Below are 57671 nucleotides of genomic sequence, written 5' to 3'. Positions count from 1 at the left end.
TACAGACTCAGAGATAAGTGTTAGTGGAATACCTAGGTCTAGTGCGTTAATACCAGTCCATTTACCAGTACCTTTTTGGCCTGCTGTGTCTAGGATCTTCTCAACGAGAGGCTCACCGTCTTCATCTTTGTAGCCAAGGATGTCAGCCGTGATTTCAACAAGGTAGCTGTCTAGTTCAGTCTTGTTCCAATCAGCGAATACTGCTTGCATCTCGTCAGCAGACATACCAAGACCGTCTTTCATGAACTGGTAAGCTTCTGTGATAAGCTGCATGTCACCGTATTCGATACCGTTGTGTACCATCTTAACGAAGTGACCAGCACCGTCGTTACCAACCCAGTCACAACATGGCTCACCAGCGTCAGTTTTCGCAGCGATACCTTGGAAGATAGGCTTAACCGCTTCCCATGCTTCAGCAGCACCGCCAGGCATGATAGATGGACCGAAGCGCGCACCTTCTTCACCACCAGATACACCAGTACCGATGAAGTGGATACCTTTTTCACGTAGTGCAGCAACACGACGGTTTGTATCTGGGTAGTTAGTGTTACCACCGTCAATAATGATGTCGCCTTTGTCTAGCAGAGGTACTAGCGCTTCGATGAACTTGTCTACAACGTCACCAGCGCGAACCATCAACATTACTTTACGCGGCGTTTCTAGCTTCTCTACTAGTTCTTCTAGAGAGTATGCACCGATGATGTTCGTGCCTTTTGCTGGACCTTCCAGGAACTCGTCTACTTTAGCAGCAGTACGGTTGTGAGCAACCACTTTAAAACCGTGATCGTTCATGTTTAGGATAAGGTTTTGACCCATTACTGCTAGGCCAATTACACCGATATCACCTTTCATTGTTTCTCTCCAATTTTATTTCATCGACGAGCAGCGTCTTAAGCAATTTTTGCTGCCGCGTCTAAATCTAAATACCATTCCGTTAGGCCCGATTTCGCTTGAATTTTAGCCGCAGGGTATGGCAGTGCGTGTGCTGGTGAACTGTTAATTTCTTCAACAATGTCCGCTTTTCCTGCACCAAGCACTAAGTAACTAATGCGTTTCGCTGCTTCTAATACGCGTGCGGTTTTCGACACACGAAGTTGGCCCGATTCAGGATGCGACGCCACAAGAGATAGGTTCGCATCATCATAATTCGTTTGGCCAGGGAACAGAGAAGCTGTATGACCATCTGCACCAACGCCTAATAAGATCCAGTCAAACACAGGTGTGCCCTTTTCACTCGGGATCACCTCTGCCATCTCTTTTGCAAAGCGCTCGGCTTCTGCTTTAGGCTCATCTTCGCCACGGATGCGGTGAATGTTTTCTGCAGGAATATTTACTTGGCTAAACAACAACGTGTTCGCTTCACCGTAGTTGCTTTCTGCATCGTCAGGGGCAACACAACGTTCGTCACCCCACCAAAAGTGGAGGTTTTCCCATTGAATGGAGGTTGCGTAAGCCTCTGAAGCCAGTAGTTTAAACAGCATTTTAGGAGTGCTGCCGCCAGAAAGAGAGATGTGAACAGGTCTGCCCATTTCGCTAAACGCTTTCATATCGTTAGCTAGGCTTTCAACTACCTGTTCTGCTGTTTGGTAGATCTTATGGTTGATCATAGTTCACAGTAATCCGTATCTGTTAAGTTTTTACATGGGAAACGCCAAGCGCGGCCATCACGCTGTAACAAGTCATCTGACTCTTTAGGTCCCCAAGTGCCGCATGCGTACCCGAAGAGGGATTGTGGATCTTGCTTAAAATCTAAGATTGGCTGTACGTATTGCCAGCACGCTTCCACCGCATCACTACGTGCAAATAGCGTAGCATCACCATTCAAAGCATCAAGTAGAAGGCGCTCGTATGCCGTTAGCATTTGCGTTTCTTGCAAGTCAGCGTAATGGAAGTTCATTTTCACTTCCTTCGCTTCAAAGCCTGCGCCTGGCTCTTTCAAGCCAAAGCTCATTTGAATGCCTTCGTCTGGTTGAATACGAATGATCAGCTTGTTTTCTGGTGCGTTTTGACCAAACACAGGATGCGGTGTTTGTTTAAAGTGGATAACCACCTCAGTAACGCGTGTTGGAAGACGCTTACCAGTACGCACGTAAAATGGCACGCCATTCCAACGCCAGTTGTTGATGTACGCTTTCAAACCGATGTAAGTCTCTGTACGAGAATCGTCTGCAACTCCCGGTTCTTCACGGTAGCCGCGTAGGCTTTGCCCACGAACTTCAGACGCCGTGTATTGGCCTAATACTAGATCGTTGCGCAGAGCGTTTTCGTCTAATGGCTTTAGGCATTGAAGCACTTTTACCACTTCATCACGCATCGAGTCTGCATTGATTTGCGCTGGTGGTTCCATACCTACCATTGCTAATACTTGTAGCAAGTGGTTTTGGAACATGTCGCGCACAGCACCAGAGTTGTCGTAGTAACCACCACGCTCCTCTACGCCAAGGAATTCTGCGCCTGTGATTTCAACGTAATCAATGAAGTTACGGTTCCAAAGCGGCTCAAACATCGCATTAGAGAAACGAAGCACAAGTAGGTTTTGTACCGTTTCTTTACCTAAGTAATGGTCAATTCGGTAGATTTGATGCTCTTGGAAGTGCTCGTGAATTTCTTTGTCCAGAATACGCGCCGATTCAAGATCATAGCCGAATGGTTTCTCAATGATCAGGCGTTTCCAGCCATCCTCTTCACTGTTAAGACCATGTGCTGCAAGACTTGCAGGGATCACACTGTATAAACTTGGTGGGGTTGCTAAGTAAAAAAGCGTATTGCGTTGCTCGAATTGATATTCGTCCGCAAGTTGGTCTAAGCGAGAAGATAGCTTACCGTAATCTTGTGTGTCAGAAGTATTAATTGCTTGGTAGTGCAGATGGTTAATAAATGCATCAAGCGTTTCTGGCTCAGTCTTTTCCATTTCCTGAAGCGATTTTTTCAGCTTCGCGCGGTAAGACTCATCACTGTATTCAGTGCGACTTACACCCAGAATGGCAAAATTCTCTGGAAGCTGCTTGTTCGCGTAGAGGTGGTATAAAGCAGGAATGAGCTTACGGTACGTAAGGTCACCTGAAGCACCAAAAATAACGATGCTGCTGTTTTCTGGTATTACCATCATCTTTCCCTTAAAAACGAGGTACTTATTGTGTGCCCGGATACGGCTAGAGAATGAGCCAACCCTATCAATGGCACCTCAAAATAGAAAATTGGTCTTACCTATTACGTTGATAGGTAAAGTCTATGGGCCCAAAGAACCTCAAGAAGTTGCATTTCCGATTCTTGGAAACACGACGTATTGAGGTCATTTAAGTCACTTATGTCTCAAAAGTACACACTGTACTCGCTGGAGGAGAGTCCGACACGGGGCAATATTGTCTACGACTATTTGATTTACATCAACACTTGCCAGTGCAAACGTTTAAATAAGTTGCACAAAACGTCATAAGCGATTGTATTTTATTGATAAAAAAAGTTTCATCTGAACGCTCCAAAATTTAAGCAAAAACTCTAATATGGGCAATAATTACTCATCCTTGCAATCCATTACAGTTTTATCGTGATCTGTGTTACTTACTTTTTATTTCATCACCCTATTGATAATGATACTCAATTAAAGATAATGAAATCACTATTAATGTGAAAGTAGAACGCCATGAAATCAAGCGCCATTAACCCACATCCCATAAACCGAATACAATCGGTGCTTGACTACATTCACACCAACTTAGACAGCACTCTGAGCGTAGATGAAATATCGAAAGCAAGTTGTTGGTCGCGCTGGCAACTGCAACGCGTATTTCAACAACACACTGGCGTATCGGTCGCTCACTACATCAGAGAGCTTAAACTTAGCCTTGCGGCTGAGCGCTTAATCCATACTTCTGACCGCTCGTTAGATATAGCGATAGAAATGGGATTTACATCTGAACACGCATTTAGCCGTGCGTTCAGGAATATGTTTTCAAAAAGCCCCCGCGAATATCGAAAAACGCAACAACTCTCCGGGTTGAGGCAACCTTTGACGCTGCGTAAGACACCAGAAGAAGAGAAAAAACATCAGCGCTTTATTGAAGTTCGAATAGAAACAAAACCGGCTTTTGAACTTGCTGGTTATCATGAACCTATTCACGGATTGTTTTCCGCTACGCCCGATTTCCAATCCAAAGTACCGTCACTTTGGTCACGTCTTTATTCATCTGAAAACCTTAACAATTCGGAAAGTAGTTACTTTGGCGTGATTGATGTGACTCAAGCGTATTCAAACAACCAACAACTTGAGTATTGGGCAGGTTATGAGTGCAGTCCAACAGCAAACGCACCAAGATCAACGAACTCTTCCAACTCGGGGTTAGACCTCTTGGCTGTTCCTGAGCAAACCTACGCCGTCATTACACACATAGGCAAAGCATCAGAGCTCGCCTCAACGCTGGAATGGTTTATTTTACATTGGCTACCCTACTCTAATTATCATGCTATCGATGGTTATGAGTTAGAGCTTTATCCAGAAGGTTATGATGTTGATAGCGAACAAGCACAAATGCAGTATTGGATTCCTGTAGAGCCAAACGACTCGCTATCTTTAAAACCTAAGAACAGAAGAATAAGTTCCAAAGATTAGTGTTTTGCACCAAATTGTTAACTTTTCCTATTTCTTTGAATATAGAATACAAATAACAATCATTATCAATAAATAGAAAAAGTAGTGGAATTTATAAATATGGAAAGTCCGATTCGATTTCATCGTTCAGCGGTTGCTATCGTCGTATCCGCATTGCTCGCTGGCCACGCCAATGCAACTGAGAGCACATCCCAACACGAAACGATTACGGTGCTAGGAGAAACATACCGAAACACCGCAACTAAAACCGTTTTAGAACCGGAGGAAACACCGCAAGCGATCACGGTAATCACTAAAGATGACATGGACCTGCGCGGCGTAAACTCGGTGAGCGAAGCATTGCGTTATGCACCTGGCGTAAATACAGAATTGCGTGGCGGTGCCGTTTCCCGACTTGACCTATTCAATATTCGTGGTTTTATTAACTACACCAACTTTTATGATGGTCTTCCTTTGCTGTACAACGGTTGGAACCTTCAACCGCAGGTCGATTCCGTTGCTCTTGAGCAAATCGAGGTTTTTAAAGGGCCAACGTCTGTTCTTTACGGCAATATTCCACCAGGAGGTATGGTCAACATTATCGCCAAGGCGCCTCAGTCAACACCCTCGCACTCTGTCTCGATTAGTACAGGGACTAACAGCCTAAAAGAACTGACGTTCGACACCACAGGACAAGTTGGTGATTCTAATGTTGATTACCGTATCGTCGGCCTGGCAAAACAGCGAGATGGTCAAGCCGATACGTCTGAAGACGAACGTTACGTACTCGCCCCATCTTTCAATTGGCAAGCGACAGAAAGCACATTAGTGAACGTGAATGTTTACTATCAAAATGATCCATCAGCAGGTATCTACACGACTGTGCCTGCGTCTGGCTCAGTGATTAAAAACCCACTTGGCTCGATGTCACCAAGCACTTATTTAGGGGATGAGGACTGGAACACTTACGAACGCGAAGTTCTGATGATGGGTTACAAAGTCCAACACGACTTTAACAACAATTGGCAATTTCTACAGAATGCCCGCTACATGACCGCCGATGCCTATCAGGAAAACACATATAACGGTGCACTTGAAGCGGATAACCGTACCGTTGGTCGAAATGCCTATTTAACTGATGAAAAATCCAAATCCTTTGTGATTGACAACCAACTATCTGGCTACGTTAAAACAGGAAATTTTGAACATAACTTATTGTTCGGGCTTGATTATCAGTATCTAGATTCAGATGTAAAATACAAAGACACGCTTGGGTATTCGCTAACTCAGGACATTTTTAATCCTGACCACAACAGCATTGATCGTAATGCACTGAATTTCCAATACAAACAAAACTTAGATATCAAAACGAAGCAGATTGGCGTTTATTTCCAAGATCAAGTTCGTTACGACCAACTTGTAATGATTGCAGGTCTTCGTTGGGATAAATACGATTCAAATACAGACGCCGTTAGCGATTATCTAGGAGCAGTATCCAACAGCAAGGAAGAGTTAGACGATACCAACGTATCTTTCCGAGTCGGTGGTTTGTATGAGCTAGACTTTGGTCTCTCGCCATATCTTACTTACTCGGAAAGTTTTGAGCCAATTGCGGGTGCCGACTCTTCTGGTAAAGCATTTGAGCCATCAACCGGTCATCAATGGGAGTTAGGCTTTAAATACGCCCCATTATCTGGTGATATCTCAGGTAACTTAGCACTCTTCCATATTACGAAGAAAAACGCGATCTTGACCGATCCGAATAATCCATATGCACCGAACTATCAAGCGGGCGAAGTGGTATCACAAGGTATTGAACTTGAGGCAAAATGGCAAGCCACAGCACAAGCTGATTTCACTCTAGGCTATACATATACCGATATGGAGATTACCGAGGACAGTTATTACAACCAAGAAGGTAAAACGCCGGTTTGGGTACCTGAGCAAACGGCCTCTCTATGGGCCAATTACTTCTTTGAAGGAAATCTTTCAGGCCTTCGTACCAGTGCTGGCGTTCGCTATGTCGGAGAAGCACAAATTGATGCACAGAATAGTCAAAACGTACCGGACTACACCTTGTTTGATTTAGCAGCAAGTTACGATTTCTCAACGGTATCTGAATCAATGAAAGGGGCTAGCGTCACGCTTTCTGCAAGCAATCTATTCGATAAAGAATACTATTCTTGTTACGACAAAAATAACTGTTGGTTTGGCGCTGAGCGCTCTATCGAAGCGAAGTTAGAATACAACTTCTAACCTCTTAGAGCGGAACAGCAGTAATTTGTAAAGCGATGGTTTCTAAAACAAGCCATCGCTTTTTATTTTGCATAGAGCATCAATGTAAACGCTACCGTGTCACTTTTTTATAGCACCTTTCTGGCCTACCTACCGACCCATAGTTTAAATCAGCCTCTAGTTCACCAGTACTAATAAGAAACTCAAGATAACGTCTAGCGGTTGTTCGACTCACTCCGATTTTTTCACCTGCCTCATCAGCGGTCAGCGCACTTCCATTTGGGAACAACTCTCTGATCTTGTCTAGGGTTACACCATCAATCCCTTTTGGTAATCGGTTCGGCAAGTTGTCTTGATTGGCGTGAGACTGCAGCATTTTATCAACGAGGTTCTGATCCAAACTCTCTACGATGTCTAGTTGTTGGCGTTGGGACACATACTTTTTCAGTGCGGCATCTAAACGTGGAAACATCACTGGTTTTAACAGGTAATCGACAACGCCACCCCTCATCGCCTGTTGTAACGTATCGACATCCCTTGCGGCTGTAATCAAAATGACATCACACGTTTGGTTACTTGCACGCAGTGTATTTAGTATCTCAAGCCCTGTGCCATCGGGAAGATAGACATCCATCAATAGTAAATCTGGCTTAAGAATGTCGAGTTGCATTTCTGCTTCCATTCTCGTGGTCGCAATTCCAACCACTTCCAAACCTGTCAGTTGGCTTAAGTATTTGTGGTGCAGCTCAGCAATAGCCAGATCATCTTCAATGATCATTACGCGAGTCGCCATACTCATAATTGTTCTTCCTTGGGTAAGTACACCGTTATTCTTGTCCCATAATTTGTATTGGGTATCATCTCAACATGGCCGTGATATCGAGTAGCAAGCTGATTGACAAGGTGTAACCCAACACCTCGATTTTGACGAGATTTCGTCGAAACGCCTTTTGTAAATAATGTTTGTGGATCCATTGTTTTTGGGAGGCCACAGCCATGATCTATCACCTCAAGTATCACTTCATTTCCGTAATCGCTAACGGACACATCAATATTTCTGCGTTCTGACGCAACATTTGATTCATCGCGAATTGAAGTTAACGTGGCATCGAAAGCGTTATCAATCAAATTACCCAAAATTGTGACTAGGTCTTCCGAATTTAGCCACTCAGGCAGGGGCTCCAGACGACTGCCTTCCTCAACCACCAGTTGTAAGCCTAACTCGCGAGCACGTTCAGTTTTTCCAAGCAACATACCTGCAATTAGCGGGTCTTTAACGGTATCTCTTAAAAACTCAATCATTGCCTGATAGTGTGCGGTTTCTTGTCCAATTAACTTTTGCACCGCATCAAGTTCACCCATTTGTACTAGCCCACTAATGGTGTTGAGCTTATTTCGATGCTCATGGGTTTGCGAACGTAACAAATCTGCATACTCCTTGGTTTGTGATAGCTGCTCGGTTAGATCATTGATTTCATCCCTTAAACGGAAACTCGATACCGCCCCCACGATTTTTCCATCAACATAAATTGGAGAGCGATTTGCAATCAGGCGCTTATGATTAAGGAATATTTCAATATCATGATCTTCCTGCCCGCTTTCTAACACTGTATATAGATCGCTATCACGCAGCGTATCAGTCAAAGGTTTATTGAGCGCTGATTCTCTATCAATACCGAGAATCTGGCAGGCACTACGATTTATCGAGCGAAGTATCCCTTGGGCATCAATGCTTAACACGCCCTCTTTGATGGTGCTCATCGTCACTTCTAATTCGCCGTACAACCGCCCTATCTCTTCAGGCTCAAAGCCTAAAATGGCGCGCTGAAACTTTCTCGACGCATAATTGGATACAATGGCATTAGCGACGACAACTACGATGACCATTAAAATCAAAAAGGCCAAAAATGGTTCGATGCGGTCTTGCAGTCGGTCGAGCAAATAGCCAACCGAAACCACACCAATGATGTTCCCTTGCTCGTCAAAAATCGCAGCTTTACCACGAACTGAATAACCTAACGAGCCCTGTGCCGTCGAAACATAAGACAATCCCCGTTCTAGCGCTCGACGATTGTCGCCACCTCTCATTGGCTTGCCCAACCGCTCATCAACAGGGTGGATTAAGCGTACTCCCTTATGGTCGCCAATAACGATGAATGCAGCACCTATGGCTTCGGTTAATTCTCGAAAGCGAAGTTGGTATGGCTGGGGGTTTTGGGTTTCGATCATTTCACGAACAACCGCTGAGTCCGCTAAAAAACGGGCAACACCCAGTGCTTTTTCTCCCATTTCTTGCTCTTGATTGATTTTGAGATAAGTGAACCCCGCGGCGACAAGCAATAACAGCTCTATCAACCCCGATAGCGTCATAATAATGAGCATCCGCTTACGAAAGCTGATGGTTTTCCAACTCATTGATACATCCTTGTGATTCACTCTTGAGCGTAACGTTAACACTCAGTTAACAGCATGACGTTGTCGCGGTGATAAATCTGTGAGGAAGGCAAACAAACCGCAGAGTTTACGGTTAATTAATCGACGAGCTGAAACATAAAATTACAACCATTCACCAAATTTAGCATTCCTCTCTGATACTCAATTCCATACATAAATTGCCCTTAAAATCATGATCGCGATCACATCGATTTTAGAGGTTTTTGAGGCGTTTTTAGACTTTACAACGTATAATTTTTAATCAACGAAACCAATGAGAGTTTCGGTTTGAAAGCAGTGAAGCTGGAAGTCTATTAAAAGCTCAACATTGACGTCAGTGGTTTGGACACAAATAAAACAAAATACAAATACTGACTATATGACAAACACTTAGACACCATCTGAAAACTGGAAAACTATAAACAGAGGTGCATTTATAGTTAGAAGGAACACCAAACATGGAACGCGATACCTTTGGAATATGCCTGAATAAGGCGATGCTGTCAGAGAATATGTATTCAACATTTACACACGTCAGGGCTTATGAAAAAAACGGAGGCGGTACTTCTGATCTCAAAGTCCTGTTATCGTTCCCTCAAATGAGTGGAAAAGATCTATTGAATACGATGCGAGGTTCTCGTCAGCTAGAGTGGAGAGCGGAGTTTCACTGTCCATATACGAAATAAATTTGTAACATCTCCCGCGCCCAGCACAAATATAACTGGGCGCATACTACTGCCCAATTTTCCCTCCTACTTAACACGCAGTTACGAATCCTTTATATTAGAGCTAATACTCTACGACAAAGCAGCCATTATGAAAAAAACAGGAAAGGTTTGGATACTGGGCTTACTTAGCAGCTCGATTTCCCTTGCCTGTCATGCGGCACCGATCACTTTTGATACCGCATGGCAGCTATTGCTAGAAAACAACTATTCTCTCAAAGCTCAACGCTCAAACGTCGAGAACTACCAATACCAAGAGAGTGCCACCAGCAATCTCAACTTACCTCAGGTTACTATTGGCGCGAATTACACGCGTTTAGATACCGATATCACGCTTTCGGGAAAACAGATCCTAGACAGCACAGGAGCACACATTAACGTACCTCCTGCTTTTCAGCCTATTTTTGGTGCCTTAGCTAATACCACTTCGACCATAACCGAGCGCGATATTTTCTCTTCGTCTATTCGTGCGATTTGGCCAATTTTTACTGGTGGTCGAATTTCTGCGGCTCAATCAGCAGCAGAAGGCAAAACGGATGAGGCGAAAAGTCAGCTTCTAATGGAACAACAAGCGCGTTTTGAAGATTTATCGAAGTACTACTTTTCTGTCGTACTGGCAAAGGAAGTACTCGCAACGCGGCAAGCGGTTGAAGCAGGGCTAAAAAAGCATCGAGATTTTGCCATTAAGCTTGAAGAGCAAGGACAAATCGCGCACGTTGAGCGCCTGCAAGCCGAGGCTTCTTTAGATAAAGCATCTGTAGAAACACGTAAAGCAGCCAGCGATTTGAGTATCGCTCAGGCTGCATTAGGTAAATTACTCGCACAAGATGATGCCGTAGAGCCCGCTGAATCTTTGTTTATCAACGACAGTCTTCCCCCTCTTACTGCTTTTGTCGATCAAACGTTGCTTACCTATCCGGGGTTAGAACTTCTGAGCGCTAAACACAAACAAGCCTCTAGCTTAATCAAAGCAGAAAAAGGGAAATACTACCCTGAAGTTTATCTTTACGGCGACTACAGCTTGTATGAAGACGATTCTCTCGCAAGCCAAATGAAGCCTGACTGGTTAGTTGGTGTTGGTGTCAGCATTCCACTGATTGAATCATCAGGGCGAAGCGAAAAAGTCAAAGCCGCTCAAAGCGTCGTCTCGCAGGTCGACTCATTAAAGTCCCAAGCCAAACAAGACTTATCGCTGTTAGTCCAAAAGACATACTTGGAGGCTCAGCAAGCCATTGATGAAGTACAAGGGCTCGCATCTAGCATTGAACTCGCTAACGAAAATCTGCGCTTGCGTGAAAAAGCATTTACTCAGGGTCTGTCGTCTTCTCTGGATGTTGTGGATGCACAACTTTATGTCGCGAGTATAGAAACACAACGTTCAGCGGCGCGTTTCCGCTATTTAATATCTTTAACCAAGCTACTCGCATTGAGCAGTGAAATGAACAGCTTCGAACAATATCAAAATACCGCTTATATCCCTGCTTCAACATCCAAAGAGGTGAAATAAATCATGGCAGCTAAATCACTAAAACCCGTTTTACTCTCACTTTGTGCTTTGGGTGTTGCCTCTTGGGTTGGGTATCAATTTTACCAAGCCTATCAACCAGAACCGATCCGCTTACAGGGATTAATTGAAGCCCAGCAATACAGCATTTCCTCAAAAGTCCCAGGGCGTATTGATGAGGTCATGGTACGTAAAGGCGACGATGTAGAGAAAGGTCAGCTTATTTTTACCCTTCATAGTCCTGAAATTGAAGCGAAGTTAGAACAAGCAAAAGCAGGTGAAAAAGCGGCGGACGCCTTAGCTCAAGAAGCTGAGAAAGGCGCACGTGAGCAACAAATCCAAGCAGCAAAAGATCAGTGGATGAAAGCCAAAGCCGCTGCGAATTTAATGGAAAAAACCTACAATCGTGTGAATAACCTTTATAACGATGGCGTGGTTGCAGAACAAAAACGCGATGAAGCTTTAACTCAGTGGCAAGCAGCGAAATACACAGAAAGTGCTGCGTTTCAAATGTACGAAATGGCAAAAGAAGGCGCTAGAAGTGAAACCAAAGTGGCTGCGGCGGAAAAAGCGCGCATGGCATCAGGTGCCGTAGCCGAAGTAGAAGCGTACGCGAAAGATACTCAGATCTACAGCTGGTTTGACGGCGAAGTCTCTCAAGTTCTACTTCAAAGTGGTGAATTAGCACCTCAGGGCTTCCCGGTTGTTACTGTGATAGATACAGAAGATGCCTGGGCGACACTTAATGTGCGTGAAGATTACCTTCAACACTTTAAAAAAGGAGCAACCTTTGATGCCTATTTGCCTGCCTTAAATAAAAATGTTGAGTTCAAAGTAACGCATGTTGCCGTTATGGGTAACTTTGCAACGTGGAGAGCAACCGATGCTTCTCAAGGTTTTGATCTTCGTACCTTTGAAGTAGAAGCTCGTCCAGCTCAACCCGAACCTGAACTGCGTATGGGAATGAGTGTTGTCGTTGAACTTTAATCACAACCACTAGGTTAATGCTATGACGATTAAGATTTCACAGCGGCATATCTTACGACGAGACAAGTGGTTGCTTTCGTGCCTTACTTGGATACCGATTTTGCTCGCGATGATGATTTGGGGAGTGTTCTCTGCGGGCATTGCCCGGGATCTGCCAATCGGTGTGGTTGATCTACAACATTCCCAACTTTCTCGAAAGCTCATTCAATCTTTGGATGCGTCGTCGAGTCTGGCTGTTAACTATCACTACACCAGTGCAAGCGAAGCAAAAAATGCGATGATTGAAGGCGATATCTACGCTTACGCGGTCATCCCATCTAAGTTCGACCAAGACATTCTCCAGCACCGCCAACCTCAACTTTCTGTCTTTTACAACAGTCAGTACATTTTGGTAGCGAAACTGATCAACTCTGCTGTTGCGCAAGCACAAGGCTATTTCGACGCTCAGGTTGAAGTAATGGGCAACTTGGCTAAGGGTAACACCACAACGTTAGCAGCGGCTGGACAGGCTGTACCCGTGTCAACACAAATAACCGCATTATTTAACCGTAACAATAACTACGCACAATTTTTGGTAACGGCTATCGTGCCAGCCATTTGGCAAATATGTATTGTAGTAAGCACTATTTTGATTCTTGCCGCGCACTTTCGCATTTATGGTGGAAAGAATGGCTTTGCATTTTTGGGCGAAAAGCCATACGCCAGGCTCACTACCTTATTAAGTCGGTACATTCCGGTCTTTATGGCGCAAGGTGCGTTGTTCTTGTACTGGTTTTATTCCGTGCTTGATTGGCCAATGGAAGGCAGTTTTGTGGTTATGCTATTAGCACAATTGGCGACGGTTATCGCCTGTATCATTATGGGAGCGTTGTTCTTCTTCTTGTCGATGGATCCTGCACGTGCGATGAGTTTTGCTGGCGCATTTACGGCTCCAAGCTTCGCGTTCATGGGAATTACATTCCCAGTTTCTGACATGAACACGCTCGCTTATGCATGGCGTTCATTATTGCCGATTACCCATTACATTGAAGTACAAGTGAGTCAAGCAAGCTATGGAGCATCGGCCGCGCAATCTTTAAGCTCGCTATGGCCTATGATTGGTTACGTTATGCCTCTGCTCATTACCGCAGCCTTGATGGGTAAACATCGAACAGCTTCATCAACACGCCAAGCGAAGGAGGCGGTATGACATTGTGGCAACTGATTAAAGCGGAACTTAAGGCCGTTCTAACCAATCCAGTCGTTACGTTGACCGTGTTTGGTGGTGTCGTATTTTACTCGTTTTTATACCCTTTGCCTTATGCACAACAAACGCCTCGTGAACAAACAATCGCGATTGTTAATCTAGATGGTAGTCAGACGAGTTTAAAGCTGGAACGTATGGTTGATGCCACCCCACAAGTCAACGTAGTCACTCGACTTCATACGATTGCCGATGCAAAGCAAGCATTTTTACAACGAGAGATCACCGGTTTTTTAGTCATACCAGAACACTTTTACAAAGACCTAATGCTAGGTAAAAGCCCGACTCTGGCCTACGCTGCGGACGCCTCGTATTTTCTCGTGTACGGAACCGTGGTAGAAGGATTGGCCCAAGCGGGAGGCACATTAGGGGCCCAAGTGAAAGTCAGTAAAATGATGATAGATGGTGTGCCCATGAGTATGGCTAGCCATAATTACTCTGCTATTAAGCTTAATATGAAACCGACGTTCAACCCAACCATGGGTTACATCGAATACGTAGTGCCGGCAGTATTTGTTCTGATTTTACAACAAACGTTGATCATGGCGGTTGGATTGCAAACGGGAACACAGCGTCATGGTCGTGGCTATTGGTCACAAGTATCAACGGGATCGCTGCTGCTTGCGAGAACGTTAGTATTTGTGGCAATTTATTATTTACTCGGCGCCTATTATTTTGGTTTTAGCTTCGAACGCTTAAACGTAAACCATATCGCCAATGCGGGCGAATTGCTGGCTATGTTGTTCCCGTTCTTTTTAGGTTGTTGCGGACTAGGCTTCTGGCTAGGTTACTTATTACCTCGGCGTGAACTTGTCACCTTAGTCGTCTTAGTGAGCTCTATGCCGCTCATTTTCTTGGCTGGTTTTATTTGGCCGATTGAAGCCATACCTACTCCCTTACTATGGATTGCTGATTTAAGCCCAAGCACTTGGGCGATAAAAGCTTTCTTAGCGCTAAACCAAATGGGGGCAACCTGGCAACAAGTCGCTCTACATTGGACGGCACTTTGGGCACTCACTGTGCTTTGGGGTAGCGTTGCGTACTGGATTGCTAAGCGAAGTAACAAGCCAGTTGTAACAGAGAGCTTGGGGTGACAGCTGACATTTTCTATTACTATAAAAAAAGCCGGGTAACTAAACCCGGCTGAAAATCTGCGTCCTTGCAGCGGACATATGGTAAAAACACTTTTTGCTCTGGGCTTACCCATTGAGCGAGATTAGATTAAGCCAAAAAGTATGGATTCCATACTCTCATATAGAGGGTCATATCCTTCCAATAGACATTAGTCTTCGCTAGAAAGATAACGTTTTTCAGACACAAAAAAACAAGACTCACATTGAGTCTTGTTGTTGATAGGGATGAGCAGGATACATGTCGCCGCTAAGTCATATCACGGATTATTTTCTCTCGGTATTCTGTAACGACCTTCATGATTGAATTTTTTACATCACCGACTTGCTTAGAGGGTTGGCACCATAGGCCAAAACCAAACTTAAAACCTTCCAATAATTCAGAAGCTTCCACTGGCTCTATATGATTATTAGAAAACTCCGAATGGGCAAACGTTCTGGGGAGAATCGCCCATCCTAAACCTGCTTCAACCATTTTCACTACAAGGGCCAATTGGTCGACCTCTTCATGGTTCGAACTTACGATGACTTTTTCGCCCATTCCCTCTTCAATAAGAGACCGCAGTACAAATTGTTTACTATTCCTCAAGGCTGTCAATACTCGATCTGGTGCCATAGAAGCGAGTTCACCACCTTTCTGGACGAAAGGAACAAATTCAAAATGACCTAAAAACGTCGCATCCAGACTATGTATTGCTCGACTATCATGCACATTGACAATACCGAATTGATAATCACCATTCTGTAAACCCTCTTTAATTTCGTTGCGATTACGAACAAGAAAGTTAACTCGCATCATCGGAAAATCTGCTGCTAATTGAATACGAAGCAATACAAGAAAACGGTGTGGTATAGCGCTTGAATAGGCGATACTAACATTCTCTAACCCACCGTAAGCTAGACTTAATGCGACTTTATCGAAAGTACGTGCTTGTTCGATGGTTTGCTTAGCATAGTGGTAAAGAAGATGACCATCTTCTGTCGGTTCTACCGAGCGCCCCACTCGCTCAAACAGGTTGACCGCCAGTTGGTCTTCAAGATTGGTAATCACCTGCCCTATTGTGGTTCGGTGCTTATTGAGTTTGACCGCCGCCTTACTAAACGAAAGCTGTTCATAAACGGTTACGAACGCGAGAAGTTGTTCAAAACTAAAATTCATAGGTTGTGCTTACTTTTTAGAGTTATCTAATTAAATTACCACAAGATCGTAGAATTGCTACTTGGTAACGGAAACAATCTGCGTTTGAATTCCTTCTCGACGACACAAAAAAACCTACTAGCTTCAGTAGGTTTTCTCTAACTTAGTTGTACTCAACGACACGAGCTAAATAGTTGAATTCTCCTGAGTCACCATGGTAATCACGGTAGACATCGACACTGAAATATTTAGGTTGATCAGCGTAAATGTGGTCAACGACTTTTTGCTCAAGTGACTCCAACGTTTCACCGACCTGAGAGTACACGAACTGCTTGTTCACTTTTTCCAATTTACGTTGTTTCGCTTCTTTGTGTGACACATAGTTGTTGATCTCTTCCCACTTTCCCACGAACTCGACCGCCACGTAACTCGAGTTCTCGTCAATCATAATAAAGGCTGCACCTTCTTCTTTGATTGCAGACAGTTGCTGCATATCACTATCCACTTTTTGCTGGTCAAGATGGGCTCCACTTTGGGCGAATGCAGTCGCGGAAGCGGTAAGCATCATGAGTGTAAGAACGGCTTTTTTCATTGTATCGTTTTCCTGTATTAAGGGAGTTCAGTTACCCAAAGTTGCCCTTGGGTGGCTTTTTTGAATCCATATTCGTAAATCGTCAGCAAGTAGCGGTGATCGAACATATCTTTCGTTACTTTGGCGTATCTGAAATCTTGATCAATGTAGGTAAACTGCATCTCGATATCGTTGATTTCACTGATGTATTTCATTCGATAGAGATCACCACGAGTTTGCGCTAGCGTAAGGCTTGAGACACTTTTCGATACCAAGTCCAAACCTTTGTCTTTTAGTGGACGATACGGCGCTTTTAACGCACCATTGCGAATCACATCCAACTGAGGCGCTTTTTCTAACCCCAAAGCATCTGAGATTTGTTGATAGTTGAAGTTAGACGGATTAAAGAACACCTGCGCTGCGAGACCACCATCTACGTGTAACTCCTCAAGAGTTTCTCCATCATGTTCAACATCGATAAATTGTGGAGGGAAAACACCAGGGATCGATGCGCTCGCAGCAAGCACCTTGTAAATCAGTTCAGATTTGTCCGCTAAATCACTGTTCGCAATCGCACCAATATTCCAAATCACCAGTTCGCCTGAATCAAAATGGGTACTGCCAATAAAGAGGCGTTTACCATTGCGGTGTTGCTGCGCCATCGCCTCGATCATGGGCTCAGGGTAAGCGTCTGCGATGAAATCATAGAGGTTCTCACCATCGGTAAACGCGTCCTTAAACAGGGTATTTAAGAAGTTCTTCTTACCCAAAATATTCTTATCATTGATGTTGAGCATGACTTCTTTCATCTTTGGCATCGCATCACCGCCAATGAAAACAAAAGGAGCGATTAGGGCACCAGCACTGACTCCAGTAATGATGGCATAATCTTTTAGCTCCCCCTTTTCCTGTAGCCCCATCAAAACGCCGGCCCCGTATGCGCCGTTTACGCCACCACCCGATAAGGCCAAAATATTGAGCTGTTCACCCTCTACTTTGATCGGTGTGGTTTGATTGTGCGCTGAGTAGAGAAAATCCGGCGCTTCATTGGCCCACATTCGAAGTGGCTCATTTGGTGTCGAACTCGCGATCTCGACATCTTTATAGTTGCTTTGAGAAACACGAACATCCAGCGTATGGGGTGAACTACAAGCTACTATCAGCAGCGAAAGTGCAACCGTCACACCAGAGGAAATTAAACGATTCATAATCAGTCTCATTTAATGTTCTCTGGCGTATGACCAGAGACTCAGTTTGAAGTTAATTGGGTCAAAATGAAGTCCGTTTCGTTGTGTGGAGTTACTATAGCTAGGCACGGTTAAACCCCATAATCGCGATTGTAGGATGCTATCCATCAAAGCAATTATGCCAAGTTTCTATATGCTAACTTTACGCTTCTCCGTTAATTAGGTACTGCGCTAAGCAATTTTCACGACGTTGAACTCATGCGTCGGTTCGACAAATTCGTATTGGGCATTGATCGTCTGTAGCTCCCATGTGCCATAGCCTTTGGTGATCTCCAATACACCGTAAACGGCGTTATGTGTATGACGAAAGGCTGCGACAGGAGACATCTTCTTCACCAAACAAGAAGTAAAAATCGCAGAAATCAAATCACCGACACCGACGGGTTGCTGGTCAAAATCAATACTTGGACGCTGAGCTAAATAACACGCTTTCGGTGTCGCTAAGATCATACTGAAGGCGTCATCTGTTAGTGCATGCAGGCGTTTCACCAATACCATTTTCGGTCCCAGCTCTAGGGTTTTTTTACATGCAGTGACCGCATCATAAAGAGAGTTAATTTTCACACCTGTTAACTCGCTCAGTTCAAACTGGTTAGGAACAATCACATCAGCGATTGGCAACAAGCTATGGCTTATCGCTTCTTTGACACCGTCTGCCACAATGCAACCTTTGTCTGGATCACCCATAACTGGGTCACACACATAAAGTGCACTATGGTTACGCGATTTGACTAAACTTACCGCTTCGGCCACCGCTCGACATTGCTCTGTGCTTCCTTGATAACCGGACAGTATCGCGCCACATTCGCCTAACTTCTCAATGTTATCTAAGCCTCTCATTAGAGAATGAATTTCATCTGCCCCAAACTTCTGTCCAGTCCAACCTTGCTGGTACTGAGTGTGATTTGAAAACTGAACCGTGTGAATTGGCCAGACTTCGAGGCCCATTCTCTGCATCGGGAAGACGGCAGAACTGTTTCCTGCGTGGCCATAAACCACATGAGATTGAATAGAAATAATGCTTTTCATAAGTCACTCTTAATTGAGAAGTTTGTTAGCTTGGCGACTAAATAAACACAATGCCGCGCACTGTGCTTATTTGGTCGGAATAGCCTCGACAACGCCGAGGCTTATTCTTAATCAGGCTGGATTCATTAGCCTTTGAATTCAGCAAAGTACTCATCCAACACTTTGCGTGTTGCACGACCGATAAGCTCGTATTCGTGGTGAGTAAGGTTTGCTAGCGAAACTCGAACTGATGCATGCACTACATCGAAGCCTTGGCCTGGAAGTAGGATAACGGCGGTTTCATGTGCAAGGCGGAACAGGAAGTCTTTGCCCTTCTCGCTCGCTTTGAACCATTCAACGAATGCTGGTCCGTACAATTTGCCGCCCAGAGTGTCGAGCTCAAGCAGTGTGTAGTAGTCCACACGATCTTTGTTTTCTTCAATTTCTACACCCATGTTTTTGTACAGAGTTTTGTAACGCTCGCGGATGATGCGTTTACATGCTTCTTTGTAGTTTTGTTCCGAGTCCATCAAGCAGTTCAAAGAGAACAGCGCCATTTGAACTTGTTGAGGAAGAGACAAACCTGCTGTGTGGTTAAGCGCTACGCTGCGGCTGTCTGCTACGATACGGTCAATAAACTTAATCTCACGAGGTTCCGGAGTCAGTGTTTTGTAACGATCGTCCAACTCAAGTTGACGCGCTTCAGGAAGGCTGCGCATTGCATCGTCAAACACGTTGTTGTGTTGAATCGCAATCGAGCCTAAACGCCAGCCTGTTGCACCGAAGTACTTCGAGAACGAGTAAACACAAAGCGTGTTGTATGGCAGTTTCGCAAACAGTGAGACAAAGTCATCCGCAAATGTGCCGTATACATCGTCAGTCACAATGAACAGGTCGCTACGTTCGTTGTTCACGAAGTTCGATAGGTTATCCAGAGTTTCATCCGAGAACTTCACAGACGCTGGGTTTGCTGGGTTCACAACACAAAGCAGTTTGATGTCTGTATCTGCAAGCTTTTCGATTTCAGACATCGGCAGCTGCCATGTTGTCTCATCCAAACGTAGTTCAACGATTTCCAGTTCGTATTCACTCAGTTCTGGAATTTCTAGGTACGGCGTAAAGATTGGAGTGATTAGCGCGACCTTGTCACCTTTCTTCAACAGACCGTTGTTGAACATAGTTTGGAACGTGTACGTCATAGACGCTGTGCCGCCTTCCGTTGCAAACAGATCGAAGTCTGTTGTCATTGGCATCGGGCCGTACATCTCTTCTGCAATGTACTGCTTCACAACGGTTTCGATGTTCGTCAACATACGTGGTGGCACTGGGTAGTTACATGCAAGGTATGCGTTAACCAGTTCATTCAAGAAAGCTTGCTTCTCTAGACCCAAACGGTCTTTTGCGTAGCTCAGCGACTTTTCTAAGAACTGCACACCTTGGTCTTTCTTATTGTCGCTTGCAAACGTGTCAAAGCGTTCAACAATGCCCACACCATCTGGAATGCCACCGAAACCACCATCTAGGTATGAATAAGTGCGCTCGGCTTCCAATATTGCGAACTCACCCAAACGAATGAACGCTTTACGCGGTAGTGTCGCAAGAAAATTAGGATTACCACGACCTGCATCTAATAAAGCGCGGTCAGGAACAGTTTGTGCCACTTCAATAAGTTTATCTTTTAATTCAAATGGGCTTAAATCTGCAAATTTTGAAAAATCAATTGTTGTGTTTTGCGTAGTCATAATATTTGCCTGAATTTATTATTTAGTGAAATTTGGATAATACTTTCCCTACCGCCTATTTAATTAGGCGATAAGAATGTTCGAATTTATTTAAATTACATGCCTGCGTTTAAAGTAATTATTCCGACAATAATTGGCCCCCATAGGGTAAGCAGTACATTCGCGACTGCATAAGTCACGGTGAATGAGAATACTGGTGTTGCATTACCTGTTTTTTCCATTAAAGCCGCGAATGCTGGGTTTGCACTTCGTCCACCTGTAACACAGCCAAGTGCTTCAACTGGATTCTTAATCTTCAATACAAAATATGAGAAGAAGAACGAAATAATCTGAGGGATAATCGTTACACCCATGCCAAGGAACAACAGAGACATACCGTGTTCTTTGATGGTGTCGACCGCTTGAGGACCAGCCTCAAGGCCAACAATGCCTACAAATGCTGCCAAACCGAAATCTCGAATAAAGTTCGCGGCACCCACAGGAAACTGAGCAACATGCGGATTGCGGCTACGCAACCAACCGACAATCAAACCTGAGATCAAACAACCTGCACCAGAACCGATAGTGACGGGAATACCAGCAATCTTAAAACTGATTAGACCAATTAATAGGCCAACCACCATGCCCATACCAAGCACGACTAAGTCAGTCACGTTTGCTGAGCCCATTCGCTGACCAATGTTTTTCTCAACGCGATTGATGTCTTTTGCGGTACCAGTAAGCTGGATGACGTCGTTTTTCTTCACCACAAGATCCGGCGTCATTTCAATTGAGTTGCCTTCACGAATATAGTCTGTCACATAAATACCGCGCATAGAGCCTTGGTTCGAAGCCTCTTTAATCTCTTGCAGCGACTTACCAATCAGTTTGCGGTTGTCTGCGATCAGTTGACGGTTTTCTTCAATAACTTCATAGCCTTCTGGAAGTGCAATCTCGTTGTCAGCCAAACCATCTTGCAGCTGATGTACTGCATTACGGCGACCTGTTACAACAATGACATCCCCTTCTTTCAGTGCTGTGAATTTGTCCACGTCTAGCACTTTGCCATCGCGTTGAATCAATTCAATACAAGCAGCCAGAGCGTGTTGGTTTAACTGGGCTAAGGTTTTGCCTGCTAGCCCACCATCTTTGCTCACTTTAAATGCTCGTGTAACCAGCGCTGTGACAGCGTTGAACTCACCCGGCGCTAAATCACGCTTACCATTTGAGTTTTTCTCTTCTAGAGCAATCGCTTCTGCTCGGATATCCCACTTCATCAGTGTTGGGAATACCCATGTCACCATCAGAATTGGACCAAGCGAACCAAAGATGTACGTAACTGCGTAGCCTACTGCGACGTTGGTCTGCATTAGGTGCTTCGTTTCTTCTGTCACACCACCAAGACGTGCGATCGCATCACCCGCTGTACCGATGATTGCCGATTGAGTCAAACCACCAGCTGCAAGACCAGCTGCCGTACCTCTGTCTAGATCAAACATCCAAGCTGCTGCTAGTACACAAAGCAGGCCAGAAACCGTCATAACCACGGCAGAAAGTAGAATGTTGATGGTTCTAAAGTTCAGTGCTTTGAAGAACTGCGCACCACCTTGATACCCTACAGCGTAAATAAAGAGCGCAAAGAAAATGCTTTTTACGCCGGGATCAATATGAACACCAAATTGCCCAATAATTACACCCATTAATAATGTTCCGGCAACACCGCCAAGAACAAATCGACCAATGGTAATTTTACCAACCATATAACCGAGAGAGAGCGTAATAAAGAGAGCAACAAATGGTGCCATGTCAAAAAGGTTAGAAATAATTTCCATGACAATTTTACTCTTACTAATAAATATAGAACTCAAATAATCTAACGAATAATCTGTCATTCATATTTGTTGGATTATTTAATTTAAAAAGCATCTCGTTTGCTTCGAAGCGAATATTAGAAACAAAACCTCACAACTCGTAATCCCATTTGAAGGACGAAACCATCACTTCGCATATTAAAAAGCAACCATTGAACAATAATTGTCGAAAATTTAACAACTTAGTGGTCTGAAATGAACATAAAATAAATTGAAAAATAAATTTATTTTTATTTTCACTGTCCAAAAAGCTACTTTTCTGCGCTATTCCCTCTATATAGCGCATGACACCTTTCTCTTGATGGATTAGATCCTACAAAAGCGATTATCACTGATGCCACCACTTGCCTTATCTTTACATTCATCAAGTTAATAGAGAAAAACACCATGAACTCAATGCCACATGAACTTGTGTGGGGCGAAGTTTACTTCCCTCCCTTGTTGCTGGTTATTGCATTGGCTTACATGCTCACCATTTTGGTCGGAACCGTTGCTACAAAACTGGGACTCCACAAATACGTTGCATTTCCCGCACTCGCAGAGCTAAGCCTAATTGTGATTTTTACTGGCGTTATTGGTCGATTCATTACGATATTTTGAGGCAAATTCCGTGATAAAACGTTATCTCATCACACTGCTATTACTGTGTTCCGCTGGCACCGTGATTTTCAGCTACTACCAATCATACTCTGACAACCCTTGGACTAGAGATGGCCAAGTTAGCGCGCACATCGTTTCTATAACCCCCCGCGTAACAGGACAAATCATCCAAGTCTACGTTGAAGACAATTCGCAAGTGAAACAAGGCGATTTGCTGTTTGAGATTGACCCAAGCATCTATAAAGCGGCGTACCACAAAGCGCTAGCAGCTCAAAAGCAAGCCATTGCATTACTAGCAAAGGCCAAAAATGAAGAGCAGCGCGCACTTAAGTTAGAAAAGCGCACACCTGGCGCTGTACCTGTACTGACATTGAACAACCTAGACAATGCGGTGGAGACAGCCGTTGCCAACGTAGAACTCGCGAAAGCCAATGTTGAAGAAGCCAAGCTAAACCTTGATTACACAAAAGTTTATGCGCCAACGAATGGTTATATCACTAATTTGAACTTACGTGTCGGCTCTCAAGTCGTCGCTAACTCCCCAGTCGTGGCTTTGATTGATGAAGACAGCTTTTGGATCGAAGGATATTTCAAAGAAACGGATTTAGTTGGCGTTGATCCACAAGATAAAGCCTACGTGACCTTAATGATGCACAATGAAGCTGTGCTGGAAGGAAAAATCAAAAGCATTGGCTACGGCATTGCGAAGCAAGATGGTAGTACTGGTAACGATCTTTTGCCCAATGTGAACCCTAACTTTCAGTGGATACGCTTAGCTCAACGCATTCCAATTAAAGTGAAATTAGATCACTTACCGAAAGATTTTCAACTACGTGTTGGTATGACGGCCTCTATCAAAATCATCAAACAATAATGCGGTGGAATGTATGTTTAATGCCTCAACCAAAGAAGCAATCAAAGCTGCGCTGTCTATCGTTATCGCGATCTGCCTTGCCTTATGGTTTCAATGGGAGAAACCGTATTGGGCAGCGATCGCAGTCGCGGTAATGGCATTAAATGAAAGCTTCGCTCACTCAATAAACAAAGGTCATAATCGCTTATTAGGAACCCTCCTTGGCATCGGTTATGCCTTTTTCCTCATCACGACGTTTTCTCAAGATCGCTTTTTGTTTCTCACCTTCTTCACCTTGTTTTTAGGTGCGTGCATTTTTATGTCGAGCGACGAAAAGTATGGTTATGTGTTCTCTATCGGTTTTGCTGTGTGCTCCATCATCGCATGTATGGGAGGATTTGATAGTCAAGCAACGTTCCACTTCGCTGTTCTTCGCATGCAAGAGACGATTCTTGGTGTGATCACGTTTTCTGTTGTGTACCGATTAGTCTGGCCAGTCAGTACAGAACAAAACTTCATTCAACGTTTTGAGACCAGCAGAGAGGCGATGCTTAACGCTATGAAATCGCCCAATGATATAGATATTGAAGCTCTTGAGACCAACAGCGCCAACATAGAAAAGTTATTCCAACTGGTCGGCTTACCACTTACTGGCAGCTACCACTTGAAAGAACATCGTCAGCTATGGCGTGCGCGTTTAAATGAGATGGCACAAATCCAAGACCGATTGCTAGAACAAGCAGATAAATCGCAAAGTCGTGAGATCGATTGGCCAACGCTAACGCAGCAACTTCAAAGCTTTGATATTAAAAATCCAAGTACGTCTCTCATCGGTCACGTTGCTTGTGTCATGCAAAGAGAGAAAAACACAGTTTGGCATCACGAGCATCGAACGTTTATCCAGCATTTGAATGAAGACGGCAGAAAGGTATTGCAAGGTGTATCCATGTTCGTCACTTCTTTGTTGATCTGGATTTATCTGCCCGTACCCGGAGGTTTCATTTTTCCGATGCTAGCTGGCGTGTTCTCTTCAATCGTTCCTACTATGCCACCAAGCATTATTAAAGATGCATTTTTTGGTGTGATAGGCACTGGCACGGTGATTCTATTGCAATACATTTTCCTAATGCCAATGATGACCGAGCTTTGGCAGCTTGGGCTATTCTACTTCATCAACATCATCGTAATTTGGAAGGTATTTTCCACACCAAAGCTGATGGTACACAGAATTCTAGGTATTAACTTATTGGTTGTCTTGACATCAGGAGCGCTCAATTTAACCCCAGCATATCGAATTGAAACGCCCTTGCTGATGCTGGCAAACATTATGATCATTTTGATGATTGCCAAGTTGTTTACTGATCTGTTTCGTGTTCGCGTCACGGCCTAAGCGTCACCTCCGTACTTGAAACTAAAGCCCTGCATTGCTTCTGCTATGCGGGGCTGTTTGTTTGTGAGCTAGCCATTATTTCTTCGTAACCCATAAAGCGAGGATAGTATCCATCAAAAGCGATTAACGGAATCTCTCTTCACCTCATAAAATCCTCTCATTGATTCACGAAATGCAATCGAAAACCATGCATTCACAACATCAATCACAGCAAACATATCTATCTAACTGAACAAGAAGTTCAGTGACACATTAACTGTCTGAGTCTCGAAGGTTTGAGACTATTCAGAGTGGAAACTGTCATGAGTTTTTTTGAATTACGCGCCGGCAAGACGTCTTCTCTTACTGTGCTCGCGAGCGCACTAATGCTTACTACCCCCACTTTTGGCTTCGCCGCTGAAGAGACGACGACCTACAACGAAGTAATCGAGCAAGGCCGAGCACTGTTCGACAAATACGGTATCAGTCATGATTTACCAAAACTGGCCATCAGCTCTCTAGTTCAAGGCGAGCATTTGGTCGAGCATGCCCACCGAAGTGTTAGAATCGGTGATAGCGTTCGCGATTCGTCCGTCTACTTGGTTAAGAACACCGATAACAAAGGCAACATTGATCTGCGTATCAAGTACAACCCTGAACAACTCGATGAAAATGAAAAAGTACTTGATGAGATCGAAGCTTTCACACGAACAGAATACCGCCTTCGAAACTACGCGGAGAGTTTTGATCCGTCATCAGTAAGAGCCAAAGAGGATCAGAATGGTAATGTGATCATCAGTTTTAATTACTCAAAATACGGTCTTCCTCAAGATATCGCCTACTTTCGCTTTTTAAGCGTTGATATTGAGTTGGTTAATGGTGAACCGAAACGTATGGTCATTACCAACGATAAACCGTTCACACATCACAACTACCAAGTGGATTCTTACGATCAAGAGATCCTCTTCCAGAAGTTAACATCAGGCAAAATTGCGATTGCCAGTAAAAACACCAAGATAGTTGGTTCAAAGAAAAATAAACCCCTCGAAATGATGAGCAGCGTAAAACCGGTAGCGATTTATGAAGATAAGCTTGGCGTGCAAGTACTAGACGAAAAACGCTTGAATGAGGTCTCTGATCCACGCATGCAAGAAGCCAGTGTTAAGCTAGACCGCGTTTTTCCTTTAATGGGTGATATGGTTCGTCGTCGAGGTATCGATTTGCCTCTGCCGTTTGGTGTGTCGCTAGCGTATCGAAATCAAGATATGAATATTCCATTTAATGATTTCACGATTGAAGGCATCGGCCTTAATGAACTGTTTGATCCAGAAGACAGTGTCGGCATCGTCAGTGCTGAGAGCATGACGCTTCGTGGCGATGTAAACATCCTGCCATTTTGGAATGTATTTGGTTACATCGGAAAAGTTAATGTCGATGCCAATGTTGATGCTGCCTACACGGGTGAAGGTGGCCAGTACATAAAAGATAAGCTGAACGATAAACTGCCAGGATTAGGTGATAAGTTTTGCGATGGTTTATCTGCACTTTGTAGTCGCGGACGCTTAGACGTGCCGCTGCATTTGGAATATGACCTTCGTGGTATAGGTACAACCCTTTCGGTTGGCTATAAAGAATTCTTTGCTTCTGTCACTGGTACCTATTCGCAAACTCGCTTAAAGGGCTTAGATGATTGGGGCGATGGTATTGTTACTGTACAGCCGATGTTGGGTTATCAACTTGTCGATTATCGCACGCAGTTCTTTGTCGGAGCAGAATATCAAGGACTGGACGCTCGAATGGACGGGCATGTAAAAAGTGGTGATATCGAATTCGATTACGACATTGGTGTAGATCTTAATCAATGGGCGTTTTTGACTGGTTTCAATAAGCAAATCGGCAAAAACTACAACCTGACCTTTCTCTATAACAAAGGGGAAACTCGAGAGTCAGTAACCTTAAATCTTGGTTACCGTTTCTAGCTCTCATAAAGAGCCCGCCCCTAGACGATGGTAGGACTGCATCCTACAAAGGCGATTACTGAAGCTGTCGCCGATGTCCTACCATTTGAGCCATCAATACAACAAGCCATCCAACCATTCACGGATTAATGCCAAAGCGTCAGGACGTCGCTTGTTAGATGCCGTTTAACATTTTAGGTGTACGCACCAAATGACTTTTTGGACATAACAATGACTTTACTCAATCGCTCAACTTTAGCCATTACTATCACTCTTGCCTTAGCAGCTTGCAGTGATGACTCTGGTAAACCTAGCGTTCCTAACGGCCCGAAGCCACTACAACCCTTACCACCAGAGCAAATCGCTTTGGAAATTGGCGATGCAACCATTCAAGCGACCAAAGAGTCCCTTGTCATCACGCCTCTTGACGAGGATGAAAAGCTAGCAGCGGTAGAGGCGTTCAAAGGTATCCAATTTGCGCAAGCAGACCGCTTTCAGCACAGCATTGTAGCCCCACTTGAAGGCGATGTTGATGCGACTCAGTTCGGTGATGCGTGTCCGCAATTAAAAACCACGACTCAAACGCAGTCAGAAAATTGTTTGAACCTAAACATTTGGCGACCAGCCGGGACAGAAGCGTACGCAAATTTGCCAGTTTATGTCTTTATTCACGGCGGAGACTTTGAATACGGCGCGGGCTCAGAACCGCTGATTCATGGTGATATGGTGGTTGCACAAGGTGCCGACGATGGTAACTCGTTTATTGCTGTTACTTTTAACTATCGTTTGGGCTTGTTGGGCAGTGTTTGGATCGATGGTTTGGACAACCCTGAAGGTGGTAACTTTGGTCTAGGCGATCAAAAACACGCGCTTGAATGGGTTCAACAAAACATAGAGGCATTCGGCGGCAATCCGCAAAACGTGACACTCATGGGTCAAGGTGCGGGTGCCATGTCGGTGGGAATTTTACAGCAATCAAAAGGCGATGCTGCAATTGCAGGTGAGCACTTTCAACGTGCCATCATGCAAAGCAACGCTTACGGCTTTGAATATAAAAGTTACGATGTAGCCAAGAGCCAAAGGCCAGAGCAAAGCGTTGAAGATCTTGCGTTACTACCACTTGAAGAGGTCATGAAGGTACAGAGCGAGATGCTTGCTCCTATTCAACGTCTTAAGAACTGGGTACTGACCGCCGCGAATATTCCGGTTATCAGTCCAACACGCGACAACAGCCCATTAGCTACGTTGATGCCATTTGCGCCTTACATCGAGCATCGCCCACCAGCGTTTCTAGTGAAAGAAGTACCGGGCTATCACTTTACTGAGCAAGCGATTGAGAGTGAATGGAGCGTACCGACGGTAATTGGCTCAAACAGTGCAGAAAGCAATACTCTGGGCATGCTGCCGAGCCTGACATTTTTGATCCCAACTATCTTTGATATTTTGAGCCAAGAAGCGCCAGAAATCATCGAAAGTGGTGACGAAACCTTAATCGTCGAATACATGGTGGAATGGCTAGAATCGGAAGCGAACTTGAACCGTATACGCGCTGAATATCGTTCATTACTCAGCGATTCAGCTTCGATTGAACTCGATCTTTATGACTTATTGGAACTGCTACCTAGCACCGCTTATGAGGCGATGACTAAGTTGTTCTTCGGTTTGGGGAACTCCGATTCAACCACGGAGTTACTTGCTCTGGCTGACTTCTTCCCTAACGATGAAAGCGAACTGAATGGCGCGGTCAAAAACATGCAGCAATTCAAAACCACGTTGCATGATTTGCTCTTCACGGGTCCAAACCGTCATAAAGTTTCAACTGAAGAAGCAACAGGAGCAACGCCAAGCTTCTACTACTTTGACTACAAACCTGGATTCAACGTATGGACTTACAACACAAAAGGTGAAAATGGCGATCTCGACGTGGGTGATTTACTCAAAAGCATCAGTTGTATTGTGGGTGCTTGTAATGCATCAGAATTACCATTTGTGTTTAATAAGGCATTAAAGCTTGATGGTTCAAGTGTTCGCCCAGGTAGCAAAGACAAAGCGATGATGAACGAGCTCTCTCGTATGTGGTTTAGCGAGCGTTTATTTGAAGACTTCCAATACAACAGCGCGACTGATCGAGTACTGCTGATCGATAACGATGGCGGTATTCAATCCACGCAAGACTGGGACAATGCTCATCACTCAGGCATCGATCCAAAACTGCGCCAAGGTCGCCTCAATGGTCTCGAGGAACTTGGGCTGATTCTGAGTCACATGTAACGTTATCTTCAGTCACTAAAAACTCGTTACCGAATACCTAAAAGCCAGTTCGCTGGCTTTTTTCATCCTTATTCCTTGAACATAATTAGGAAGGTTTACTCATGTTTCCTAACGCCATTCGTGCTCTGCTACTCTTTATCTTCGGCGCGCTGTTGGTTGGTTGTGCCCAGCCCTACCCTCAAGTAGAACCGGATTTTGAAGCCAATTGGCAAACTACTCAGCATCAAGCCGAAGTTTACTTAATTCCTACCGCTCCAGAAGCCTTTGCTCGTCGTGTTGAGCTGGTAAGAAATGCTCAGCAAAGCATCGATATGACTTACTTTTCTTGGGAGAGTGACACACTTGGTTTGATGCTACTCAATGAACTCAAACAAGCAGCAGATCGAGGTGTGCAAGTTCGACTCACTCTCGATGATCTATTGGTTTTTAACGAGAAATGGCTTGCTGATCTCAGCGCTCACGACAACATTCAAATCCGTTTATTCAATCCGTTTGATTCACGTAAGTCAGGTTGGATTGGTCGCGCCGTCAACTTCTCTACTCATCAACAACGTTTGGACAATCGTCTACACGAGAAGTACTTCAACGTCGACCATCAATGGATGATTCTAGGTGGACGTAACATTGGCGACGACTATTTTGGTTACAGCCGTAAAGCCAACTTCTTTGATATGGACGTCTTGTTCAAAGGCAGCATTATTCGAGCGTTCGACCAGAACTACCAACAGCTTTGGGACAGCGAGCATGTTACCCCAATAGAAAACATCGTTAACGTTACCCCAAACTATTCCGCGTTTACTAAAGCGCTTAATAAAGGTGAGAAAGACAAAAGCATCATTCTGGCGGAAGTTGAAAAACAGGTTAAACACCTGACCAGTCCCGACTTCATCACTGCGCAAGTCACCCCCGTTTTCGACTCATTAAACAAGTTAGAAAACAACAAACCCTACTTTAGAAAACGTGCAGAACACCAAGTTTGGCAACAAATAGCCACTGAGTCTAAAGCCGTGATATCAACGCCTTACGTGGTACCAAATGATGGTGAATTTGCCTTTATTGATACCTTGATGGAGCAAAAAGCGGACATCACGTTAATGACGAACTCGTCTGCATCTAATGATTCTGGCTTTATTCCGGCTTATTACGAGAAGCACCGCCAAACCCTGTTGGATAAGGGCGTTTATATACTTGAGTACAAAAACCAAGCGAAAAATGACGACCATTACTTCCACGCGGATACTTATTATCACAACAAGACGGTGATACTCGATGATCGGCTGACTTATATCGGCTCATCAAACTTCGACCCAAGATCGGATTTCCTCAATGTGGAATTTGGTGTGTTGGTCCAAAGCGAAGCCTTTGCAGAACATGTCATGCACTACTTAACTCGACAACAAGATGAACTGTTTTGGCGAGTATCTCGAGATGGACAAGGCCAAACTCAGTGGCAATCAATGAATGAGATCCATACTAAGAATCCAAACTATGGTGGATGGCATAAGGCACCTAACTGGATATTCAAGAAACTGAATGGTGAGTTCGAACTCTAAACAATCAAGGCTTAAAAAGGCTCTCTATCTGCAAGGATGAGAGCCTTTTTAATGCCCGCTAAAACTGCGTGCCTAGCGAAAAGTGAACGCGGAATTGGTCTCCTTGAGGAGCATCTAAACCATAAGCAAAGTCCACTTTGACGGGCGCGTATTTTGAATTCCATATCAAACTCAACCCTGTACCGCTTTTCCAATCCACCCTATCGTTGAAGGCATCACCAACATCATAAAATGCCCCAAGCCACAGTTGGCGGTAGACCTGATATTGATATTCCAACCCAGCAGTAAACATGTAACGAGCACCGGTTAAATCGCCATTTTCGTCTCTCGGAGAGATGGATTCATAACCATAACCCCGAAGATTGCCATCACCTCCCGCAAAGAAACGTAATGATGATGGAATATCGCTCAAAGTGTCAGCGACATTAATGCCAACATTAGAACGAAAGTGAAACTTGTGTTTTTCACTAATGTCCCAAGACAGAACACTATTGCCCTCAATACGCAGCAAACGAGAATCGGAGAAAAAATTGGGATCCGAATATTCCAATGAGTAAACGTGACGGTGCTTTACTTCTAATTGATCGTTCTTGCGATCAAGCAGTGAAAATGTCACCCCCGGTAATAACAACTGTGATTCGTTATTCTCCGACGCTTGTTGATAACTTTCTTGCAAATAACGAACGTGCATGGTGCTTTGCCAATCACTGTCTAACTGCCAGTGTTTTTCAAACGATAAATCATTAGAAAAACTCGATGTGTCTCGATAGTCGACATGCTTAGATTCAAACTGAATCCCGTAGTAATCCGTTAGAACATTTTGGGTGGGAATTTTATAACCTAGTAATAGCGATTGTTCCGGTTTGGAAGCGTACGCTTGTGCCTCAAAACTGTGTCCACGTGCGTTATACCAAGGCTTGGTCCAGTTCAGCGAAGCGCGTAATCCCAAGTCTGTCGAATATCCTCCACCGACTTGCACAATATTGCGTGAATTCGGCTCTGCGAGCACTTCTATCGGCAACTTATAGCCATCGAATACCTCCTCGAAATCCGCTTTCACAATCACACTGCGAAACCAATCAGTACTGGAGAGATCGGCCTGATATTGACTCAATTTCAAAGTGTCAAAATCGTCGCCCCTTTCAAATGTTCTCATCGCTTCTATTCGTGCCGTTTCGATACCCGACGTAAGGACAGACAGCTCTCCAAATTGGTAACGAGAACCACTAGAGAAATGCAGATTCACATGGGCTTGATTCACACTTGGAATGACTTCCAAAGACGATTCGATAAAACGTCCATCCAAGTAACCTTTTTGCTGAGCCAATGAAATCAAGTTTCGCTTTAGCGTATCGTACTCAGAATGAAGCAACGGCTGCCCTTGTTTAAGTTGAGCTTGATTAATTAGTTCGATGAAATCCTGATCATTACTGGCCTCTCCCGACACAGCAATATTAGATTTTTTGACCAACATCACCTCCCCAGCGTCAACCTCAAGCGTGATGAGATCATTCTCTGATCTCTGAACATTGAGCTCGGAATGATAGTAGCCATAAGGGTTTAACGCATTATTAACCATCTGCGTTAGTCGATTTGAGGTAATGTTTGAAACAGAGAGTTTCGTTAGTGGTGTAAGGTGACTTTCAAGATTTTTCTCTAATATTGGTGTTAGCCCTTTGATTTTAAATTGCGCTCCGAGTGCATGATGTAAAGGCATAGAAGCTAAAACTGATATACCTATTATTTGTTTAATGAGAGGAGACACACCGCTACCTAGTTTAGCAATACACTCGACAAGGTTAATGATGGAATGGCATATCTGTTAATCGCGTTTGTAGGATTGCTCCCTACGAAATCCTCTCGAAAATTCACGTTTCACAAGTAGATTCTTTGAACAATAAGTGGGCTCAAGCTAGGAGGTGGCAAATCATGCGGTCTGAAATAGGTATACTGTTTGCCAAAAATACAAAACCCAACGCTGAATGGATCTCATCAAGCGTTGGGTTACATTGATAATGTGTTTTTTAATCTAAAAAGCGGTCTGTTTGTAAAACTAGATCGAAGAACAGTTTCCTTTTTCTGCCATGTCGACTTTTAGTACTTCGGCTTTACCTTTGCTTTCGTCTACGAGTTCTACGCCCGCACCACCAACAAATACACCCATTTTAATGTATTGATTAACGAAATAATTACGGCCCTCTTCCGTTAAGATAGTTAAGTGATTTTCAGAAAACTCAGACTCTGTACTTACTTGATGTTCTTTATTGCCTTCGACCTCATGGTAGAAGAATACACCAGGAGCGGTTTCACCAATACATTCCCCATCGACGTAAACATACTTTTTAAGCGCTGCTCCGACAAAAGCATCTTCTCGGTAAATGTAAATCCCTGCGTTCCCCTTTTGAGGTGCTTCAAATGATTTCATTTGATTTGATACTGTCGAATCAACAGTAGGAACAGAAGCACAACCTGACAAACCCAAAAGGAATGCGGAACACAGAATTACTTTATTTTTCATGTTATTAACCTAGCTACGATAAAATCGCGCCAACCATACTATAAATAAATACGTTCACTTATTGGTATTTTTGAAATTTGTGATTCAACCTATGCAATAGCACTCATTTAACGTATGGATTGAGCAAACATTAGCCATATAATAATCACGAGAATAAAATGCCCTGTATCTAACGATCACTAAATGCCACTTTACTCGCTAGACTGATAAGTAGAATACCTGAAACACCTTCAAGAGTTCTTGAATAACGCTGAGAGTGTGGACGACTAAATACCCAATTACCCACAGAGGCGTACAAAACGTTACATGTCGTCGCAAGTACGCTGAACAGCAAGCCAAGTACTAATAATTGCATTGATGTTGAGCTTGCAGACGTATCAATAAATTGAGGCAGAAACGAGAGAAAGAATAGCGCTACTTTTGGATTCAAGACGCTGACGATAACCCCCTGAACAAACACATTTTTATTATTATCAACATTTTTGTTTTCAACGATTTTACTTTCTCCACGCCACATAGACAGTAATGACTGAACACCTAAATAAACTAGGTAAGCGGCCCCTAACCATTTAACAACGCTAAAAGCCAAAGATGAACTCAGAATTATTGCTGACAAACCTAAACATGCCGCTAGTGTATGAAAAAAGTAACCAACACCAAGCCCCAGAGCCGCTTTCAGCCCAGCAGATAATTTACCTTTCATTGTATTGGAAACAATATAAATTACATCAGGTCCAGGAATCATGTTGATAGCGAGACAAGCGACAACAAATAATAATAGTGAGTTTGAATCCATTCTTTTCTCCAAATTAACGTCTTGCGGGATAACATTTCATCGAACTACAAGTAATGCAACGTCCAGGTTTCAATTGGTTATATTTAGTATTAACAACACGTTACTAATACTACAGCACTGCGCGAAGAGCACAATCATGAACAGTGATACGAATTAAATTATGGGCCTTTGTTAGCCCTTTGAATGATAATATTTAGCATCGTTTGGTTGTAAGCTTTTTCTAGCCAGCAGCTCTTATGGAAGTTAACAAATCGGCTACTTAGTATACTTAATAGACCGTCAAATCATATAGATTATCTATTCTTATTTCTTCAAGCCTTTTGTGCTTCATTTTCCTGCCTCACTAAGCAGCAACTTAATGCTTGCCACACCAAAAAATAACGCGAACACGCCTTCAAAAACTGCTTTGGATCTGAGATAGGTTTGCCTGACCTTTTTATACGCGAAAAGAAAAGCATAGCCAAAGAAAACTAAAGCACTAACCAGCCCCACAACAAAAATGACCGACAACAATTCCAACGGACTGGCCGTAGGAGGAACTCCTATCGAATAAAGCGCACCGAAAAACAGAATAGCTTTTGGGTTAGTTAAGTGAATTAACACTCCGGTTAAGTAGTTACCCTTCTCTGTCGTTACGTATGTTTTGGGTAACTTTAGCTGCTCGATGTTGCAGGCAGAATGTACGGACTTTAAAGCCAAAAATAAAAGATAAAATGCCCCACAATATCTAAGAATTTCAAAAAGCCAAACATTGCTATAGAGTATGGTTGCGAGACCAAAAGCAGCTGAGGTTGACCAAAATAAAGACCCCGTTAAAACACCTGCAGCCAAATACCCTCCAAAGCGTCGACCGTGGTTCATTGACGTGCCTGCTATCGCAAGAGTTGCTGGTCCGGGGCTAGCGATGGCAGCGATAGCTGATACGACAATCAGTGAATAATTTATCTCTTCCATTTTTACTCTAAGCCTCCAAATGGAGTTTTATCAACACTTATCGCAGAATAGTCTATTGAACGTACATCAGAAGCGTAATACTGATTAAAACACCAAGTATCACGAATCGAGTTGAGATTATTTGGTATTTTACTGCTCCAAAATAACATCAAATCCGCCATAAATGAGACGCTTTCCATCAAAGGGCATTGGGTTATTGTCTGGACTCATTCGAGGATCACCCATGATCCGCAGCCACCCTGAGTCTCGAACTTCTTTTGAAGGCCAGACTACCCACGAAAACACAACGGTTTCGTTGCTTTCAGCGTTAACTGCCATGGGAAATGATGTGATCTCACCATCTGGTACTTCACTCCCCCACGTCTCAACAACCTTTAAGGCCCCAAACTCCCTGAACATTTCTGCTGCTATTTTTGCGTGTGCGATATACTTTTCTTTATTCGCTGTCGGCACTGCAGCGACAAACCCATCAATGTATGACATAAGTAAACTCCTTTCATTGGAGTTATAACCATAGCTCAATAAAAAGAATGCACATGATGCCAAACCATAGAAGCAGGTAAGTAATACAACTTGAGAGCTACATTCCTAGCTTGGACTTTATATGCATATTTGAAAGGTATGTGTTTGGATCAAGCTTGGTTAGCATATTTATAATCTCCAAAACACTCGAATACTCAATACGTTCCTCTTCAGCATGCCCGATCCCACCTATTGTAAAGTGAGTAAAGCGGTAATCACGATAAACGTTTTGCAGCTGGCTAGAAATATCTTTGAGTAATCTTTTACTGAGGGCGAATGCAGGGTATTCACTACTTTCTGAAAGCTCTGCTGTAGAGCCAATAGATACAATATTGCATTTATCGTTAAGTGAACCTAAAGCGTTAAGCTCATTGACTAAATTAAGATACCCAATCGGACCAACATTCATAAACTCAATCAGTTCGTTTGTTGTCAATTCTGAAGACTCTCCCCACATCGACGCCAAATAAACTATGATGTCAAACTCTACACCTTTGAAGCACGTATAATCTGGTTTTTTACCGGGATCAACGTCAATACAAACAGAGGCGACTCCCCCCTCAACTAGCTTTGATCTAGAAATCGCATAAATTTCTGTACCCTGTAAGTTCGTAGCCAAGAACCTTCCTAGCCCTTTACTACCTCCAACGATTAAAATCTGCATAACCCTATTCCTTGATTAAGGTTGTCTTTCATATTGTCCGTCAAACTGTTCATTAGGCATCACTTTAACGTTTCTATTGCCCTACTTAGTTCTATCTTCAATTTCATCGAATGGTTCAACTGAAATACGCTCTGCAATTTCACTCATCTTCTTCATTTTTTCTGGGTTACTAGTTCCCCAAAACCGCTCCCAGTCTTCACGTGTTCGCCACTTGGCAATAGTTAAAACCTTTTCCGGTACATCGTAAGAACGAAGCATAAAACTACCAAGCGCCCCATCTACTGACTCATGAATTGAATCTGTCGTCGAACGCCATATATTTTGAAACTCATCCATTTTTTCACTTGGCACACGCCATTCATACACAACTCTAAACATAACACTTCCATTAAAATTTCTAGATTTAATACGGCAAAGTATCAAGAACACTAAGCCAGGTTAATAGATGAATAAAGCAACATAGTAGAGCGTAGAGCAATCTAAAAAACAAAGCGTAAACGCTCTAAATCACTCCGATTCGATTAGTCATGCACACATTCAAAGATTTCGTATTGCCGTTTAACATTGGCTGTTACTTTTCCCCAATGTGAGGCTTGAACTCTTTCCTGATGTTGTTTAAAAGAGGCTTTGTCGACGAACTCCTCATAGACATCAAAACGAAACGGATTAGTCGAGCTTTGAGTCACAAGAAAAGTAAGGCAGCCCGACTCTTCTAACGTGAGCCTTTTGTGAATTATTAACTCATGTTTTACTAATTCTAAATCCTTTTCCGGAACTAAAATAAAGCCTTTCAATGTTACTTTCGACATATCATCCTCTCACCCCTGTAACCTTTCGTTCAGAAGTAGCCAACACGCCCTCAATCTCAACCTTCATATCGCAAATGTGAATCTCACCATGAATTAAATGCCACGTGTTAGGAATCTATTTCTAATGCCCTATCGACTTACGAGCATAAGGTTATCTCTACCCTTTCTTTGCCTTTACCGATGTTCTTGCGTTTTAATTGAATTTGGCCGACTTCTGATGTGCGCTTTAAGTGAGTGCCACCGCAAGGCACTTGCGCAAACCCATCCACTCTCCAATACCTTCTTTCACTCTCTTGATCGGAAAAGTCACTAATAATAACTGAATCAGAGTTAATCAAATCTTGCACATCAGTTTCAATTTCTTTCAATAGCGGGCCAATACTTTCAGACCACTCGAAATCTATGCGACTCTTATTTTCAGAAATATGCGCGCCTATCTTAACAATGCCTTCCCGACGCTGATAAAACATCTCGAGCACCACTTCAGCCGCAAAGTGTAGCTTCATTAAGGCGTATCTACGCTTCCAATCAATATTCGTAGTTACAATGTCACCAAGAGTAAAATTTGGAGAGGATTCCAATGTGTAAATAAGTCGAACACCTAACTTTTGAGCAATCAAAACCGGAATACCATTAATCGTTCCTTTATCACTCTCTTGGCCTCCAGACTCTGCAAAGAAGATAGTCTGGTCCAATTCAACCTTATTTCCGTCTACATTGGTCACTCTTGAGTTAAGTTCTGTTTGGTAGGGATTAACCCAAAACAATTTCTCGCTCATGCTGCTATCCTTGCAGTAAGTCCTATCCGTGATAGTACATTCTGTGACCACCAAGTCAATTCAAGAAACCTCGCCGTCAAGTGTAAGGCTGTGTATTGAGTACGAGCAGGCTAGATCTATTAGATGCTTTTAAGGCCGGGTACTAAACGCTGTCCAGGGGTTTAGCTAACAACCCGTAAATTGCTGAATCTGAGACTACTCCATTCACTTCCCAACGCTGCCTTAGGAAACCTTCTTTTATAAAACCTAACCGTTCCAAGACTTTACCTGAAGAAGTATTGTCTGGATCTATCTCAGCCTCGATTCGACGTAGATTCAGTGTTTTGAATGCGTGTTCGATTAATGCAGTTCCCGCCTCTAATACAATGCCTTTACCCCAGAAATTACGACTCACGCCAAAGCCAATTTCTGCGCGCCTAGACTCTTTCACGTGATTAAACAGCATTATCTTACCCAGAAGTTGGCCATTGCTCTTTAGGAAGATGCCTAGTGTCACTTCTGTATTGCTATTCATGGCCTGTGTACTCTTGGCTATAAATGTCCGCGCTTCTTCAATTGAAACCCAAGGGCCAGTGTTCCAATATTTCATGACCTCATGGTCTGAGAAGATGTCAAACAATTCGCTTGCATCATCTTCAACTAGCTCTCTTAGAATTAATCGTTCCGTTTCAATCTTTGTTACTAACATTTTGGAGCCAGCCTTTTGGTTTGTTATTGGTGACGAAAATACAATAAAAATGTGAGACACGTAATACAAATGATTTCGTATGAGACTTTTAAACAAGCTCAACGCACGGTAAAAGCGCCACGTGTCACGATTCTATATTGAAGAAAATTTTAGACATTCAAGTGCGTCAACAAGTAACCGCTGAACGCATCAAAGCTTGGAGTGAGTTGATCATAAGTCCTAAACTCAGGCTCAAAATAGTCCATATACTTTATTATCGCTTAGTGACGATTTCCTTCAGTACTCTGGCTGGGTTGCCACCAACAACGACATTGTCTCCAAAACTCTTTGTAACGACTGCGCCAGAGGCTACCACCACGTTGTTCCCAAGTGTTACGCCAGGGTTGATTACGGCATGGCCACCTATCCAACAATTGTCACCAATGTTTATGGGCTTTGCTAGCTCTAAACCACTGTTCCTCTCGATAGGATCTAAGGGATGAGTCGCAGTATAAATTCCAACTTGAGGCCCAAGTAAACAGTTATCACCAAACTTAACTTCCGCAACATCCAAAATCACACAACCAAAATTAGCGTAGAAATTATCTCCAACGTGAATGTTGGATCCGTAGTCGCAATTGAAAGAAGATTCAACATGAATATCGTCACCTGTTGTGCCGAACAAGCGCTTAGTTATTTGAACTCGCTTTTGTTTATGCTCAACAGACGTGGCATTCAATTTTTCAGTTAGTAACCTAGCGCTCAACCTTAACTTTAATAACTCTTCATCACTTGGGTCATAAAGCTCACCTGCTAACATTTTCTCTTTTTCTGACATAAAACTTGGACTCCAATACCAATTTTCTTACAACGCTACATTAAGTATGTGAGTAACGCTACCACCTAAACGAGGTTATTTCACCACGAAAACAAAGCCCAACTTGAACCCAAGTCCTCAGCGCTATCAATTTTTCAACAAGTTAGTGAACTACCACCACCGTTCTCACTAACTTATCACCGAGCCGTTGCCTCTTTTTACCAAGAATGAAAATTGAGTCAATAAAACCGAAGAATGGAGTAATAACATTTCGAAAGAGCGACTGAAAAATATTGCACTTTTTACCCGTTCTTGCACTTATAACTGCAATGCCCAAAAGTTTTTTTCCCACACTTTGACCATTTGGTAAACAATCAGAAAAAAGGTAATACGATACAGTCGCAGTTACTGCTGTAGCGCGCACAAGCTCTTTTCAATACCGATTTCTAAGCCGACCCATAAAACGAGAGTAAAAATGCTAAAGCTGACAAAAAGATCAATCATTTGTCCAACACACCTAACTCCCGGACTAGCCAAAACGTAATTTTCTAGAGTAAATTTTTCTGCATTTTTCATTTTAAAATTTGGACTAACAATTGTTTATTTGTGAACTAACGCTATTGAGACAGTAACATCCCCACTAAACCTAATCCATACTTCCGTAAAGCAAGGTCGAACCTGATTTTTCTATCTTTTCAATATATTACCACGCTTGTTCTAAAGGCTAGATTGGTAATATTTCAACATCTCTTCTTGATTAAGCGCTTTACTTTCTAACTTTTGTTGATCTTTAAAGATTTGAGCTAATGAAGGGAGAATTGAGCGATTTACTTTATAGTCATCAGACCAAAGTTTCCCTCTCATCACCGCTTTCGCACAATGAAAGTACATACTCTCTATGACTATTTTGATAACAACCTTAGGATCTTTACTTCCATCGGGGCAAGCAGATATCAAGTTGGCGTCGGTGTGAATACTTGCGATTCCTTTAATACGGAGCACTTCATCAATACCATTTACCATCAATAACAACCCTACCTTGGGGTTACTAATGATATTTTTTAGACTATCGATACGATTGTTCCCCGAGCTATCAGGGAGCAACAATGTTGATTCATCTAAAACTTTTACGAAGCCAGGCTCCCCTCCTTTAGGAGAAAGATCGATATACCCTTGTGAATCAGCGGTACTTAGAACTGCAAAATGGCAGTTATTAATTAATGTAATCGCATGAACATCCAGCACAGGCAGAGCTTTATTTTTAGCTCTCGCACTTGGCTCTGCGTAAATTTCTTTTAACTGCTCTATTGTTTTAATTTCACTCATTCAATGTTATTCCTTCACTATCGTATAATGCTTTGCTTGTAAGCAAGCAGTAACTCTGACTTCTTGTATAGGCACTCGACATAACTCATCGTAAAAATACTACGAGTACAAATTATCTCTTTAATGCCTTGTTATCTAAAGATTTAAAGTTTTTCACTAAACTCCCCACACTGCTTACACTTATAACCATGCTTGTAAAAAAACAGTGGAAAACCCAGTAAAATAAAAACTAAGAAAGCTGGGCGTTTACCTTTTGTAAATACAAATAGATCTTTACTACCACATTTAGGGCAAACGTCTTTTTCTTCATCAACGTCAACTTCATTTCCCAATGATTCTGAGAAATCGCTACTAAGTATTTGTTTCGCATCTTCTGCATCACTTTCGGCCACCATCAGACGGACGCCGCCTATTGCATTTGAATAAAGCCACTGAGTATTTACCGTGTGCTCGTCAGCGATGTAACTTTCTATTCCGACACTATCTAGGCTTGCTCTCGCAATATGAGCTTCATGAGGAAAAGAAAACCTTGCTACTACAATCACATATTGCTCCTTGTGGGAAAGCGCTCCCGTAAGGTATAAGAAACGCTAATTGGAAATGCCATGTATGGTACGCTAGCCTGAGCCGTTTGTTGTACCTAATCACCCAACCACAACTATTGAAACTACATCGACATCAAAACCATATGAAAAAATAACGGCAAACAAACAGCCATATGAGCCATATCGGTGCTTGATACGTTTTTCAACTTTATCACGAGCACGACCATAACCCACACTGTAGCGGACGCTAAGCCTAGATAATTATCTAAGTCATTGTAATATTCATACTTATCAAGGAAAGATAGAAAATTACTCTCTTTAGTTTCCACCGCCTTTCTAAGCACCTCATTTGCAATTGAGCAATAGTATTTCGAGAAACTCAGGAGAGTGAACTGAACGAGTGTTGCTACTATTAAAAATATCTTCATATTTACATCACCGCATAATGCCCCGCTAAGAGATGAGTAATTCAATACAGAAGCCACTAAAAATCATCTTCATCACTCAACGTATTGCGCCGTAAAAATACCACACGTTGCGAATCAACTTTGAGCAGTTTGTTATAACTCTGATTTCGCATTAATGTATAGCTTATGAACATCGTCTGAATTAGAAAAGTCTATACAGTAGGCCAATTTGATCACGTTACCATTTTTTGATTTGTAAATAGCCATATCATATTTTTCCAATAGCTCGCTAACCCCAAAGAATGACTCCAAAGGAAGCTCGGAAAAGTCTCTGTAGCCTTGCATCGCCGTTATCGCATCTTTCGCAACAGCTGATCCTTTGTAATTAGTCGCAATGCAAGATGAGAGAGCGAAGTTTTTAAACAGCTGCTCATCGCTTTGAATACTTAGTGGATTCGCGGCCTCTCCTACACTACAAAGAGCAATACTTATGATGGTTACTAGTACTCTACATTTCATAAATTAAACCTTATGCTTCCTAAGAGTTACAGCACATTATTAAGGAGTGAGTATCACAATACAAAACTGCCCCACATCACTTAAATCAACTCATAGTGAAAATGCCATGTGTAACCACTCTTGTTGTGAACCAATTATTAGCCCACTACAGACTAATACATATACCCTAACCAATCTATATGACCAACAGCCCAAGTTTTGCCGCTGATAGGTTTAACATATAAATCATCTAGTTGCTCTACAGCGACACCGTAATTTTTATGTTCGTGAACTCGCAACCAAGAACTTAGAGAGTTAAGGCGCATATAACCATTAGCCACATAAAAACGCTCCAAATCGGAGACTAAAATGATGAAGTCGACATCTTTAGTGGACGCATACTCGCTGAGTTGAGACAACATTTTTGTGCCAATACCTTGTCTTTGAACTGTGCTCTCGACACAAAAGTCACTCACACCTAATACTTTACAAATTTCATCACCAACGCGAACAACTCTGTAGTCTAATCCCATGTAACCAACTAACTGATCACCTTCGTAATTCAGAACTCTCATATGCGGGAGTTGCTTATAGTAAGAGCGAGTAACTTGATGTTCAGGAAACGACTGGTTTCTAAGAGCTTCAATTGCATTATGCTGCGCTTTAGATAACTCGATTTCTGGGTAAATATCCATATTTGACCTTTGAGTATTAATGACCTTTTGGAGGTGAGCAACGCAATACCGAGCCTTCCGCATACCGATTTAATCACTGAGCGCCACGCACAGTTAAAATGCCACGTGTTGCGAATCACTCATAAACAGTTTGTTATGTAGCTATGTTCGCAAGGACACAAACCAAGAATGCAGGCACCCCAACTATAAGCAGTTTGATGCAAAAGGCTGTATTTTCCGAGAACCGCCCATCATCGATTTCGTCTGCAACACTACGGTCAACCATTGGGTCTGTAACACTATCAACTTTAACAAAGCTCAGCTACGGCTGGTTCCGCATGGGACAGGATAAGTTTATTGAAACGATAGATAGATAGATAAATATAGCATTATCTGCTAGAACAAACCGCGCATCTTGTGCTTGATGGTGCAACCTACCATAGGTCAGAAATGGTGAGAAATGCGGTAAAGTGCTCAATATAGAACTTCATCACTTGCTGAGCGAACCAAATTCCTTGTTGTGTGCCCAATAGGGGCCATAAATTATCTTGCACTTGTTGAGTGTGCATTGGTGTATTCCTTAAAAATTTTTTTATTATCGTTGTGGCTATTGGTTTGTTTTTTACACACGAATGTCATGCCAATTCGCTTCGATATAATCAATGCAGTCTTGCTTTAATGACGGACCAAATGTGCTTTTCCAGCCAGAAGGGATCCCTTTGAATTTAGGCCATAAGCTATATTGATTGTTGTGATTAATCAGGACAAAGAACTGGTTTTCAGGTTCGTCAAAAGGATTAATGTATTTCTCAGACATAGTTAACTCCAATAATAGAAAAATCAGGATTCAAAATTAAAAACATACGACAACCCATCAATGAGGCCTCCGCGCCAACATAGGCGTTCATGCCCACCATCAAAGGTGCGGAACGATAACCGATGGTTTTGTTGCTTAAGTTGCTGGTATAGGTCTTGGCTCAAGTCCACCATGATGTCCTCTCCTAACCCAACCTCCATAAACACACTTAGCTTTATGTTAGAACCAAGACCAGAGTGAACTAATTGACTCATTTGAGTTAGAGGTTCACTTGTTTGAAAGGGAGAATATTCACTAGATGGCTTCACTAATGAAAAATCAGGCCACCAAAATGAACCCGATTGACAAACAACCGCACCAAAACGATCCGGATGGTTCAATCCGGCATACATCGCACTCAAACCACCAAGGCTTTGCCCAACAACAGCCGTACGATTTGCGTCATTAGTAATTGGGAAATAATGACTAACCAACGGCAGTAGTTCTTGAGTGATAGCCTGCCAAAACAAAGGGTTGCAACTGAGCTCTTCGCTACGCAGCGCTCCATATCAATCTTTGTCTCTTTTTCGGTATAAAAACCACATGGTATTTACAATCCCAACGGGTATGAGACAGACTCTTATAGCCTCGCATAGGTTGTTTCCTCTTTACTTTTGGTCGAGAAAAGAAGTTACACCGTTGTCATGGTCAAACCTATGCGAGTCACCCCAGCTTAGCTGGGGATTTACCAGTATTTAATTAGTTAGTGTTTCAGGTGATGTTCACCAATCACACACCATGTAATGTAATGTGTATCATCCATCATTGAATAGCGGACTTTAATATTCACCTCACTGTTCAAATATTCATCGAGAATAAGGCTTGTCGCAAAAGTCAGTTCTTGTCTATCGCAATCAATCTGCTCAAGAACGACTGAATCAAAATCTAAAATCTGTTGAACGGTAGGGAAAATCGCTTTATAGATAGCCTCTTTTGCGGAAAATATTAGCGTTAGAAACTGACAAATATCATCAAAGTGAGCAGCGTGATGCCGTTCATTAAGCGAGACAATTTGTGATGATAGTTGATTCGCCCACTGACGAGACATCACTTTCTCAATGTCTACCCCTACCCCAACGACATCTTCACTACAGTGAGCAACAGATGCGACAGCATGTCCCACACAATGGGAAATAGACCCAACAATATTTTCAGGCCAAACAGGTTCATTCCCACGACCAATACCAATACTGCCGGCAGCTTCATGACCTAAATGGGTTAACGCTTGGTGCGCACACGCTCGTCCTGCCAAGAATTCACAACGGCGCTTAAGTGCCGCTTTACAAAAATTACTTGGTAAATGGATACCTTGCAACTCTATATTCGATATAAAATCAGGGCTGTAATCCACGCTTAGGTAGAGGGAAACCAAGTTATCAGACCACGGAAAAAGCTTCATAAAACTTACAAAAATTATTTTATAATGAGAATTATTATCTTATATCGATGATCGTTTTGAAAGCTGTTGTCACTTATCTTTGTTCACAAACTCTTTCAGCGTATCAGCCTGCCCAGACATCTTGGCAAACTCAGATAATGTTACCGATCTTTATTGGGACGGTCAGAATAGGTCTGTTGAAAAAGGGGTTTAGCGATTGATAGCTCACCTTTAATTAATGCCCCCATCGATTCGGTGTTACCACGTTCGTCACGAGCACATGCATCAGCACCATTTTGAATCAATAACGCCACCGCTTTAGATTGACCACTATGTACGCCCCGTAGGTTGATCCATTTGTACGCATGAACATCAAAATCATACATAGTTCGGCGACTGATACAAGAATATTGGGACAAACCAATGGGAACTCTGCCAATCTAAAAACAGAATCGATGAAGCCTTGTAGGCTAAAGGTAAGGAAAAGACGCGCTTTACAATGAGAGCGGTCGTGATAGCAAGGTCACTAAACAATCCGGGGCGACCACGTCTATTCTGTCTGGGTTGCTTCCACTCAGCTATCGCCTCTTCGTCAATCCAAAACGTGAGTGAACCTCAGTTAGCCAAGGAGTTATTGTACTTGCTCTAGTTAATAGTTTTGTAGCGAGGCTTAGGCATGAAATCAAAGTCTGTGAATGAATCTCCCTGATCTGATCGTAAGATTTTGGTTTAGTCCATTCGATTTCCGCAACAAAGCCAGTGCATAATTTAAATATACAATTTCGCTCTTATTTACTACCACCAGTATTGACAAGTTACAAAATGTTTCACACTATCTACCCCGGAATCGAAATGAGAACCATTATCAATTCTAATAAAACATCATTACATTTTTGTCTTTTGGTTTATTTGGATATTAGTCATGCAACCTTTACACAACACCATCAACGCAGCGTCAGCCATACAACTCCCTACACTACACACTGTGTTATCTAAATCTGGAGTAGATGAGCGCTTAGAGCGTTTTATAGAGACTCAACGTGACGAGATCAAAGATATTCTATCGGGAAAAGATCAGCGTATGCTTGTGATCATTGGCCCGTGTTCAATCCATGACCCTAATGCAGCTTTGGAATACGCGAATAGATTAGCCAAAGTTCAAAAACAATTTAGTCAAACGTTAAAAATTGTCATGCGAACGTATTTCGAAAAGCCGAGAACACGAAAAGGTTGGAAAGGTTTTATCGTCGACCCAGAGTTAACAGGCGATTTCAATTTAGAGCAAGGTATCTATCAAAGCCGCTCATTATTGAAATCGATACTAGAGCTAGGCGTCCCTACTGCAACAGAATTTCTCGATACAAACATTGCTCCATATATTGCTGACCTTGTTTGCTGGGGGGCGATTGGAGCACGTACAACAGAGTCACAACCTCATCGACAACTTGCATCAGCACTTCATTGTGCTATTGGCTTTAAAAATGGAACAGACGGAAACACCTCCATATCCATTGACGCAATACATGCGGCAGGAGACTCTCACTTACTGGTGACTTTCGGTTCCAATGGGCATCCAATCGTACTCCAGACACCAGGCAACCCCCATTGTCATGTCATTCTTCGTGGAGGATTGGCTCCAAACTATTTTAGTCCAAATGTTCGTAGTACTGCTTATGACCTTGAGTACAACAAGTTAGCACCTAGCCTCATTATCGACTGCAGTCATGGCAACAGTGGTAAGATTGCAAAAAACCAACTCAATGTTATCAATAACATTTGCGATCAATTGACCGCAGGTGAAACGAGCATTTCAGGTGTGATGTGTGAAAGCTTTTTGCAAGGTGGTAACCAAACATTGAATTCAGAAGAGTTGTGTTACGGCAAGTCGATTACCGACGAGTGTTTGAACTGGGATGATTCCGTAAGCTTCTTATCTAAACTCGATGAAGCTGTTAAGATTGCTTACCAAAACGAATACCTTCATTCTGAGATCGCTTAACTATTTAGCCGGGCATAACGCCCGGCTTCATTAGTTGTCTAACGTAGCCCCTCCGTCCACACGAAGATCATGCATTGTGATCTGTTTAGCACCATCAGACATCAGAAAGAGAACTGCTTTAGCTATGTCTTCTGGTTCTGCCATTTGCCCCAATGGAATCCCCAGCCGATATTGCTCTAAGTTGCCTTTTATGACTTCATTCTCGCCGTAGTTGACGTTCCATAGCTGGGTCTGCATGTCTGTTCTCGTTGAACCAGGGCTAACAAGATTGCAGCGAATGCCCTTTTCAGCAAGTTCCAAACCAACGCACTTCACTAGCATATGTAAGGCTGATTTTGTTGCTGCATATGCCCCTATATTCAACCTAGGTGTATTTGCCGAATTTGAGCCAATTACGACAATGTTTCCCTGCTGTCTATCTTTCATGCTGTTTGAAATCGCTTGGATTAACGCCAAAGCACCAAAGGTATTTACATCAAACATTTGTTTGATCTCATCCAAAGACATATCGTTCACGGCACCCAGATGCAATATTCCAGCACAACTCACTAAATGGTCAAACTGAAACTCACGATCGAGTTGGCAAACTTTGTCATTCACCTCATCGTGTTTTAATAAATCCAATTCGAAACAACATAACCTAGATTCATCAAAGCGAGCTCGAAGAGCTTCAATACTTTGATTCAAAAACGAAATATCCTTATCTGTCGCTACCACTCGATAGCCATTTTCTAACAGATGTTCCAACACAGCATAACCAATACCTTTACCTGATCCAGTGAGGAGTACCGTTTCAAAAGTACTATTCATTTACCTTACCCCAACATTCAAGTGGTAGCAGAAATCTGACGTCATTTATCGCTCCTTATTAAAATGCAATTAATTATCGTTTGATGTTGATAATCATTCTCACCTATACTCTAGCACTACATTTGCATGTGAAACAATTTGTAAATATGAGTAACGTAATATTTAGAGGTTAGGTTTATGAAACGTGAAGTTGTTGGATTCTCCAAAATGACTGATGAGATTTTGGATGCGCGATTAGATGAGTCCCCTTTCTTCTTTGCTTCCCCCCATAGTTCGATGCTAGGCGTCGGTATTGAACAACAACTTGAGCAAGCCATTCCATTTTCACAACTGGCAGTTCAAGCCAATGAAATGTTGGAAAAAGCAAAGTCTGAATACAACGACAACCCTGTCTTGTTTGCCAGCGTTCCTTTTGATGAAAATACGCCAACAAGATTTGTTATCCCAGAGAAGCTTTATGTTTCCAGTAGCCACAGAGCAAGAGGACAAGATAAACAAAGTTCAAATAAAGCGACCATAGTGTCTGCTCCAACCGGAAACGATTATAAACAAGGGGTATCTACTCTCTTGAATTTGTTTGATACCACAGAGCTATCAAAGGTCGTACTTTCACGCTCACTCAGGCTGGCAACAGATCACACAATCGACCAAACAGTGCTACTGCGTAACTTATTGTCCATCAATGCCAATGGTTACACCTTTGCTTCAGACATTGGAAGTGGGGTTAAGTTGATGGGAGCCAGTCCGGAACTACTACTGGCCAAAAAAGGCGGTCACGTGATTTCTAACCCGTTAGCGGGCTCTCGTCCCAAATCTCAAAACACTCAAGAAAACCTTCATTTACGTGCTTCCTTGTTAGATACCCAAAAGGATCTGAATGAACATAGTTTTGTTGTCGAAGAAATTGAAAAAGTCTTGAGTCGTTATTGCCACAACCTGTTTACTCCCATGGTGCCTTCAGTGATTGAAACGGAAACAATGCTGCACTTGTCGACCGTATTGGAAGGTCAGGCAGACGATCCAACAACGAGTGCACTGCAAATCGCGGCCGAGCTCCACCCTACTCCAGCGGTTTGTGGGTTCCCAAGAAATTCGGCTTATCAAGCCATTAAGCAGATAGAGAACTTTGACCGTGGCTACTTTACCGGCATGGTTGGTTGGTGTGATGCAAGGGGTAATGGTGAGTGGGTGGTAACCATTCGCTGCGCAGAAGTAAGCCAGCACGAAATGTGCGTGTTTGCGGGTGCAGGTATCGTCATGGACTCTTCTCCTCAAAGTGAGCTAGATGAAACAGGAGCGAAGATGGGAACAATTTTACGTGCTGCTGGTATTCAAATTGACGAATTGCTTACGGTATAGAACGCATGACGAACATACAGCACACGTTAGATTTTACACCATGGCCACAAGAGTCCGCTCGGTACTATCGGGCAAAGGGATATTGGCAAGATAAAACATTATTCGACCATTTGCTGGACTCGGTTAAGACTCATCCAGATGCTTTAGCCATCATCAGTGGTGAATGCTCATACACCTTTCAACAGTTGCATGACAAAGTCACCCAGCTCGCCGCAGGATTCATTACATTAGGCCTGAAATCGGGTGACAATGTTGTCATGCAAATCAGCAATCGAGCGGAGTTTTATATCTGCTTCTTTGCACTAACCATGCAAGGGATAAAGCCAGTTGTTGCACTGCCAGCTCACCGAACTCTTGAGCTCAGCTATTTTTGTCGTCACGCACAAGCAAAAGCGTATATTTTCTCTGATGACACGCCGGGTTTTGATGCCCAAAAGACGGCCTTAACTTTGCAGGATGAATGTGCATCATTGTCATACCTCATTCACACAGACCAATCGGTAGATTCTCAAATTACCGAATTAAGCACGCTTCATGAAGCGCAAGGTATTGCTCAAAACAGCAATGCTAACCATGTAGCTTTCTTCCAGCTGTCTGGTGGCACTACAGGCACTCCAAAGCTGATCCCAAGAACACACAATGACTACGCATATAGCGTTATCGCAAGTAATGCAATATGTAACTTCAGTGAACAAACACGCTATCTGTGCGTATTGCCAGCAGCACATAACTTCCCATTAAGTTCCCCGGGTGCGTTAGGCGTTTTCTTTGCTGGAGGCTGTGTGGTATTGGCACAAGATAGCTCACCACAAAATGCGTTCAAGCTGATTGAACAACATAGGATCACCGTCTCCGCTCTTGTACCACCACTCGCGTTACTTTGGATGAAACATGCAGAGACTGCCGATGACGATATTTCTAGCCTTAAATTTGTGCAAGTTGGTGGCGCCAAGTTCAGTGAAACCACAGCCAGAGAGCTACCTAATAAGCTAAACTGCCAATTACAACAAGTCTTTGGAATGGCGGAAGGTTTGGTCAACTATACACGTTTAGATGACCCGATTGATGTCATCGTAAAAACACAAGGGCGGCCAATGTCGCCAGACGATGAAGTGCTCGTGGTTGATGACGAAGGCAAACCCGTCCCTGTTGGTGAAGAAGGTGCACTATTAACCCGAGGCCCATATACGATCCAAGGTTATTTCCGCGCCAAAGAACACAATCAACGTTCATTTAACGCAGAACGATTTTACGCCACGGGAGATCTCGTTCGGCTAACCTCTGACGGCAACATCATTGTTACTGGACGTGATAAAGACCAAATCAACCGAGGAGGAGAAAAAATCGCCGCAGAAGAAGTAGAAAACCTGATACTTCAACATGACAGCGTACATGATGTCGCTTTAGTCGCCATACCTGATGAGTTTCTGGGCGAGCGCAGCTGTGCGATTATTGTTCCTGAAAGCAACCAGAAACCAAAGCCTGTTGAACTAAAACGCTTCTTGCACAGTCAAGGACTTGCTCAATTCAAGATTCCTGACCAAATCCATTTTGCTGAAGCCTTACCGAAAACTCCGGTAGGCAAAATAAACAAGAAAGTGTTAAGAGAACAATTCTCTTCATAATAAAAAAACCGATTTCATCAGAAATCGGTTTTTACTTTAGCTCTAAGCGGCAACTTCCAAATTCGATTCAATCATTTGCCACCATTCTCTTAAGGTGGTTTTTTGCATGATGTCCGAAAAGGCAATATCAATGCCCTGCTTTCTCCAAGCTTCAAATAACGTCATTGCTCTTATGGAGTCTAGGCCTAAAAACATTAGGTTCTCATCAACATCAACTTCTTCAAGATCCATATCTAGAATCTCTGCGACATCAACACGCATGGAAGCTAGGCTCAGCTCTGACTTCAGTTGCCCACCCTGTGCTATTTCATTGATAACCTGCGACATTGATTTAATGCAACCCGCTCTGCCTGCAACGTATTTCAACGCGTACTGATGATCTTCCAAAGAAAAGTCTGCAATCGCATCCCCGACAATGAAGGGCTTAACGTCTAGCATAAATGCATCAAGCGCAGTGGACAAAATACCGATATGACCGTAGACCCCGACAATAATCAGTTGGTCACGCCCCGCTTCTCTCATCCAATCTAACAGAGGCGTCTTCTTAAACGCGCTATAGCGCCATTTTTTATACTGAATATCACCTTGTTCTGGAGCAACTTCTGCAATGATTTCTGTTTCTTGCGTGAGCCCCGTTCCCCAGAAATCCGTTAGTAAAGCACGTTCCTTAGGATCTTGATTCGCAGGTTGCGCTGTATAAACCACGGGAATATCCGCATGACGAGCAGCCTGCGCAACGTTTTGTACATTGCGAAGTAAGTGTGGGATAGGTTGCTTGGCTTTATCAAAGAAGTTAATAAAGTAATCCTGCATGTCGTGAACCAATAACACCGCTTTGTCTGGCTCAATACTCCAGTTGACTTTGTTATCAGGGAAAGTATCAACTTCTGGTATTTCGTAGCCAGCAATCTTGGGAATCGCCATTTTTTATAATCCTTAGTAAGTTATTTCCTATATAGGAATTGGTTGACGTTGTTTATGAACAAAGAAACAAATGGTAACAATTATCATTTAACCAATAGTAAGCAGCAGCAAAGACAAAATCAATTGATAATGATAGTAGTTCGCAATAAAGTAGCTGCCTTCTACCAATAATGAAGTCATACGCGTTCGTTATAGAGCGATTAACCACGGGAACTAATGATGAGACACCACTATGCGAGAATTTTTATAGGGCTGCTTTTTCTAACCTTATTGTCGGCATGCAATGATGCTGCAATTTCAGACCAGACGTCTAAGCCATTAACTGTTTCAGACGGTTGGCCAAAGAAAATAACGTCAAGCTATGGTGACATCACACTGACATCACCACCCAAGCGCATCGTTTCCACCAGTGTTTCGATCACAGGAACACTTTTGGCTATTGATGCTCCAGTAATTGCTTCGGGAGGGACGCTTTCCAACAGTCCTGTCGCAGATAAAGACGGGTATTTTTATCAATGGCGCTCCGTTGCCAATCAAAGAAACGTTAAACCACTATATCAAGGCCTAGCTAATGCAGAAGCCGTCGCCAAAGAACGACCAGATTTGATTATTGTGTCCGCAACGGGTGGTGACTCTGCAATAAAAATGTATGACCAGTTCTCAGCTATCGCTCCGACTCTGGTTATTAATTACGACGATAAAAGCTGGCAAGAGCTTGCCCGACTATTGGCATCCTTTACTGATCGGAAAACACAAGCGGAAAACGCAATTCAACGCTTCAATCAGAGGGTTGTCGAAGTCAAAGAGCGCATTAAACTGCCACCTCAACCAACTACTGCCATGGTGTATTATGGCGATGGTCGTGGCGCTAATTTTTGGACAGTAAACTCCGCCCAAGGACAAGTTTTGCAAACCTTAGGGTTTGAGTTAAGTGAGATCCCAGAACCACTCACAGACAATCATCAAATGGGACAACGAAAAGATATTGTTCCAGTCAATGGTGAGAATTTTGCCGATGCGATAACAGGTCAATCCATACTTTTGTTCGCCGCAGAAGCACCTGTGATTCAGCAATTACGAGAAAATAAGTTCATCGCCCATTTGAAAGCGGTTCGAGATCACCATGTTTACGCAATGGGTAATGATTCATTTAGACTTGATTATTACAGCTCCATGAATTTACTTGAGAACATTGAAACACTTTTCAGTGCTCAATAGAAAACAAACCGCCCATATAGGGCGGTTTATTCTAACTTGTCGCTGTGGCTTCTTTTGCTGAACCGGTTGGCTCTGGTGGCGGAGCCAAAGCAGGATCAAATAGCTTTGCTCGGCGCAGCGGGCGGAACAGAATAACCATTAACATCCCTACCCCTGTCGCCCCCAATCCAAATGAAAATATCGACATTGCTGGCGCCATAACCTTACCCAAAGCACCTAATCCAATAGCACCCATTGAGTCTCCAGTTACGTCTTGCGCTGTCCATAAACTGCTTACACGGCCTAATAAATGATCCGGGGTATGTCCTTGGACAATAGAATATTGAATAAGCGAAGCCACAGAACCTAAGTATCCGTATATCACCAATATACTAAGGAATAACCAATAGTTTCCTGCCAATCCCATGGCCACAATGGCTAAAAATGTTCCCATAGTTGCATAGATCATAACCATTCCCGGCCGTTGAGATTGCTTTACCCAACCTGACGTCAATGCACCGACCATTGCGCCTAATGGGATCGCTGAGTACATCAATCCGGCATTCGCTGCATTTCCGGTAAATGTCTCAAGAGCCAACGCGGGAAACATAACTCTAACCGCTGTTGCGAGTGTTTCTAAGGTGCCAAAAACAACCACACACCCCACTACCTTGTTCGAAAAGAGAAACTTTACGCCTTCATACAATGACAACAACGGATTTTCTGGTGCGTCATGACTCGGTTTCATGGAAGGAAGTCTGAACAACGGGAATAAGGTGCACAAGGTACCAACTGAAGCAGCAAGGTAGTTCCAGCTGACATCACCAAACGAGATGAGCAACCCACCAATCGCTGGTGACAAAACCATTCCCATGCGAACAGTAAGCATGCTCAGTGCCGCCGCTGAGGGCAAATTCTCTCGCCCAACAATAACGGGCAACGAAGCCATCAAGGCCGTCATTCCCATCGCGCCAAAAAAGCCATCCCACACAGAAAGTACATAAAGTGCAACCAAGGAAGATTCCGCCAATAGGCTGTTTAAGGCTAACGCCCCAAATCCAATGCCACACGTTGTTCTGGCGAATAGAATGAGTTTGCGTCGGTCGTATTTATCTGCCAAAACGCCCCCGATGAGCAACCCGACAAACATGCCGATGCCATCTAATGCCATGATCATTCCGACTTGAAGGGTTGAGCCAGTCATTTGATGTATCTGTATTGGTACAGCGACGGTCATCATGCCAAGAGCAAGAATCGACATCATCCTTGCAATAAATACCATTCTAAAATTCGGGTTTTCTTTAAGTAAGCTGAAATCCAGCATAATTTTGGGCATTTTCATTATTTCTTACGTCAAATATTGTGAGTCGTGAAATCAACACGTTGAAAGAGGATGCTTATTGCTTGAACATTCTACGCATCAAGTTACAATAATGGCAATGATAATTATTTACAATTGTATTTATGAGTGTTCATAAGTTGCCTTTAATCTCTTCTCTCTTACCAAGTAAAACGGCACTCCCCCAAACGCCAGACTCCCGTAAAAAACGTACTTATCGCCACTCTTTAACGTTATTTTCTTTATGTGCTTTACTGCTGTTCACATGCATCTTAAGCTTGGTGATCGGTGCCAAAAGTATATCGCCAAGCATTGTGTTTGAAAGCTTGCGAGGCACAGTAACATCAACAGCAAGCCAAATAATCGTCGAAGCAAGAGTCCCACGAACCCTCGTTGGGTTGCCGGTCGGAGCGGCGTTAGCTGTGGCAGGTGCGTTAATACAATCTTTGACACGCAATCCCCTTGCAGACCCCGGTATCCTTGGTGTGAATGCTGGTAGCAGCTTTTTCGTGCTTATTGGTGTCGCAATTTTCGGTAACCATTTGATGAGTGAACACCTGTGGTTCGCTTTTCTCGGTGCTCTCACTACGAGTTTGTTTGTCTATTTCATAGGAACATATAAAGAAGCCCGAGTGAATCCATTAAAAATTACGCTTGCCGGTGTGGCTCTAGGTGCACTTCTTGCGGGAGTGTCGTCATCGGTTACGCTTTTAAACCCTCAAGCCTTTGACGAAATGCGTTTCTGGGACGCTGGCTCGTTAGATATCAGAAACCTCTCTTTGACCTTTACGGCCATCGCTCCCATTACATTTGCATTGATCGTCGCGTTATTGATTGCCCCAGGGTTGGACAATTTAGCCCTTGGTGAAGATGTTGCGCAAGGACTGGGTACGAATGTCAAACAGACGCAAGCTTTAGCCCTGCTGGTGATCGCTATTTTATGTGGCAGTGCCACAGCGCTTGCTGGTCCAATTGGCTTTGTTGGCTTGATGATCCCACACGTAGCTCGAAAGCTGGCTTCTTCAAGCCAACGCTGGTTAACGCTTTATGCAATGGTTCTTGGTCCTCTCCTTTTGATTAGCGCCGATATCATTGGCCGTGTTATCGCTGTCAATGAAGTCCGAGTCTCTATTGTGACAGCATTTGTCGGGGCCCCAGCCCTAATCTACCTCGCTCGTAAACTGAACTCCTTTGGTAAACTCTAATGCAACCATCAGGCACTTACCTACTTGGCCGCAAAAGCGGCCGTTTCAATTTTCTAATATCCAAACGAACTGTCGCTTGGTGCATTTTGCTTACAATAGCCACAACAATCATTGCCACCTTCGCTTTATCTCAAGGAGAGCTAAGAACAAGCCTGACCGATCTTGTTGAGGTCGCATTCGGCACAGCTGAACAATTCACTTCAATTGTGATTCTTGAATGGCGACTACCGAGGTTATTTGCATCGCTTGTTTTTGGCGCAGCGCTCGGAGTCAGTGGTGCACTTTTTCAATCACTCATCCGTAATCCATTAGGAAGCCCTGACATTATTGGCTTTAACACTGGCGCGTACACAGGTGCACTAGTCGTCATCATTGTATTTGGGGGAAGCTATTTTGAGGTTGCATTTGGTGCAATCACAGGCGGCTTAATTGCAGCAACGGCTGTATACCTGCTGGCATACAAACAAGGAATCCAAGGATTTAGATTAATCATCATTGGTATTGGCATCAGCGCCATGTTAAGCGCTTTTAATAGCTGGCTGATGCTCACAAGCAAGTTGGAGACAGCGATGACAGCCGCCATATGGGGTGCTGGTACACTGAATGGGCTGGGATGGAATAAAATTTTGCCATCATTTGTTTTTATTGCTGTCGCTTTTGTCATATCTGCAACACTTGTCAGAAAGTTAAACATTTTAGAAATGGGTGATGACAATGCCGCAATGCTTGGCGTAAGTGGTGAACGCACTCGGCGGTTAGCGATGCTATCTGGCGTTATTTTGACAGCAGCAGTCACCGCCGCTACGGGCCCGATTTCATTCATCGCTTTAGTCGCTCCACAACTTGCTAGAAAGCTAACCAAAGATGGCTCGGTGGGACTGATGGCCTCAGCATTGATGGGAGCGATGTTACTCACTCTGTCCGATTTCACTGCCGTTAATTTATTTGCACCAAACCAATTACCCGTCGGCGTAATAACCATAAGTATTGGAGGTATCTACTTGCTGTATTTGCTTATTCGCCAATCAGAGAGATCATAATTTGACTAACGCAACACAACATAAAATAAACTCGCGCTATCGATTGCAGGCGGAACAAGTCACACTCGCCTACCAAGATAACGTCATATCTCAATCTTTGTCAGTTGGCATCCCAGACAATAAATTCACTGTCATCTTAGGACCAAACGGCTGCGGTAAATCAACATTACTACGCGGATTAAGCAATCTGCTCATGCCCAAATCTGGATCTGTTTTGTTAGATGGCAAAAATCTCTGCCACTTTCCTCGTCAAGAACTGGCAAAGCAGCTGGGACTACTGCCCCAATCTGCAATTGCGCCATCTGGCTTAACTGTTCACGATCTCATATGTCGAGGGCGCTTCCCTCATCAATCATTTTTGAAACGCTGGACACAAGCTGACGAACAGGCCGTACAACAAGCGATAGAGGCAACTCAGGTTGAGCCATTACTAGGGCAAAACGTTGAAGCATTGTCCGGAGGACAGCGGCAACGTGTTTGGGTTGCCATGGTTCTGGCGCAAAAAACACCTTATTTACTGTTAGATGAACCGACAACTTATTTAGACATTGCACATCAAATTGAACTATTGGATCTATTTAGAAAACTGAATCGGCAAAACAGTTCAACCATCGTTGCGGTGCTGCACGATCTCAATCATGCATGTCGTTATGCTGATCACTTAATCGTGATGAATTCAGGACAAGTCGTTGCAGAAGGAACACCCAATACGGTGATCACAGAAACACTGATCCAACACGTATATGGGTTACGTTGTTTAATAATGCCCGACCCTCTAACCAAGACGCCAATGATCATTCCTCGAGATTCTAGAGTCGATTAGCGTTTCTGACGATATCATGCGTTTCACATAAAGAATTTACACCAGTAAATTACCACCTTCTAAAGAAGGTGGCTTTGTGTGAGCCCCCTAAAAGGGGGCCTTTGTTTAGTCCAGCGCCAATTGCTGCTGCTCTAC

53 protein-coding genes and 4 pseudogenes (1 of these 57 running past the window's edge) are annotated in these 57671 nt (G+C 43.3%); 21 read left to right on the top strand and 36 right to left on the bottom strand.

The features are described 5' to 3' along the window. The 3 genes in view from gnd to zwf are tightly spaced (at most 38 nt apart) and all read right to left on the bottom strand, a layout consistent with a single transcriptional unit that may run on beyond the window. Positions 1-852: the 5' portion of a decarboxylating NADP(+)-dependent phosphogluconate dehydrogenase gene (gene gnd / locus R7E51_RS11420; protein ID WP_005377160.1), read on the bottom strand. Its footprint begins 597 nt before the window's first position; the window shows 852 of its 1449 coding nt (coding positions 1-852); the start codon lies at positions 850-852; the stop codon falls past the left edge of the window. Positions 853-890: 38 nt separating this feature from the next. Then, positions 891-1607 carry a 6-phosphogluconolactonase gene (gene pgl, locus R7E51_RS11415; protein WP_206958210.1) on the bottom strand — a complete coding sequence of 239 codons (717 nt, stop codon included), beginning with the start codon at positions 1605-1607 and terminating at the stop codon, positions 891-893. Beyond that, positions 1604-3106: a glucose-6-phosphate dehydrogenase gene (gene zwf, locus R7E51_RS11410; protein ID WP_017634563.1), complete on the bottom strand. Its 1503-nt coding sequence runs from the start codon at positions 3104-3106 to the stop codon at positions 1604-1606. Before zwf ends, pgl begins: the two co-directional genes overlap by 4 nt. Positions 3107-3643: 537 nt before the next feature. Here zwf and R7E51_RS11405 point away from each other — a divergent pair. Both R7E51_RS11405 and R7E51_RS11400 read left to right on the top strand, forming a co-directional pair. After that, positions 3644-4609, top strand: a complete 966-nt coding sequence (locus R7E51_RS11405) for a helix-turn-helix domain-containing protein (protein ID WP_005387160.1) — start codon at positions 3644-3646, stop codon at positions 4607-4609. 99 nt (positions 4610-4708) lie between these two features. Beyond that, positions 4709-6844, top strand: a complete 2136-nt coding sequence (locus R7E51_RS11400; RefSeq protein WP_064353992.1) for a TonB-dependent siderophore receptor — start codon at positions 4709-4711, stop codon at positions 6842-6844. A gap of 91 nt (positions 6845-6935) precedes the next feature. Here R7E51_RS11400 and R7E51_RS11395 read toward each other — a convergent pair whose 3' ends face one another. Beyond that, a complete protein-coding gene (locus R7E51_RS11395) occupies positions 6936-7622 on the bottom strand; it encodes a response regulator (protein ID WP_017821355.1) in 687 nt (228 codons plus the stop codon). Further along, entirely contained in the window at positions 7619-9238 is a 1620-nt protein-coding gene (locus R7E51_RS11390) for an ATP-binding protein (RefSeq protein ID WP_104975367.1), read from the bottom strand. The genes R7E51_RS11395 and R7E51_RS11390 overlap by 4 nt, the downstream gene beginning before the upstream one ends. Before the next feature lie 476 nt (positions 9239-9714). Between R7E51_RS11390 and R7E51_RS11385 the strand changes: the two genes are divergently transcribed. The 5 genes from R7E51_RS11385 to R7E51_RS11365 all read left to right on the top strand — a co-directional run bounded on the left by R7E51_RS11385 (position 9715) and on the right by R7E51_RS11365 (position 14809). Next, a complete protein-coding gene (locus R7E51_RS11385; RefSeq protein WP_005377125.1) occupies positions 9715-9942 on the top strand; it encodes a hypothetical protein in 228 nt (75 codons plus the stop codon). Between the two features lie 130 nt (positions 9943-10072). Further along, on the top strand, positions 10073-11488 hold the full coding sequence (locus R7E51_RS11380) for a TolC family protein (RefSeq protein WP_104975368.1): 1416 nt from the start codon (positions 10073-10075) through the stop codon (positions 11486-11488). Positions 11489-11491: 3 nt separating this feature from the next. Next, positions 11492-12472 carry an HlyD family secretion protein gene (locus R7E51_RS11375; protein ID WP_054575051.1) on the top strand — a complete coding sequence of 327 codons (981 nt, stop codon included), beginning with the start codon at positions 11492-11494 and terminating at the stop codon, positions 12470-12472. A gap of 22 nt (positions 12473-12494) precedes the next feature. Further along, positions 12495-13661, top strand: a complete 1167-nt coding sequence (locus R7E51_RS11370) for an ABC transporter permease (protein WP_017821358.1) — start codon at positions 12495-12497, stop codon at positions 13659-13661. Further along, complete coding sequence (locus R7E51_RS11365; protein ID WP_158173937.1) at positions 13658-14809, top strand: ABC transporter permease; 1152 nt, start codon at positions 13658-13660, stop codon at positions 14807-14809. The genes R7E51_RS11370 and R7E51_RS11365 overlap by 4 nt, the downstream gene beginning before the upstream one ends. Before the next feature lie 286 nt (positions 14810-15095). Here the strand turns inward: R7E51_RS11365 and R7E51_RS11360 are convergent, their stop codons facing one another. The 6 genes from R7E51_RS11360 to aspT all read right to left on the bottom strand — a co-directional run bounded on the left by R7E51_RS11360 (position 15096) and on the right by aspT (position 22362). After that, a complete protein-coding gene (locus tag R7E51_RS11360; protein ID WP_017634569.1) occupies positions 15096-16004 on the bottom strand; it encodes a LysR family transcriptional regulator in 909 nt (302 codons plus the stop codon). 142 nt (positions 16005-16146) lie between these two features. Next, positions 16147-16575, bottom strand: a complete 429-nt coding sequence (locus R7E51_RS11355) for a hypothetical protein (RefSeq protein ID WP_047102715.1) — start codon at positions 16573-16575, stop codon at positions 16147-16149. 17 nt (positions 16576-16592) lie between these two features. Further along, positions 16593-17762, bottom strand: a complete 1170-nt coding sequence (locus R7E51_RS11350; protein WP_017634571.1) for a patatin-like phospholipase family protein — start codon at positions 17760-17762, stop codon at positions 16593-16595. A gap of 210 nt (positions 17763-17972) precedes the next feature. Beyond that, positions 17973-18830, bottom strand: coding sequence for a pyridoxal kinase PdxY (gene pdxY / locus R7E51_RS11345; RefSeq protein ID WP_206958208.1), 858 nt, complete (start codon positions 18828-18830; stop codon positions 17973-17975). A gap of 125 nt (positions 18831-18955) precedes the next feature. Further along, a complete protein-coding gene (locus R7E51_RS11340; protein WP_104975372.1) occupies positions 18956-20551 on the bottom strand; it encodes a bifunctional aspartate transaminase/aspartate 4-decarboxylase in 1596 nt (531 codons plus the stop codon). A 95-nt stretch (positions 20552-20646) separates the two neighbouring features. Continuing rightward, positions 20647-22362, bottom strand: coding sequence for an aspartate-alanine antiporter (gene aspT, locus R7E51_RS11335; protein ID WP_158173939.1), 1716 nt, complete (start codon positions 22360-22362; stop codon positions 20647-20649). A gap of 426 nt (positions 22363-22788) precedes the next feature. Here aspT and R7E51_RS11330 point away from each other — a divergent pair, with 426 nt between their 5' ends. The 6 genes from R7E51_RS11330 to R7E51_RS11305 all read left to right on the top strand — a co-directional run bounded on the left by R7E51_RS11330 (position 22789) and on the right by R7E51_RS11305 (position 31005). Further along, on the top strand, positions 22789-23001 hold the full coding sequence (locus R7E51_RS11330) for a DUF1656 domain-containing protein (RefSeq protein WP_005377106.1): 213 nt from the start codon (positions 22789-22791) through the stop codon (positions 22999-23001). Between the two features lie 10 nt (positions 23002-23011). Continuing rightward, positions 23012-23875 (top strand): HlyD family secretion protein, encoded by an 864-nt coding sequence (locus R7E51_RS11325; protein ID WP_005377105.1) that lies wholly within the window; start codon positions 23012-23014, stop codon positions 23873-23875. Between the two features lie 13 nt (positions 23876-23888). Beyond that, positions 23889-25244: an FUSC family protein gene (locus R7E51_RS11320; protein WP_206958206.1), complete on the top strand. Its 1356-nt coding sequence runs from the start codon at positions 23889-23891 to the stop codon at positions 25242-25244. Positions 25245-25546: 302 nt separating this feature from the next. Then, positions 25547-27202 (top strand): hypothetical protein, encoded by a 1656-nt coding sequence (locus R7E51_RS11315; protein ID WP_158173941.1) that lies wholly within the window; start codon positions 25547-25549, stop codon positions 27200-27202. Between the two features lie 210 nt (positions 27203-27412). Further along, on the top strand, positions 27413-29452 hold the full coding sequence (locus R7E51_RS11310; RefSeq protein WP_206958204.1) for a carboxylesterase family protein: 2040 nt from the start codon (positions 27413-27415) through the stop codon (positions 29450-29452). Positions 29453-29553: 101 nt separating this feature from the next. Next, complete coding sequence (locus R7E51_RS11305) at positions 29554-31005, top strand: phospholipase D family protein (protein ID WP_206958202.1); 1452 nt, start codon at positions 29554-29556, stop codon at positions 31003-31005. A 58-nt stretch (positions 31006-31063) separates the two neighbouring features. Here R7E51_RS11305 and R7E51_RS11300 read toward each other — a convergent pair whose 3' ends face one another. The 16 genes and pseudogenes from R7E51_RS11300 to R7E51_RS11225 form a co-directional block, all read right to left on the bottom strand. Then, on the bottom strand, positions 31064-32722 hold the full coding sequence (locus R7E51_RS11300) for an autotransporter assembly complex protein TamA (protein ID WP_242014592.1): 1659 nt from the start codon (positions 32720-32722) through the stop codon (positions 31064-31066). A gap of 336 nt (positions 32723-33058) precedes the next feature. Beyond that, positions 33059-33523: a DUF2846 domain-containing protein gene (locus tag R7E51_RS11295; RefSeq protein WP_005377099.1), complete on the bottom strand. Its 465-nt coding sequence runs from the start codon at positions 33521-33523 to the stop codon at positions 33059-33061. A gap of 169 nt (positions 33524-33692) precedes the next feature. Next, positions 33693-34319 (bottom strand): LysE family translocator, encoded by a 627-nt coding sequence (locus R7E51_RS11290; protein ID WP_005377098.1) that lies wholly within the window; start codon positions 34317-34319, stop codon positions 33693-33695. 327 nt (positions 34320-34646) lie between these two features. Next, positions 34647-35273 (bottom strand): LysE family translocator, encoded by a 627-nt coding sequence (locus tag R7E51_RS11285; protein WP_017821466.1) that lies wholly within the window; start codon positions 35271-35273, stop codon positions 34647-34649. Between the two features lie 129 nt (positions 35274-35402). Continuing rightward, positions 35403-35756, bottom strand: coding sequence for a DUF1428 domain-containing protein (locus R7E51_RS11280; RefSeq protein WP_005387184.1), 354 nt, complete (start codon positions 35754-35756; stop codon positions 35403-35405). Positions 35757-35853: 97 nt separating this feature from the next. Beyond that, positions 35854-36459, bottom strand: coding sequence for a hypothetical protein (locus R7E51_RS11275; RefSeq protein ID WP_047102724.1), 606 nt, complete (start codon positions 36457-36459; stop codon positions 35854-35856). Between the two features lie 81 nt (positions 36460-36540). Then, positions 36541-36837, bottom strand: a complete 297-nt coding sequence (locus R7E51_RS11270; protein ID WP_031781322.1) for an antibiotic biosynthesis monooxygenase family protein — start codon at positions 36835-36837, stop codon at positions 36541-36543. A 143-nt stretch (positions 36838-36980) separates the two neighbouring features. Then, positions 36981-37268 carry a putative quinol monooxygenase gene (locus R7E51_RS11265; protein ID WP_158173947.1) on the bottom strand — a complete coding sequence of 96 codons (288 nt, stop codon included), beginning with the start codon at positions 37266-37268 and terminating at the stop codon, positions 36981-36983. Between the two features lie 137 nt (positions 37269-37405). Further along, the gene (locus R7E51_RS11260) at positions 37406-38047 is read right to left on the bottom strand and encodes an alanine--tRNA ligase-related protein (protein ID WP_005377082.1); all 642 of its coding nucleotides are present in this window, start codon (positions 38045-38047) and stop codon (positions 37406-37408) included. A gap of 142 nt (positions 38048-38189) precedes the next feature. Further along, a complete protein-coding gene (locus R7E51_RS11255; protein WP_206958200.1) occupies positions 38190-38735 on the bottom strand; it encodes a GNAT family N-acetyltransferase in 546 nt (181 codons plus the stop codon). 253 nt (positions 38736-38988) lie between these two features. Continuing rightward, the gene (locus R7E51_RS11250) at positions 38989-39552 is read right to left on the bottom strand and encodes a sugar O-acetyltransferase (protein ID WP_005389307.1); all 564 of its coding nucleotides are present in this window, start codon (positions 39550-39552) and stop codon (positions 38989-38991) included. 142 nt (positions 39553-39694) lie between these two features. Then, positions 39695-40035 (bottom strand): annotated as a pseudogene (locus R7E51_RS24110) (RDD family protein). A gap of 213 nt (positions 40036-40248) precedes the next feature. Beyond that, positions 40249-40857, bottom strand: a complete 609-nt coding sequence (locus R7E51_RS11240; RefSeq protein WP_005389306.1) for a pyridoxamine 5'-phosphate oxidase family protein — start codon at positions 40855-40857, stop codon at positions 40249-40251. Between the two features lie 143 nt (positions 40858-41000). Continuing rightward, positions 41001-41402 carry a putative signal transducing protein gene (locus R7E51_RS11235; RefSeq protein WP_206958198.1) on the bottom strand — a complete coding sequence of 134 codons (402 nt, stop codon included), beginning with the start codon at positions 41400-41402 and terminating at the stop codon, positions 41001-41003. A 560-nt stretch (positions 41403-41962) separates the two neighbouring features. Beyond that, positions 41963-42328: a T6SS amidase immunity protein Tai4 family protein gene (locus R7E51_RS11230; protein WP_242531419.1), complete on the bottom strand. Its 366-nt coding sequence runs from the start codon at positions 42326-42328 to the stop codon at positions 41963-41965. Between the two features lie 152 nt (positions 42329-42480). Continuing rightward, on the bottom strand, positions 42481-43002 hold the full coding sequence (locus tag R7E51_RS11225; protein WP_206958196.1) for a GNAT family N-acetyltransferase: 522 nt from the start codon (positions 43000-43002) through the stop codon (positions 42481-42483). A 369-nt stretch (positions 43003-43371) separates the two neighbouring features. On the opposite strand from R7E51_RS11225, the pseudogene R7E51_RS24105 reads away from it, so the two are divergent. Beyond that, positions 43372-43478: pseudogene (locus R7E51_RS24105) on the top strand (IS630 family transposase); the annotation flags it as partial. Between the two features lie 125 nt (positions 43479-43603). Here R7E51_RS24105 and R7E51_RS11215 read toward each other — a convergent pair. The 6 genes and pseudogenes from R7E51_RS11215 to R7E51_RS11190 all read right to left on the bottom strand — a co-directional run. Continuing rightward, complete coding sequence (locus R7E51_RS11215) at positions 43604-43798, bottom strand: MbtH family protein (RefSeq protein WP_206958194.1); 195 nt, start codon at positions 43796-43798, stop codon at positions 43604-43606. A gap of 23 nt (positions 43799-43821) precedes the next feature. Beyond that, the gene (locus R7E51_RS11210; protein WP_277987373.1) at positions 43822-44337 is read right to left on the bottom strand and encodes an alpha/beta hydrolase-fold protein; all 516 of its coding nucleotides are present in this window, start codon (positions 44335-44337) and stop codon (positions 43822-43824) included. Then, a pseudogene (locus tag R7E51_RS11205) lies at positions 44336-44431 on the bottom strand (IS200/IS605 family transposase); the annotation flags it as partial. The gene R7E51_RS11210 and the pseudogene R7E51_RS11205, both read right to left, overlap by 2 nt. Positions 44432-44540: 109 nt before the next feature. Next, positions 44541-45236, bottom strand: a complete 696-nt coding sequence (locus tag R7E51_RS11200) for a 4'-phosphopantetheinyl transferase family protein (protein ID WP_206958192.1) — start codon at positions 45234-45236, stop codon at positions 44541-44543. A 140-nt stretch (positions 45237-45376) separates the two neighbouring features. Then, positions 45377-45601, bottom strand: a complete 225-nt coding sequence (locus R7E51_RS11195) for a hypothetical protein (protein WP_206958252.1) — start codon at positions 45599-45601, stop codon at positions 45377-45379. Between the two features lie 3 nt (positions 45602-45604). Beyond that, positions 45605-45842, bottom strand: a pseudogene (locus R7E51_RS11190) (transposase); the annotation flags it as partial. Between the two features lie 295 nt (positions 45843-46137). On the opposite strand from R7E51_RS11190, the gene R7E51_RS11185 reads away from it, so the two are divergent. After that, positions 46138-47214 (top strand): 3-deoxy-7-phosphoheptulonate synthase, encoded by a 1077-nt coding sequence (locus R7E51_RS11185; RefSeq protein ID WP_206958189.1) that lies wholly within the window; start codon positions 46138-46140, stop codon positions 47212-47214. A gap of 30 nt (positions 47215-47244) precedes the next feature. Here R7E51_RS11185 and R7E51_RS11180 read toward each other — a convergent pair whose 3' ends face one another. Then, a complete protein-coding gene (locus tag R7E51_RS11180) occupies positions 47245-48024 on the bottom strand; it encodes a 2,3-dihydro-2,3-dihydroxybenzoate dehydrogenase (RefSeq protein WP_017821448.1) in 780 nt (259 codons plus the stop codon). A 177-nt stretch (positions 48025-48201) separates the two neighbouring features. Here R7E51_RS11180 and R7E51_RS11175 point away from each other — a divergent pair, with 177 nt between their 5' ends. Together R7E51_RS11175 and R7E51_RS11170 are read left to right on the top strand one after the other, a co-directional pair. After that, entirely contained in the window at positions 48202-49383 is a 1182-nt protein-coding gene (locus tag R7E51_RS11175; RefSeq protein WP_017821447.1) for an isochorismate synthase, read from the top strand. A 5-nt stretch (positions 49384-49388) separates the two neighbouring features. Further along, positions 49389-51008 (top strand): (2,3-dihydroxybenzoyl)adenylate synthase, encoded by a 1620-nt coding sequence (locus R7E51_RS11170; RefSeq protein ID WP_206958187.1) that lies wholly within the window; start codon positions 49389-49391, stop codon positions 51006-51008. 42 nt (positions 51009-51050) lie between these two features. Here the strand turns inward: R7E51_RS11170 and R7E51_RS11165 are convergent, their stop codons facing one another. Then, positions 51051-51932 carry an isochorismatase family protein gene (locus R7E51_RS11165; RefSeq protein WP_017821445.1) on the bottom strand — a complete coding sequence of 294 codons (882 nt, stop codon included), beginning with the start codon at positions 51930-51932 and terminating at the stop codon, positions 51051-51053. Positions 51933-52151: 219 nt separating this feature from the next. Between R7E51_RS11165 and fepB the strand changes: the two genes are divergently transcribed. Beyond that, positions 52152-53150, top strand: coding sequence for a Fe2+-enterobactin ABC transporter substrate-binding protein (gene fepB, locus R7E51_RS11160; RefSeq protein WP_054730284.1), 999 nt, complete (start codon positions 52152-52154; stop codon positions 53148-53150). Between the two features lie 31 nt (positions 53151-53181). Here fepB and entS read toward each other — a convergent pair whose 3' ends face one another. After that, positions 53182-54465, bottom strand: a complete 1284-nt coding sequence (gene entS / locus R7E51_RS11155; protein ID WP_010648822.1) for an enterobactin transporter EntS — start codon at positions 54463-54465, stop codon at positions 53182-53184. A gap of 128 nt (positions 54466-54593) precedes the next feature. Between entS and R7E51_RS11150 the strand changes: the two genes are divergently transcribed. The 3 genes from R7E51_RS11150 to R7E51_RS11140 are packed head-to-tail and all read left to right on the top strand — an operon-like array spanning position 54594 to position 57536. Beyond that, complete coding sequence (locus R7E51_RS11150) at positions 54594-55673, top strand: iron chelate uptake ABC transporter family permease subunit (RefSeq protein ID WP_206958185.1); 1080 nt, start codon at positions 54594-54596, stop codon at positions 55671-55673. Next, the gene (fepG, locus tag R7E51_RS11145; protein WP_017821441.1) at positions 55673-56713 is read left to right on the top strand and encodes an iron-enterobactin ABC transporter permease; all 1041 of its coding nucleotides are present in this window, start codon (positions 55673-55675) and stop codon (positions 56711-56713) included. Before R7E51_RS11150 ends, fepG begins: the two co-directional genes overlap by 1 nt. A 1-nt stretch (position 56714) precedes the next feature. Next, complete coding sequence (locus tag R7E51_RS11140) at positions 56715-57536, top strand: ABC transporter ATP-binding protein (protein ID WP_017821440.1); 822 nt, start codon at positions 56715-56717, stop codon at positions 57534-57536. Positions 57537-57671 lie beyond the last annotated feature (135 nt).

The sequence above is a fragment of the Vibrio sp. Vb1166 genome, assembly GCF_033338695.1.
GTDB lineage: Bacteria > Pseudomonadota > Gammaproteobacteria > Enterobacterales > Vibrionaceae > Vibrio > Vibrio alginolyticus.
The sequence above is the reverse complement of the archived record's forward strand: the minus strand, read 5'-3'. Positions and strand labels throughout refer to the sequence as shown.

What these genes read in the sequence shown, in the direction of transcription:
- pgl (WP_206958210.1), bottom strand. Translation starts at nt 1,607, where the DNA reads ATGATCAACCATAAGATCTACCAAACAGCAGAACAGGTAGTTGAAAGC.
- zwf (WP_017634563.1), bottom strand. Translation starts at nt 3,106, where the DNA reads ATGGTAATACCAGAAAACAGCAGCATCGTTATTTTTGGTGCTTCAGGT.
- R7E51_RS11405 (WP_005387160.1), top strand. Translation starts at nt 3,644, where the DNA reads ATGAAATCAAGCGCCATTAACCCACATCCCATAAACCGAATACAATCG.
- R7E51_RS11400 (WP_064353992.1), top strand. Translation starts at nt 4,709, where the DNA reads ATGGAAAGTCCGATTCGATTTCATCGTTCAGCGGTTGCTATCGTCGTA.
- R7E51_RS11395 (WP_017821355.1), bottom strand. Translation starts at nt 7,622, where the DNA reads ATGAGTATGGCGACTCGCGTAATGATCATTGAAGATGATCTGGCTATT.
- R7E51_RS11390 (WP_104975367.1), bottom strand. Translation starts at nt 9,238, where the DNA reads ATGAGTTGGAAAACCATCAGCTTTCGTAAGCGGATGCTCATTATTATG.
- R7E51_RS11385 (WP_005377125.1), top strand. Translation starts at nt 9,715, where the DNA reads ATGGAACGCGATACCTTTGGAATATGCCTGAATAAGGCGATGCTGTCA.
- R7E51_RS11380 (WP_104975368.1), top strand. Translation starts at nt 10,073, where the DNA reads ATGAAAAAAACAGGAAAGGTTTGGATACTGGGCTTACTTAGCAGCTCG.
- R7E51_RS11375 (WP_054575051.1), top strand. Translation starts at nt 11,492, where the DNA reads ATGGCAGCTAAATCACTAAAACCCGTTTTACTCTCACTTTGTGCTTTG.
- R7E51_RS11370 (WP_017821358.1), top strand. Translation starts at nt 12,495, where the DNA reads ATGACGATTAAGATTTCACAGCGGCATATCTTACGACGAGACAAGTGG.
- R7E51_RS11365 (WP_158173937.1), top strand. Translation starts at nt 13,658, where the DNA reads ATGACATTGTGGCAACTGATTAAAGCGGAACTTAAGGCCGTTCTAACC.
- R7E51_RS11360 (WP_017634569.1), bottom strand. Translation starts at nt 16,004, where the DNA reads ATGAATTTTAGTTTTGAACAACTTCTCGCGTTCGTAACCGTTTATGAA.
- R7E51_RS11355 (WP_047102715.1), bottom strand. Translation starts at nt 16,575, where the DNA reads ATGAAAAAAGCCGTTCTTACACTCATGATGCTTACCGCTTCCGCGACT.
- R7E51_RS11350 (WP_017634571.1), bottom strand. Translation starts at nt 17,762, where the DNA reads ATGAATCGTTTAATTTCCTCTGGTGTGACGGTTGCACTTTCGCTGCTG.
- pdxY (WP_206958208.1), bottom strand. Translation starts at nt 18,830, where the DNA reads ATGAAAAGCATTATTTCTATTCAATCTCATGTGGTTTATGGCCACGCA.
- R7E51_RS11340 (WP_104975372.1), bottom strand. Translation starts at nt 20,551, where the DNA reads ATGACTACGCAAAACACAACAATTGATTTTTCAAAATTTGCAGATTTA.
- aspT (WP_158173939.1), bottom strand. Translation starts at nt 22,362, where the DNA reads ATGGAAATTATTTCTAACCTTTTTGACATGGCACCATTTGTTGCTCTC.
- R7E51_RS11330 (WP_005377106.1), top strand. Translation starts at nt 22,789, where the DNA reads ATGAACTCAATGCCACATGAACTTGTGTGGGGCGAAGTTTACTTCCCT.
- R7E51_RS11320 (WP_206958206.1), top strand. Translation starts at nt 23,889, where the DNA reads ATGTTTAATGCCTCAACCAAAGAAGCAATCAAAGCTGCGCTGTCTATC.
- R7E51_RS11315 (WP_158173941.1), top strand. Translation starts at nt 25,547, where the DNA reads ATGAGTTTTTTTGAATTACGCGCCGGCAAGACGTCTTCTCTTACTGTG.
- R7E51_RS11310 (WP_206958204.1), top strand. Translation starts at nt 27,413, where the DNA reads ATGACTTTACTCAATCGCTCAACTTTAGCCATTACTATCACTCTTGCC.
- R7E51_RS11305 (WP_206958202.1), top strand. Translation starts at nt 29,554, where the DNA reads ATGTTTCCTAACGCCATTCGTGCTCTGCTACTCTTTATCTTCGGCGCG.
- R7E51_RS11300 (WP_242014592.1), bottom strand. Translation starts at nt 32,722, where the DNA reads ATGCCTTTACATCATGCACTCGGAGCGCAATTTAAAATCAAAGGGCTA.
- R7E51_RS11295 (WP_005377099.1), bottom strand. Translation starts at nt 33,523, where the DNA reads ATGAAAAATAAAGTAATTCTGTGTTCCGCATTCCTTTTGGGTTTGTCA.
- R7E51_RS11290 (WP_005377098.1), bottom strand. Translation starts at nt 34,319, where the DNA reads ATGGATTCAAACTCACTATTATTATTTGTTGTCGCTTGTCTCGCTATC.
- R7E51_RS11285 (WP_017821466.1), bottom strand. Translation starts at nt 35,273, where the DNA reads ATGGAAGAGATAAATTATTCACTGATTGTCGTATCAGCTATCGCTGCC.
- R7E51_RS11280 (WP_005387184.1), bottom strand. Translation starts at nt 35,756, where the DNA reads ATGTCATACATTGATGGGTTTGTCGCTGCAGTGCCGACAGCGAATAAA.
- R7E51_RS11275 (WP_047102724.1), bottom strand. Translation starts at nt 36,459, where the DNA reads ATGCAGATTTTAATCGTTGGAGGTAGTAAAGGGCTAGGAAGGTTCTTG.
- R7E51_RS11270 (WP_031781322.1), bottom strand. Translation starts at nt 36,837, where the DNA reads ATGTTTAGAGTTGTGTATGAATGGCGTGTGCCAAGTGAAAAAATGGAT.
- R7E51_RS11265 (WP_158173947.1), bottom strand. Translation starts at nt 37,268, where the DNA reads ATGTCGAAAGTAACATTGAAAGGCTTTATTTTAGTTCCGGAAAAGGAT.
- R7E51_RS11260 (WP_005377082.1), bottom strand. Translation starts at nt 38,047, where the DNA reads ATGAGCGAGAAATTGTTTTGGGTTAATCCCTACCAAACAGAACTTAAC.
- R7E51_RS11255 (WP_206958200.1), bottom strand. Translation starts at nt 38,735, where the DNA reads ATGTTAGTAACAAAGATTGAAACGGAACGATTAATTCTAAGAGAGCTA.
- R7E51_RS11250 (WP_005389307.1), bottom strand. Translation starts at nt 39,552, where the DNA reads ATGTCAGAAAAAGAGAAAATGTTAGCAGGTGAGCTTTATGACCCAAGT.
- R7E51_RS11240 (WP_005389306.1), bottom strand. Translation starts at nt 40,857, where the DNA reads ATGAGTGAAATTAAAACAATAGAGCAGTTAAAAGAAATTTACGCAGAG.
- R7E51_RS11230 (WP_242531419.1), bottom strand. Translation starts at nt 42,328, where the DNA reads ATGAAATGTAGAGTACTAGTAACCATCATAAGTATTGCTCTTTGTAGT.
- R7E51_RS11225 (WP_206958196.1), bottom strand. Translation starts at nt 43,002, where the DNA reads ATGGATATTTACCCAGAAATCGAGTTATCTAAAGCGCAGCATAATGCA.
- R7E51_RS11215 (WP_206958194.1), bottom strand. Translation starts at nt 43,798, where the DNA reads ATGTCTGAGAAATACATTAATCCTTTTGACGAACCTGAAAACCAGTTC.
- R7E51_RS11200 (WP_206958192.1), bottom strand. Translation starts at nt 45,236, where the DNA reads ATGAAGCTTTTTCCGTGGTCTGATAACTTGGTTTCCCTCTACCTAAGC.
- R7E51_RS11195 (WP_206958252.1), bottom strand. Translation starts at nt 45,601, where the DNA reads ATGTATGATTTTGATGTTCATGCGTACAAATGGATCAACCTACGGGGC.
- R7E51_RS11185 (WP_206958189.1), top strand. Translation starts at nt 46,138, where the DNA reads ATGCAACCTTTACACAACACCATCAACGCAGCGTCAGCCATACAACTC.
- R7E51_RS11180 (WP_017821448.1), bottom strand. Translation starts at nt 48,024, where the DNA reads ATGAATAGTACTTTTGAAACGGTACTCCTCACTGGATCAGGTAAAGGT.
- R7E51_RS11175 (WP_017821447.1), top strand. Translation starts at nt 48,202, where the DNA reads ATGAAACGTGAAGTTGTTGGATTCTCCAAAATGACTGATGAGATTTTG.
- R7E51_RS11170 (WP_206958187.1), top strand. Translation starts at nt 49,389, where the DNA reads ATGACGAACATACAGCACACGTTAGATTTTACACCATGGCCACAAGAG.
- R7E51_RS11165 (WP_017821445.1), bottom strand. Translation starts at nt 51,932, where the DNA reads ATGGCGATTCCCAAGATTGCTGGCTACGAAATACCAGAAGTTGATACT.
- fepB (WP_054730284.1), top strand. Translation starts at nt 52,152, where the DNA reads ATGAGACACCACTATGCGAGAATTTTTATAGGGCTGCTTTTTCTAACC.
- entS (WP_010648822.1), bottom strand. Translation starts at nt 54,465, where the DNA reads ATGCCCAAAATTATGCTGGATTTCAGCTTACTTAAAGAAAACCCGAAT.
- R7E51_RS11150 (WP_206958185.1), top strand. Translation starts at nt 54,594, where the DNA reads ATGAGTGTTCATAAGTTGCCTTTAATCTCTTCTCTCTTACCAAGTAAA.
- fepG (WP_017821441.1), top strand. Translation starts at nt 55,673, where the DNA reads ATGCAACCATCAGGCACTTACCTACTTGGCCGCAAAAGCGGCCGTTTC.